Raw genomic sequence first — 44,377 nt, 5'->3', positions numbered from 1 at the left:
CCCGTTTAGTCTTTTGTCCCGTATCAAGATCAGTTGCAGTGATTACTGTACTTAAAATATCAATTACTACAATGTCGATAAATGATTTCACAATTGCATATCCTGCAAATAGAGAAGCAATTGTTAATGCAAGTAATGCTATTAAAACAGGTAAGAAATTGATCGTAAATCGTTGATAACCGCCGATTGAAAAGCCAAATAGATGCCATATATCAGTAGTATTCCAAGTTGTACCTTTACCTTTTTCCTTAGGCGTGTTTTGGACTGTATACTTTAACCAGCCGTACAAAAAGTGTGTGCCTGGCTTTTTGTCATAGTCCCCTTTTTTATAAGGATGATCTTTCTTTTCTAGTGTGGAATTATCTTTGATTTTTTCATTGTCTAAAATCTCAGTAAAATCAATTTCGCCATTATCAACCTCTTTGCGACTCATATTATTAAGTCCCCAATGTAGCTTGGCTGGAGCTGTTGTTAGCGCATTAGCCGAACTTACGTTTGTACCTGCGAAATTAGTATCAATCATATACTCAAGATCGTTAACATGACTTTTTAAGATATTAAATGGTAACGCACTTGTCCCTTTATTTACCTTACTATTATTAGTACCAAGTAATCCTTGTGCTAAATTGACTGATTCTGACGTAAGCCACGTTGTCATGTTGCCAATATTTGTGATTAAAAAAGCGCTAATAAAGAGTTGGACTATTACATTTTTTACTCGTGGCGCATGATGATCAATAATAATTTTAATTGCAATCCAAATTAAACATAGCACCATTAACCCACCAGCTAGATATTGTCCATACTGCATTAATTTGCCAACTTCACCATTACCATTAACTTGATCGACAAAATTTGACAAATTTAGCATTTGATTCATAAATTCGCTTGTTGCATTGGCGATTCCATAAACTACACTAATAATCCACCATTTAACAGTCGAAAATGCTCTAGTAAAAATATTTGAGTAACCCAAATATTTCAAAGCACTGTGTAGGGCGTTTGTTGGGGCTACATCAGCCAAACTTAATAAGTGACTCATAATTCCCTCCTTTTGTGTAATAAAAAAGGAGCCAACTATTTCTAGTTAGCTCCTTTTTTCTATTATTCTGATTTAAATTCTTTATGATATTCGTTTTCTAAATCTTCTCTCACTTCGTTATCTTCAATACTGTTAAGTGCAACTTTTATTTTTTCAAATTGATCATTATCAAAATATTCCAAAATTTTATTGGCTAAACCAAAATCTATTTCATTTTCTGTTATATAGCCATCGACTGCTTGTGCAAAGGTGGAATTGGCTCTTTTTTCTTCTTCTTCTTCAGTCGGCACTTTACCTATCATCTGCTCATCTGAAATTGGTCCAGTATACTCATTACCCATATCTTTATCTTCCTTTTCTTTATTATCTGTATTTTCCTTTTTATCATTTGCTTGATCATTTGCTTGCCCAATACTATTTTTATAGGCTTCAACTGACCCTGCTGTCGCTGATTTGCTTAAAAAATCTACAAAATTAATTTGTAAATCTTTTAATTTTAAATTTTTATGCAAACATTCAACGTCAACTAATTCATTAGTAGGATCAAACGAATCTTTTAAAAATGTATGGGCATACGGTAACATTGTTTTTTCGGTGTTAAAAATAGGATATGGACGTACCCGATTACCCCATTTATCCTGCCGATGAACCGCTCGTAAAATCAAATCTTCTCCTTCTAACATCTGTTGTAATCGACTAGGAGTAATCAATGATTCTGCTTCTGCTCGTACATTATAATTTATTGATCTCGTTGTTCCTGTATTGCTATTACCAGAACTCCCTGCTTCTACTGTCCTTTGTCCAGCTGCTTTGCTAAATTCAACATTAGTTTGATTGTTAATACATTTAATCAAGAATTGGTTCTGTCCCTGTTCCTTAATCGTTGTTGCCAATTTACCATAATAAGTATTTAGTTGCTCAAACGACTGTAAAAACAGCGAATAATCAATATTACGCCCTGCTGAGACGGTCATTATTTTATTCATGTTCTCAATCGGCTTTAGGTTTCCGAACTCGTCTAAAATAAAATGAACTCTCCTAAAGGTTTTATGATTTGGAACAATCTCACATTGTTTTGCTAATTCAGTATATAACTGATTAATAAAGAAAGTTGCGATTGTACTGTTTGAATCATCATAATCAGGTGTGGCCATAAAAACAGCAATTGGCTTTTCTGAATAAGCAAGACGAAAATCTGTTACTTCTAGTTCATTATACAGCGTTTTAATTATTGCATCATGTTCGCCTTGCTTACCATTAGAATCAGCGAGCTTTATTGAAAACACACTATGTAGTTGCTTACCTTCTGAACTTTCATAGCTTAGTTCAGCCCAATCTCCACTTACTAACTTATCATCAAAATTGCATTCAACAAAACCTGTATGATTACTTTTAATTTTATGTTCAGCAATAATTTTAGACTCAGGCGAATCTTTTGTTGCTGCTTTTCTAAACCGAAGCAACATTTTAGTAGAAGCATATTTTTTCGGTAATCTAAAGCTAAAATATTTTGGAAATCCGATTGATTTTAATTCAAATGAATTCATTGAAGTTAGACAAGCATTTCCAGGGTCTTGAAATGGCTTCAATTGCTCATTAAGAACTGAATTAATAGTAGCTTTTCCATTAGAAACAGAAGCAGCAACTGCCGAATATTGTTGTTTAGCATATGAACCTTGTGGCAAATGAGTAAAATAATCGTCTAGAGCATTATGCGTAATAACCTTAGTGGGACTGACCATCTCATTCCATTTCACAGTACCTGCTTCAATGATGAAGTCAATTGCATTATAGAGTGTAATCCTTTCAGGGTGTTTTTTCTTATCTGGAAAATTATTGGGGTCTAGGCAATATTTAATTAGTTCATATATTACCCCATTTATTTCTCCTTGACCGTCTTTATACGCCCATTCATTCACTCCTTTGTCTTTTTTTAACATAATTTGATAAGTAAGACTATTAATCAGTTGTGACGGATTTTCTCCTTTTTCTACTTGCTTTACGATAATATCTAAAGGATTATATGACATTGAATTCATCTGATTACCAAGATCAAGTAGATATACTTCATAACCCCGTTTTTTCAGAGTCGCAGCTGAGGCATCATATAATTCCTTTTTCGGATCATAGATAACCATTGATGACTGATTTTCGGCACGAGAGAGGTTGTCAATAAATGGTATTACTATCATTTCGCCCTTACCCGACCTACTTGTTCCGACCACAATATTATTGACTGAATCATCATCAATATAATATTGCTTACCATAATGACTAATTGGTATTCCACCATAGCCTGGAAATCTTTTATCTTTGTCAGGAATTGCTTTATATTGTTCTTTGATTTCTTTTAGGGTTGTAAATCTACTGTCTCCCTTTTGGCCATAAGCAATATTGCTAGCCATTCCACCATTAATTCCTGCACCAGCTTTGATTAATACAAATATAGTTAAAATTGCACTGCCAATTAGCAAAACAAATATTTCCTTAAAATTTACCTTACATATTAGTGGATTGAGTCCTAATTCAAGCGCTTTTGCTAATGGAAAAGAGAAATGACCTATCCCTTTTTTGGACTGTTCTTTTAATAGAATACCCAACCAATGCAAACTATTATCAGCGTATAATAGCAACAAAAAGACCATAATTGTTAAAATTATGGTCTTTTTACTAATCATTCCTTGCCCTACTTGAATCTTTTCAGGACTAGGTAATTGCTCGCCGTCTGGACGCCTTTTACTAAGTTTACGTATTTTGTTTTGCGCTGTACCTAGGAAATTTGAAACTCTAGTGAGCCTCACAGTCTCGCCCCCTCATTAATATCCATTTTTTGCTAACCAACCATTATGCCAATCTTTAACGTTATAGAATGATAAAGCAATTGCATGGCGAGCTACATAACTAACTTTTTCCTTTTGTCTTGGTGTTAATTGTAAATAGATTGACCGCATACCATTTTCATCGTTAGCTGCAACTGCATAGTACAATCTGCTAATCCATGTTGGGTACGCATCATTAATCTCTTTCAATGCTCTAACATCGCCTTGACCTAAAGCACCATCTAGAACATCTATTTTTGCAGACCAATTGTTAGTTGCCCGATACAGAAGCACATTGCTCTTATATGCTTTTTCAGCTTTATTCTTAGAAGGTTGATTTACCACCTGTTTGTTTTTAGTTTGTGCCGCTTCGGATTTATTGCCTTTATTTTTATCTAACAATTTTTCTTGTGCTGTCTGATCTATCTTTGAGTCAGGGTGTGCTGCATTATACCAATAATAACTACCATATCCTGCTGCACCCAGTAATCCTAATAATAGGATAGCAGCTAGGCTATATATATGCTTAGATTTATGTGTTGCTTTACTTTTCCCTTGTTCCTCAGTTTTTTCCAAATCCTTAGTGGAATCAACTGGAATTGGTAATAGATTATTAGCCTTAATATTTCTATCAACCGCTTTATCTAGATCAATCGTTTTACCAGCAACTATTGCTTGTTGTTGCTCCTTTAGTGCTTCTTTAATCGCATTAGCAACACCAACAGCCAAAGTCTCCGTCAAGTGAATAGGATATTCTTTATCATGCTGCTCAAGATATTTTAATTCCTGCTCCTTTAACTGATTAGCACGCTTAATTACACTAATTTTTGCTTGTTGTTGCTCAAGCATTTGTTTTGTCTTTTCATCTTTCTTCTTTTGGCGATCAATTCGGCTGCTTTGAGTCTGGACACTTTTTTCTAAATGTTCAAGATTTTTAGCAAATTTAGTTTTATGTTCTTGAAACAGGTTTTCTAATTTTTCATTATATCTATTTTCTGTTTCTTGGTGCATACTACGTAATTTACTATTACGTTTCTGAATTTCTCGTAATCTATATTTTTCCTTAAGCTCTTTTTCTTTAAGCTTTGTATCTTGCTCAACTTGATTGTTACGCTTTTCCACCAAGAGTTGTTGCTCCTTTTCAAACGCTTCTTTGCGGTGGCGCATTTCTTCATCAAGCTGGTTAGTAAAATCAGCAAGTCTACGAGCTTTCTCATCATCTAGCTCTTTATTCTTAGCTTCTATCTTCTGTTGAGCTTCTACTTGATTAGTTTTCTTTTCTTGACTAGCTGCTCCAGTAGTTTCAAATATTTCATTTTTAACTTGACCAGCAACAGTATCTTCGATCAGTGATTGATTAACTTCACTATAATTTTTTTCAAGATCACTAATCGCATCATTTTTTAGTCTAGCCGCTGCACTTTTATATTCTTCAGCTGCATTTTTTAAATGACACTTTTCAAGATCACGCTCTATCTCTGCATTAAGCGTACGTTGATAGCAATCTTGAGGATTATCAATATAACCTAGTCTTCTTTTAATCTCAGTTAAATTAAAAACTTGCTCAGAATTTTTATCCGACACTGCTTGGAAAATATTTTTTTCAGCAATAAAAGTAGAACGAGCTATTATTTCTTCCTCACTTGCTGGTTTTATTTTACTTTCATCATCAATTGTCTGGTGTTGGATATGTGGTAAAAAGTCATTAGGATTGGGAGCAACTTCTTCTTTTATTTTTGCTTTGTTCTCGCTCTTTTTATTAACTTCTTCTTTCTTTGTTATCGGTGCAGTAGTTTCCTCACTTTTACCATTTATTTTAGTTACCTTTGTTGGGGTAACACCCCTCACGGGGCGTTGATCATCTTTGATATTTTCATCTTTATCACTATTTTTTTCCTTTTCTGTATTGAATAAATAATCCATACTGGTTTCAAACGCTTCTTGATCATCATGTAAATCTTTTTCAAGTAAATTAGCTAGTCTAAGTGCCTCTTGCTCATTAGACTCTCCCTTATTATCGTTACATAAGCGATCAGCAATACTTCTTAGTCCTAAATTCTGATCTGATTTCTCAATATGTGCGTCTGATATGGTAAAAACATTTTCTTTATTTGAGTCTTCTGTATCGACTTCTATCCCTAAACTCACTTCTTCGTTATCTTTTAACTTACTAGCTAGTTTTTTAACCATTGCATCGGCAGTATTTACGTCAATTGCTCTACTGGTTTTTAAAACTCGGGTGCCAATCAGCATTTTGCGATAACTTCGTGGCACATTCACAAATTTAATTTTGCTCATTACCAAGCTCCCTCTTTATCATTACTTTTGATTAAGAAAAAATTCCCATTACCCACGGTACTAGAACTGTTGCAACCGCAATCAATACCACGCCGATAATTACATTACCAAGGTGTGCTTTTGCAAGTTGGGCTAAACGACCGCCACCCATAAAAAGCATACCGACAATAATTACTACAACGACTGCCAAAATTCCGCCAAGGGCTTTAAGACCAGGTTGTAAGTTGGTAAATACGTTGGATATTTTCCCAATAAAATCAGGTGCCCCTTTGGCTGCTGCTAAAAATAATTGATTATTTAAGTAATTCATGAGTTACCTCTTCTTCTTTTTTCTATATATTCTATTTATTATTTCTTACGTCTTCTTGTGGGCTTTAATTACCCTATTATGCGTAGTACATTTTGACCACCTGCTTAAACAAAAAAAGTAGCAAATAAGAAGTTTTTAACTACTAATTCGCTACTTACTATTACCTTTTGCCCACCACGTACCCGACCGAGGGAGTTAGTCACACTAAATCTTTATTCTTCCCTACTTACTTATTGCTAGAATCCGTCTTTATCGTTTTTAAACAACAAAAAAAGCCCAGTAATTCATATTTAACTATGATTACTAGGTATTCTTACTTATTTAATTTTAAACTACAAAATATCATGCGTTTCAGTAGCAACAAGTACAAGCACTAATTCTAATTAGGCATTTCAATCCACTTCTGAACGCTTGCCTGCGGACCTTTTGGCTCGACATAAACAATATTAGTCGGGTGGTCTTTGCCGTTAATGATCCAAATTGCCTTGTTTGGTACTCGGATAACACCGCTGTTTTTATCTAGGTACTTCATCAAGTCTGGCGTATTCTTAACACTAGCAGTAATTAACATTCTTAAGTGCTTACCATGCCACTTCTGCGGTTCATTTGCGACCCAGTCAGCGGTATTATTGTCTGTTGTCAATTTTCCAGCAGAAGTTACATCTTTATTATTATCATCAAGATCATAGACTTTGACTTCTTTGAGGTCTAATACGTCCTCTAACGTATCTTTTAATTCTAGCGTCTTAATGTCCTCGCCGTCTGGAGCAGCAACGTCTACCGTATACTTGTAAGGAGCATTGTAATCGACTTGGATAGAGTCTCCTTTGCCGTTACCGTCAGTAGAAACCGCCTTGGTTTGGGAAGTCTGCGTAAACGGTATGTTAGTAGTTGTCTTATTGCTATCGGCAGAACCATTACTTGTAGTTACTTTGGCTTCGTTATAGATAACGGCTTGGTCACTATGCTTCGAATCTTTATGATCAGCAAGACTGACGCCTGACTTAACCGTGCCATCAAATGTAATCTTATACGTTTCACGGTAAAAGTCATCTCCGGCTAAATAATCGCCTTTAGCTATAACTGATAGTTTATTATTAGAATCATTATTAACCGTAAACATGTAAGTTACATCTTGATTTTCAGCATTATAAACGTGGACATTGGAAATATCTAAATCATTATCAAGATTATCAGTAATCATATATTGATCGTATTTAAACTCTGGTCTTACCTCAGGTACGTAATGCGTAATTTGATAATGATATGTTTCATAGCGATTTTTCAAAATATCATGATCAACTGACTTATCAGTCCCAATTTCACTCGGAGTATTAGTTCCTTCGTCCGAATCCGATACAAATTTGGTCGGCTGCATTGGTTTATCTGGTGCAATATGCTTAGTACCATATTGCAAGTATGCGTGATTAAACAAGGTGGCATCGATTGAACTACTTATATCGGTAATTGGATATTCTTTATCGGCATCGGGATCAAACCTGCCCACCATGTTCCAATAACTGGGATCAGCTTCAAGATCGTCTTGATCTTTAATCGCATTTTCACCCGTATTCTCGCCAAAAACCCAATCTATAATAAAACTAGAAGAATTAGAATATGTTGCTGTGAAACCTCCTTTTTTATCCCTAGACCTTAAAGTTCCAGAATTATGTCCATCATCTTCCACCTTAGTATTATGCTGATGTGCGTCAGAATAAATATAATTTTTACCGCCCATCTTTTTATAACTTAACCAAGTATTACCATTATTATCATGATCTCCATATAATATTTGGTCGACATTAGAAAATGTTGTTGGCTCAATACCAACCCATTGATCGCCGTCAATGTCATCAAAAGTCCACGCAGCGGTCATCTTAATTGGTTTATGCGTATCGTGATCTAAATAGTCTAGCCGATACTTAACAGCGCCGTAACCTGGAGTAAACATTTCAAAATCATCTTTTCCAAGTGCTAAATACGCATTTTTAATCGGTACACGAGTGTCCGCCTTACCATTATGATTGGTATCTCTCCATTCATAATTCTGTACCTTCCAATCCATCATGGTGATTTTTACGTCAACTGTGTGACCTTGATAAATTCCAACATTAGAGTAATAGACTCCTACTTTCCCCTTCCATTTATCATTATTCCCTTCATCATCACTCATTTTAAATGCAAACCAGTGTTTAGTTTGTCCTTCTGTGTGACTAACAGATGTACACCAATCTTCATTATTGCCACCAAAGGGTGTTACTTTAGTTATCCCTTGCTTAACCTTGGCGGTAAAAGCATACTGACCAGACAATTTATTCTGATCTGCATTCGTTCCTTTTGGTAAATCAGTCATTTGCGCATTATCTGCATGTACCACATTACCACTAAAATTTAGTCCTGCAGAAACTGCGAGTAATGTTACTAAAGACCCACCAAGCGTTTTAATATAACGCTTAGTTTTAGGCTTTAAATTTAAATTCATTTACTTTTCCTTTCCAATACAAAAAAACGTCACTAAATATTAGTAACGTTTTTTACTATTCAATTAATTTTTTAGTTTGCATTATAAAAGCTGAGCCATTTGGCACTATTACCTGAAACTTCTATAAAAGCAATTCCAACATAAGAATAATTACCACCCCAGTGCGAAACCAGACCTAAGCCAGCAAAGGCTGCTTTGTCATTGTGTCCCAAAATCATTTTATTATAATATTTATCAGCTTTACAGCTATTAAAAATTTGGGTCGCAACGTGTTCTGGGTTCCGATCTTTGAAATTAAATTCTTTGGGTGTAATTTCTCCTACAATGCGACGCCCGTAATAATTATCTTCAATCCAAGTATCTGTCATATCCATACCATTAGCATTCATGGTCGGCAAATGTGGTGCTAAAGTATCCTTAGTTGCACCTGCTAAATTTTGCTCGTAATCCCACATTTTATCTGAGGAGGAACAAATTTTGCTAATTAAATTATCTAACTCAGCATTGATTTTGTATGCAGGTAAGCCGTTTTCTACTCTATAGTTTTGAATATCTTGCCACAAATAATTCTTTATCTGCGCTAATTCACTGTCACTGAAATAAATAATTTGATCATAATCAGGTTCAGTTGCGTACCGATGCAATATGTGTTGCCACTCTTTCTCGGTCGGCTTGTCTGGTGGCTCTGGATCATTGATATTCTCCTTAGGAACATTATTATCAATTCCCTTTTCAGTATCGCTAGCTAAAATATAGCTGTTATCGCCGATTTTATAATACTTAGCACCGTTAATTACTTTGCTGTCGGTTACTGTTCTAAAAGTGCCCTTATTCGCTATAAACGCCGTCTTTTTGCCATTTCTATCATATATTCTTGCTGGATTAATTATCGTTACTTTAAAGTCATTCGTTGTTGAAGTATTTGTATTATCTGGCTTTATGGGCGTTGGATTACTCTCTTCCACAAAATAACTTGTTGCATTTACTTTAATATAGCGTCCACGACTTAGTTTATAGTATTTCTTACCAAGAATAGTCTTCTTGCCATAAACAGAATAAATATGACCCTTTTTCAAGGTCTTTTTTGTCTTACGACCACGGTTTGAGTAAACTACTGCATTCTTAACAAGCTTTACCTTAAAAGTCTTAGCCTGTTTAGCTGCCTGCACTGTTTGCGGTGCAACTGCGCCTTGACTACTACCAATTTCTGCTGCTCCAACACTTAACAATGCTGCCGAAGCTAAACTAATTAATACTCTCTTCTTCATAACTCTTACCTCTCTTCTTAAGAACTCTAATCTGCATATTCAAAAGCCAATTTTGGATTATCGTTAAATATATCCATCAGCTTAGACACGGCACCCCTTGGAGTATTTCTTCCTGTTTCCCATGACGTTACTGTTTTTGGTGAAACAGCCATTACTTTAGCAAATTCAACCTGCGTTAAATTTAGCTTCTTACGTAGCTGTTTAATAGCCGTAGCGTCATATTTAGGAGATAGGTCGATCGTTTCAACTTGAGTTTCAAAGCCTGGATCATGTCCGTCTAAAAGTTGGTTTAATTCATCTAAACCTTTTAATAGTCTTGATTCTGTCATCACTATTTCCTCCTTAATCGCTTAACAGTCGCTTTTAAAGCATTACGTTCTGCTTTAGAAAGATTTGACTTTTCACTTTTAGCATAAATTGCTACAAAGTAAAGATTATCATGAGTTATAGCAATATAGATTGTTCGATAACTTCCGCTTTTGCCCTGATTATCTTTTTTAGACGCAAATCTAAATTTATATGCACCACCAGTTCCTTCAAGTATTGAGCCAGGAAGTTTTTTACCATGATTATTAATTGGCAAATGTATTACATAGTCCTTAATTTGATTCTGTAAGTTTTTTTTGTCCGCTTGGGTAAGTCCGTACTTTTCCCAATATTCATTAAAAATAGGCGCATATTTAAATTTTATATCTATTCTTTTCATGCTATTCCTTCTACTACTAATAATTATAGTCTATTAAATAGTAGTATGCAAGTAATCAAGTTAGAAAAGTGTATATAAATTACTTCTTAAAAATCTTTTTTACTTTAGATTTAAACACTTTATTATTTTTATATAAGTAAAAGCTAATACCAACTATGCCAGCTACTAACATACCGACAATCCAGCCTACATTCTTTAAAATAAAGTGACCTGTCTTAGGTAGTAATCCATTCTTACCTGTTACTGGATTGTTAGTGCCGTCGCCATGTAATGGGCTTTTCGGATTATTTGGATTATCTGGACTATTTGGATTATTTGGGTTATTTGGACTAGCTGGATTTCTTGGATCATCTTTTGGATTATTCGGACCATTTAATTTAGTATGAACAACATTAGTTGGCGTATCTTTACCGTTAATTTGCAAGTGTCCTACATTAGGAATTTGCTTATCTGTATAAGAACTAAGATCAGCGTTAAGCTTCACATTGGCTGCAACTGCTGCATACAATTTCTTACCACTATACTTGGTGGGGTCTTTAGCTGTCCATGTCCAGCTTTCATCTTCATTACTGGTTGTGAGGGCACCGTCATTAGTAATGTTATTACCGTCAGAATCAAGAATTACCACATTCTTTAAGTCTAGAACATTTTCTAGATCGTCACTTAGAACTAATGACTTTATATCAGCGTTATTGCCAATATCAAAAGTTAGGAGATAGTCAACTGCGTCTCCCCTAGCAGCTTCATTATTACCAACTGTAGTTGCATTGATAACCGATTTCAAATCATCAGCGCTAGTTGGAGCAGTTGTTGTTACGCTAGTATCCTTTTGATCATTAATGTTAACCTTTTCTTCTGATTTATATGGTTTAGATAGTGTAGCTAAAGCATCGTTAAATTCTTTATCGCTTACGCTAGAGTTAGCTTTACGGTATGAGCCGTCTGGATTTTGTACTACTAATTTCTTAGCAGCGTTAATTGCCGCATTGTGGGCATTAATATCCATTGCTTGGTTAACCTTATCTCCGCTACTCTGACTGGCTGAGGTTTCTGATTTATTGCCAAAGAATTTTGTCCAATTAGAAGGATCACGGACAATCCCCTTTTTAGCTGTTGGCTCTTCGGTTTTAGGAGTAACAACTGGTGTATTTGACGCTGTATCTTCGCCTGAATCTAGCATATGAGCCGTGTTAGGAATTTCAATCACATTATTCTTAATATACTTTTGCAAATTGGCGTCATTCTTAACTTTTGCCGTTACAACTACAGTATAAGTTTTACCGCCCATTGTCTTTACAACATCATCTTTTGGCTGCCAAATAAAACTTTCCTTGGAATTATCAAGTTTTAAACTACCCTCTGAATCAGTAACATCTTTACCGTCTGGATTTTGTACTACAACCTTTACAAGATCAAGTACATCTTCTAAATCATCGCTAAACTGGACATCTTTCAAAGTCATACCTTGCTTTGGCGTATATTGGATCTTATAGCTATAATCTTTACCAATCTCGACATTATCTTTATCTTCATGATAACTGCCAGACAATCCGTCCACGGCTTTTACTACTTTATTTTTGCCAACAGGAGGCGGCGTAACAATATTGACTTCATTAGACGGCGTATCTTCATTGTTATACTTCATTTTGGCAATATTAGGAATTTGATAGTCCTTTGAAGCTTTGTCAAGATACTTAGATAGATCAACATTCGGTTTAATATTAGCTGTTACATCAACAGTATATGAATGATCTGGCATCTTTACCAAATAATCTTTGGTTGGTTGCCAAACAAAACTCTCCTTATCGCCATCAATCTTTAAATCGCCATCACTTTTAGTTATATCATTGCCCTTGTCATCAGTTACCTTGACTTCTTTGAGGTCTAATACGTCCTCTAGGTCGTCCATAAATTGAAGATTGGTAATATCCTTACCGTTCTTAGGAACCGTGTAAGTGACCCTATAATGGACTGTATCGCCAATATCATACTTGGCTGTATCGACAAATTTACCATTCTTATCTTCAACCTGTTTTAAAACAGTTGGTTTCTTATCATTAGGAGTATGTACTTCAACTTTATTAGACGGTATATCCTTATCATTAATCAGCATATTAGCTACATTGGGGATATTATACTGATTGGTATTCTTATCTAGATACTTAGATAAATCGGCATTTTCATCAAGTTTTACTACAATCCGCATTTTCATTTTTCTAGCAAACCATTTATCAGCTGTACCTGCTTTTGCCTGCCAGCTTATTTTATTGGTTGCTTTATCAAAATCTAGTGTCCCCTGATCAGTTACATCATTACCTTTATCATCATAGATAGTTGCTTTACTATAGATGTAGCAGGGCTCCAATTTATCAAATAATTCTAGTTTCTCAATTTTAGAATCTGCCGATACTTGATAATCAGCATCAAAACTTATATCTTTTCCTTTTTCAAAGATACCATCAGTGCCCAATTTGACTTGTTCTGCCGCCATAGTTTTATTAGGCACTGTTAAAGTATTTTGACTTTGACTATAGATTCCAGCGCCAGCGCCAGTAATTGATAACCCGACCCCCAAACCAACAGCCAATTTTTTTAATTGCTTTTTACTTAAGCGTCTCATTAACTTTCCTTTCTCAAACAAAAAAAGCACCGTTACTAAAAAGTAACGGTGCCGTTAACTATTATTTTTATTTTTAAAAATTAAGCTAAATTATTCTATATAATCAACTCCTTTCAGATTTTATTTTGCTCCATGTAGTAAAAAATATGCTATTCCCCCTACGCCTATAACAAACACAACTACATAATTATTAATCGAAAAATAAAGTAAAAACAGATTAAAGAAAATTAACCCAGCATCTATAATTATCCATTTTCTTGAATATTCAGAAATAAACATAGACAAAACGCCCCATAAAATTACTATAAAAATAAAAATGAACGTTAGAAGTGCCCAGAAAAAAATAGATCCGTGTTCCATAACTATGTTAGCTTTATCAACTGCTGATAAAGAATTGAGATTATTTCCATACTGTAAGCGTAATGAATCTAAAAACCTTCTCAATTCCCAAAATTCGGAAAAGTTAGTTATGCTTACGAAAAACAACACCCAGAAAGTTACTGCTTTATTCTTAATTAATTCTTTAATCATAATTCAATGGTTTCCTATCCGTTAATTATGTAGCTAATAATTACTGCTAATATACCCCAAACAAAAGTTAATTTGGCTAAAATTGTTGTTTGTTCAGCAATTACCCAATGATAGAGCCTATTAATTAACCATAAACTGGTAAAATATAGCCATGCTATACTATTAACTAATATTGCCACATTTATTTCTGCTGGCATAATTAATAACCACGAAAATATGATGGAAAAAAAAGTCCAAATTATATAGAATGCACTATTCTTAACTCTTGTTAAAGATATGACACTAAATAGAAATATGAAAAGCGAGCCAAAAAGATTTAACATTGTACTATGTAATAAATCTATTGTATTAGCTTTTATAATTAACTTAGCTAATTCTCTCAACCAGTTTACTTTAGCCAGTAAATACAAGAGACCACCTGTATGGTTGCTGCAAGCCAATATCAACAAACTTGATGATATTAGCCCAAGTGCTAACGCTAGAAAAAGTATGGGGAAATTAATTTGATTTGAAAAACAAATCATAATCTGCTTTTTTATTTTTGTTAAATACTTTTGCATTACTATATCCTTCATATTTTGGCATTACCGATTAACCCATGATAAAGCCTATTAATTAACCACAAACCTGAAAAATATAGCCAGGTTGTGACAGAAATTAAAAACACTAAGTTTAATGATTGATCTAAAAGCAATCTTGGTATTAATAAAAATACGTTTATTAATGACCAAATAGTATATAAATTTAAGCCTTTTTTACTTGCCAAAAAGCAAGCTAGAAATATTAACCAATATATTCCCACAGTTATTAATGAAATACTGCTTACCTTATCCGCTAACTTAGCTTGAACAATGAGATTAGCAAATGATTTTGCCCCTTTTAGGCTAGATAGAAAATACCATATTTTTTCAGTTTTTCCACTAGTAACCAGTATTATTTGACCAGCCTGTATCAATCCTAAACCAATAGATATAAATAAAAGTTTTATATCTATTTGTCGTTTTAAAAATTTTTTGATGGAAACACTTTTATGTTCTTTTTTATTCATAGTTCACTTGTTTCTTCTCAAACTTTTTAAACTTATTGATCAAGATCAAACTTACTTTTAGTATAGCGCACTTATTACTAATCATAATATCCGCTATCCAAGTAAGTACAAAGAAAATCTTTATTTTTACCTGTGTTCTCAAATATTATTTGACCAAGTTTTTCTAGTTTTATCTTATTTTCTTTCGTCACACACTTTCCTTTGAGTAAAAAAAGAAGTTACATAAGTGTAACTTCTTTAGCCTTCAAATCTCTAATCTGTTTAATCATCTCAAGTTTAGCTTTAAAGTCTAATCTCATATGTATATTAATTTTGAGGTAAGGTCACTTCTAACGAAACATCGCCAGCCATAATTCGATGTGCATAAGCTATTCCTAGCGCTCCAATAAAATCATCATTGCTGATTTTATTATTGCTATAAATATCAGGATATAAGTCTTTGATCCAATTCATCATTTTTTGATAACCATTAGCATCTATCTCCATTGTAATAGTTGTTAATGCTGATCCTGTATTAGTAGCTAACCATGATGGTAGCCTTACACGTCCCCACTTTTGACGTTCCTTAGAATCTGCTTTTTTTAAAATCATTTCCTTTTTTAATTCACGAAAAGCATATTTTACTATTGTTTTCATTGTGCTTGGCGGTGCTACAGTTGCTTTCATTTTTTTTGCCAAGCTCTGGGTAAAGCTCTCTAACATATCATTAACTTTGTTATATTCAGTTTGTGGTACTCTGATTATTAGCCGTTTTCTCATTCTAATTCCCCTTGCTGTTTAATTCCCTATTTTTTATCAAATACAAATTTAGAACCCAATTTTCCACCTTTAATTGACTGAATTAATAAAAATGCTTGGTAGCTCATAAATGTTTGACGAATGTTACCATCACATTTAGCAATTTCTGGATATAATTCTCGCTCATTATTTAATAAATTAGTAAAAGTCTTGATTGGTACATTTGCTACAAGCGCATAATTATTACTTTTAATCTTATTAAGTTCATATTGTACTTCCCAAAAATCTGCAACTACTTTTTTGAAATCAAAAGTATCTCTACAATTCGCTTCTTCCTTCAATTCCTCATTGGCAAAGAAAAAAATCATTGTAGCAATAAAATCTTGCTCATCTTCTTTTGATATTTCAAAATTTGTGCGACAAAATTTCTCAATTACTTCATATTCTTGTTTCAAAATATGGAACTTAACTTTTAACCAATTGGTATTTTTGATCTTTTCTTGCACCCTTCGAGCCCTCTTTAAATAATTAAAAAAGGAGGTTACTTCGCATAACCTCCTTATTCTTTTCTTGGTAATTTCTCGTAATATTCATTATCTTTCAATTTGTATTCTGGTGGCACATGACCTATATAGGTCACTCTTCCATCTTTTTCTTTTTTTAAAACTGCTCTTGCCATATTATCCCTCTTTATTAAATCAATATTTGAATATCGTCTTTATATTTTTTGAAGCACTATGCAAGCTTTGCGAACCTGTTAAATGTCCTCTGATAAATAATCGTCCTTGACCCGTCCAATCACATGTAAACATTGATATAACAGGCTTTTTCTGGAATTTTTTACGATTAAATGTAAGACGAAGATTATAAGCATTGATAAAATAAGCCTGATCAACTTGATAGTAATAAACATTTTTAAAGTCTGTTAGAAAAATAAGAGTACCTTTAGCTAATTGACCATTAACTTTTGCCGTATAAAGCGGGCTAAAATAGCTTGTGCCATCGTCCATATTGTGACCTGCAAGTGGATAATTGTTCTTCCCCATTTTTTGATCAGCCCTAAACGTACCAGCGCCTAGTGCCAATTCATCATTACCAACGCCTTTAAAGATGTTGAGTAAAACATGCTTTTCTGGGATAGCAATTTGACCAACGGCTCGGTAATCACGCCGACAACGCCAAGCATGTAGCAAAGAGTTAGGAGAAATAGGCTTGACCTGTTTCAAATTATAGTTAGGTTTATGCTTTTGCTTATTGTGTCTAGCTTGTTTTAGATACGTTTCAGCATTTGAAACAGAGTAAGCCGCCTTACCTTGAAATTGATCGAAATTAAGCGCAACAGTGGCTGCTCCTAATAGCAGAATTATAATTATGATTCCTGCAATATTTCTCCATCTTTTCATGTTTTTTCTTTCTTGATCTTCTTATTCAAAATGAATATGCTCAACTTTCATACGTTTATATGCTTCTTTTTCTAGTTTTTCGTATGCTAACTCTATTATTTGCTTATAAATCTTTGACTTTTTATTTGTAATAGCTGTCTTAAAGCTGTCCCAAATAATGCTTTCTTGCCATTCTTCATAACTTATATGCTTTGTCTGTTCCAAATACGCCTTTACAATCGGATCGATTGTTTTGGTGCTTCTTTTAGTTGGCAATGTAATCTCATCCTTTCTTTTTGGATTAATTAGACAAATTGGGCATAGTCTGCCCTTTTATATATTTTTATGGCTTAATATTATTTTTGTTATTGTAAGCATCAACCAAATTGGATTTCTCTGACTTATAGTCAAAATTAAGTGTTATTTCAAAGGCTCTCATTCACATGTTAATTGCCCAATTATTGGACAAAAAGGCGCACCTTTGACTTTCCACTTAGCGTCTAGCTAATCACTGATCTATTAATTATTTGAGCGTGTTTAAATGTGAGGTTAGTTATGCTAATCGTTTTAATAGATGACGGTACTTTAAGGATTCCTAAGTGTTATTAACACCGTCCCTCCCAAAAGTCCTTTACAGCAGCGACATTATAGTTTACAAGGCATTTCCTCCTAGAAAATTCTTTTTAAATCAAATTTTCTATAACTCTTAACAGCTACATTTCAGATATATTTAACGTTGCCTATGGTTATTAAGCGTAGGCTTTTGTGCTTCTTCGTCCTGGAAGCAAAGCGAGGACAGTTTTGGAGCAACTGACAACCGCCGTTCAGCAGATCATAATTGTTTAACGATCAAGACAATTATTTCTTATCACTCCGGCTAATTCGTAGCGTTCCTGTTCTTTCCAGTGGTTTCCAATGTTTTACCACGCCTTAGGTTTATCCGCTTGGCAAGGTGCAGTGTTGCAGCGACAATCGTTCTTTTGACATTTTGGCAATTCAATGTTGTGCCAGTTATCAAAATACTAATTGACCTTGTTTTCCAAGTTTCAGCACAAATAATCAGGTTACTAAATGTGCCACCAGTAATATCGAATTTTCAATGTACAACGAGCAAAAAAATTGCTCTAAAGAAGTAAAGGGCGTTGCGTCCCATCTGCTTTGCTGCAGTTGTCTGTGCAATACTTCTAAAATTATAATCGATTTTTATTGCGTAAATATGATCGTAATTCTTGCTTAATATTCGGGGTATCTTCATCTGTCATCTTTTCAACAATTATTTGATAATCGCCTAAAGCAGCTTCAACTTCTTTTTGTTCTGTTCTTAATCTTGCCAATTGACGTTGTACCTGCTTTAGCTTTCGGCGATTTCGATGTGTTGTAGGTTGAATTTCTAATTTTTCTTGCTGGTTTTGCACTTTTCTTATTTGTCCACTAATACCATTTATTTTAGTTTGATATTGTTTTTCTACTTTTTGCGGTGTCGCAATTGTTTTTTTGATTAATTCAGCTGTCTTTGTATAATCTCTTATTTTCATTAGTAAATAAGCACCAAACATACACCCAATAAATATTTCCATACTGTTCACTTTTACACCTAATCCCTATAACCCTTTGTACACAGACAATAAAAAAGCGATCACTGCTATAAATACAATTGTTAAAAGTATTGACGTAATGATTAAGCCATTATTAACGAAATTATCTAAAGCTTGATTTAGTTGCCACCAGAAACCGAAAATTTTGCCGCTATTAGCCATTTTGGCAACAAAGATAATGAATATCATAAAAAGTAGCCATAATGCTAAGCATAACTTTACGTGTAGCATTGCAAAGGTACAAAGTTTATCAAGTAATTCAAAAACAAAATTGAATATTAGATTGATAAATTTCATTTCATGGTTCCTTCTTAAACCTGCGACACCAGACTAACGATTCTCTTTTCTTGGAATATACATTTTTGCGATAACACACGGGATTACCTTGTAAATCATAGCCTGCTTGCATATTTTGATAAACAAAATTAAGAGGTTGCACTATTCCAATATATTTGTGTCGCTCTGAGACAACAATTTCTTGGTTTTCTTCAATTTGATAAAAATTTCCGTCTTGACCATTAATCCAGATTTTGCCAAACATTTTTACCTTAACAATTTTTTCAAAAAGTTGGTTAATTGAAATTTTTTTAACATAACGTCTTCTTTTTTGTGTAGTTCCGCTTTTTCTCATGATTTGTTGACCATTTTACTCATTTCGCCAACTAATTTTATTTCTAGGTTTATTTTTTTAACCATAAAATTTACCTCTAACAACTATTGTCACTTGATAAATTACATTTCCTAGACCGCCATATCTCAAGAGTTGTGGCGGTAAAAAATTGATGTTATAATATGATTAGTTACTAACATAGCACAGCTTACCGCCAAGAATAAGAAAGGAACAAAATGAATTACGGTTATGCTAGGGTAAGTACAGTTGGGCAAAATTTGGACACACAATTAGATCTTTTAAAAAAAGCTAATTGCGACAAAATTTATCAAGAGAAATTTACTGGTGCTACTTTGAATCGACCTGTTTTTAGCAAACTGCTACATCAACTTAAATCTGGTGATCAGTTAACTGTTACTAAACTAGATCGTTTTGCTAGAAACACAATCGACGGCTTGCATATTATTAATCAACTCTTTAAAAAAAATGTTTCTGTTAACATTCTTAGCATGGGTGGAATAATTGATAATACGCCAACTGGACGACTTTCTCTGACTAATTTTTTATCTTTTGCTCAATTTGAACGGGATATGATTGTTACTAGAACTCAAGAAGGTAAAGAGTATGCTAAATTACATGATCCCAATTATCGTGAAGGGCGACCACGCACTTATAATCGTGCACAAATTGAAGCAGCTTATCGATTAAAAGAGAGTGGTATGACTTACAAAATGATCAGTAAAAGCACTGGTATAAGTGAAAGAACATTAATAAGGCGCTTCCGAGAATTAAAAGATGAAAAACATTAAAATAGTAACAAATGCAATAACCGCCATAACTCTTAATTTTTGTCTTTTTAAAAAAATAATGATTTAACAAAAATCATCATGCAATAAACCTTTAAAATAAAGGTTTATTGCTTTTTTGTTTTACTATAAATTGGATAAATTTTAAATTTTAAATTAGTTTGTTTTTTAAACAGTCATTTTTTTACATTTAAATTTTATTACTATCATACATAATATAGCTCAAAATATATATTTACCGTAATTTAATTATAATAAAAATAATTTTTAACTATGCTTATTTTCTAGCTTTGATTGTTCGTGCATGTATTAATTGAAGTGTACAGGTAACTTTCAAAATTTTTAATTTTTTCCTTAAGTCATTTTCTGCTGCTCAAATGCAATCCTTCTTTTGCTAAATCAAAGTTATTCTACTCTTGAGACGACAGTGCAGAATGTACATAAGTATTTAAATTATTGACCATTGCTGTATATAAATATCCTTCGTAATTAGTAATGCGTTTACTTGAATCAGTGTCTACTGTACGGATTCGGTTAAAGTAATTACGTAACCATTTTGGCATTTCATCGGTTAAATTTTCTAAGTCTAACAAGCCTGTGTAAGCTCCAAAGCCTTGATTAGTCATGTTTTTAGTTACTGCTTTTTTGGCATTCAAAATAATCTGAACAAAACGATAAACTTCTTTTGGTGTTTTGCACCACGACTTGATTAAGATTGCTGATTCCTTATTTAAAAATGGGGGAATATCTTTACTGTTAACTAAATCAGGTAAATGGTTAAGTAAATCTGTATTTTGTTTTTCAATTTGTTCAGGCGAATATTTGTTCTCAGAAAAGTTTAGCTGAGTATCTTCATGTATCTTCTTAGTATCTATATTATTATTATATAAATTGTGTTTCATTTTGATAATGTCGCTTGGCTCTAAGGATTTCGCACTTTCGTCTCGAGGTTTCATTTTGATAATGTCTTGTGGCTCAACGGTTTTCGGCTTCGAATTATTTTCGTCTCGAGGTTTCATTTTGATAATGTCGCTTGGCTCTAAGGATTGTGCTATATTTTGTTCTATTCCTTGTTTTATGTATACATCTTTAGCTGTAACTTCTAAGTCAGCTAGGTAAAGTCGATTAGGCAGATTCTTTTTTTGTTTTGGATCAAAGCCTTGATTAACTTGAAATAATAATCCTTTTTGTTCAAGTTCTTTTTTTATTCGAACTACTTTAGCAGAACCCCAGCCAAAAAGATTATGTAGTTCCTGATTAGTAAAAATAAAATATACTCTATTATCATTGTCTACCCAGTTGTTTTGAAGGCTATAGCTTAAGCGATTCTGTAAGACCATATATGCTAATTTTGCGCTGTCACTTAAGTCCCGATATTTCTCGCCATACAGTAAAACTTCTGGAAATTGTAAATATTTAACGCCGTATGCACGTTGTGAAGTAATAAAATTAAAGTTTGTTTCGTTCATTTTGAACTCCTTTTTAGTAACAAAAAAGTCGCAGTAGATTAACTACTGCGACTTTGGTTTATCAGTTTTTCGATTATTTTTCTTTTTTGTGAGATAAAAGTAAGGAAGTATTGTTTTAATATTACAAGAATGGTATACTTTATCTAAAGAAAATAATTGATTAGCTAGGTCGAGTAGTTGATCAACTGGTTTATAAAAAGTTGGCGCTTTTTATAAACCTTTTTTTTGTTTCTTTATTAATTAAATTTTAAATTTTTGTTTCTTGAGTTAAATATATCAATAAAAGTTTAATATTGCAACAGTCTTTTTAAGCAACTAGCCTTTATAAATATACATGTTAGTACAAATATATTTGTAAGTATTATTGTAATAAATAATACACATATAATTATAAATATACTTACGAATAAGAATATATTTAAAAATACATTTATACATATGCTTTTTAATATATTTAAATTTATTATCATAAATATGTTTATACTTGTGATAATAAATATATTTGCAAATAAATATACAAATGTATTTACATGTGTATTTATATTTGGTATAATTTTTATAAAATATAAGTAAACACCCCATTATAGGAGGGAAAAATGAAAATTATAACTTTTGCTGCTATCAAAGGTGGCGTTGGAAAAACCACTTTAGCATTTAACTATGCTGAGTGGTTAGCTGCGAATGACAACAATGTACTATTACTAGATTTAGATCATCAATGTAATTTATCACAGATTTATAATCATTATGATACAGACGGAACAGTTGGTAATATTTTTCTCGGAAATGGAGATGTGAAAATCCATTCTATTAAACAAAATATTAGTTTAATTGTAGGCGATATGCACTTAGATGATATTGAAACTGATATAGAAAATAAAACTAATAAAAATATGCTTTTGTATATGTGGCTGAGTGACAATTATGAAAAACTACATATAGCTGACTATGATTACATCATTATTGATACGCACCCAGACTTTGCTACAGCTACAAAAAATGCAGTAATTATTAGTAATACAATTCTTAGTCCAATCACACCAAGTGAGCATGGCTATAGTGCTAAATTTAATTTGGAAGAACGAATAAATGAATTAAGTAAAGAAGCAATTGATTTTTCTACCAGAAAAAGTTATGTAACAGCAAAATTATTTTTCTTAGCAAATATGGTCCGGCATAATACTAAATCGTCACATGAATTACTAGAAGTTATTAAAGACGATGATAGGGTACTTGCAAAAATTCCAGAAAAAGAATTATTTAATCGTTCAACGTTGGATAAAATGTCATTATCTACAATGACAGACGATCATAAGATATATATTAAGCAAAGTAAATTTTTTGATGAGATAAATCAAATATTTAGTGATATTAATCAAAAAATATAATTATACTTATAAGTATAATTATGAATTTAAGTATAATTGTAAGTACGTATATAATGATAAATATTAATGTGCTATTAAGGAGAAAACATGGCATTTGAACCAAATAAAAATATAAAGCAAGCATTGCAAGGTAGTGAATTTAAGAAAGAAAATATAAATCAGGATCTAGTTATACCCAGCAAAGTTCAAAGCGAACGTGAAAATAAAAAGAATTACACCTTCACTTTAAAACCAAGTGTTAGAAAGCAACTTAAAATGTTGGCAAAACAACAAGGTTATAATTCGGACTCACAATTTTTAAGTGACCTAATTGAGAGTATCAAAAAATAGGGTACGATATATAAAAAGGCAATTGTAAATACAATTGTCTTTTTATTAGTTGTCTATTTGTAAGCGTAACTAAATTTATTATATATAATAAATTATAAGAATATTCATAATACTTGTTTTTAAAAATATAAATATAAATATGTTTGCATTTGTAATTATGATAAAAAATATATTTGCATTCATATTTTTTATAGGAGAGAACTAATGATTTGGACAGAAATTATTTCTATAATAATAAAAAGTATTGAATTTTTGAAAAAACATGGAGAAGAAACTAGGGAACCACAAATTTGTCCAAAATGGTTTTATTATCATCAATATGATAAAAATAATTATATTTATTTTACTATCTCCAATTTATCTTCTAAACCAATAAATATTACTAAAATCACACATAGAGATTTAGAGGGGAATATGTTTGTTGCAAGTAACATACCACGTATTGATTGGGAAGAAGATAATAAAGTGTATAAACCCAATACAGTACCCTTATTTATACCTGAGTATTCGTCAAAGAATTTTATAGTTGGTTTTGAAAACAATAAAAATTTGTGTCTAAATAAATTTTGTAAAACAAAAACAAATTCAAAACCCAAATTTTTATTTGATGTAGAGATTAATGGGAAAAATTTTGCTTATGAATCAAATTCCTTTTATCGATTATTAGATGAAAGCGATTTTATTTCAGAATTAAAGTCTCTTAAATAAAATGGCTATAAAAAGTTGGAAAAATAACGTTTTTAAACGATTTAATTTAAAGTATAAAAAAATACCTTAGGTCCAAATTGACTTAAGGTATTGTCTATTTTCGCAACATCACTCTACGTTGGGCGATTAGTTGCTCTAATTCTTTTAATTCATCCTCACACACCTATTAAGGTGTATAGTCAACTTAAAATTGCAATTTTCGAAAAATAAAAATCGTTGCGGTTAAACAACGATTTTTTGTAACTTGTACAGTCTTATACTTAAAAAATTTTGCTATAATTATCTTTGAATTGAGAGCAAATTGTTTTGAGGGCGGTTGGCTGTTTTTCCTTAGAAAGGGGAGGGTGCTTATGGCACGAAATTCTTCAGAAAGGTTTACAGTCATTGAGCGTTTATCATGCGCTAGAACTAGCACTGGCATTCGCCACGTTTATTATTGTCTTGTTGACTTATATCGACAAACACAAGTAAACAAAAAGACCGTCCCAACAAAAACTTTGGCGAGTTATGGGATTGGTCTTATTACCAACTAATAATTTGCCAACCGCCTTTAAAGCGGCTGCTTGAAATTCAGAAGAGAAGTCTTGTTTGTACAAGGCTTCTTTTTCTTTATAACCATATTGTAGCACGTTTGGTTTTATTTTGTGCAAGAACTTGACTGTGTTATTCCATATTTTTCTCTGTATCGTTTAAATGTTATTCGATTGATTCCAGTTACCTTACTAACAGCAGTATCAGACATACCACTTTGATAAAGTTTAAAAGCATGTTGCAATTGCGGACTATTTTCAGAATATTTAGGCTTTCTACCGTGATAACGCCCCTCTGTCTTAGCTATTTCGATACCTTGACGTTGGCGCTCCTTAATTCGCTTACGCTCGCTTTCTGCTTGATACTTGTATAATTCCAAGATTAAGTTGTTCATTAGCTGACGGAGGTTTTGATCTTCAATACCTCGCAAAGAGGGGAAATTCAAAATATCAAGTGTTGCTCCCTTAGCTTTGATAGTTCCCATGATTTTGGTTAAATCTTGGTTATTACGCCCTAGTCGATCAAGTTCAGTTACGATCACAACATCATCTTCACGGATATAATCTAACATGTTCTGTAATTGGGGGCGCTTAGTATTTGCCCCCGACATTTTGTCACAGAACAATTTATCAACTTTTATTTTTTCCAATGATTCAATTTGTCGATCTAAATTTTGATCACGGGTACTAACTCTTGCATATCCAATTTTTGCCATTTTTTAAATCCTTTTGAACATAGTCTATTGAACAGTAATAAAATTTAGTATAGCACATTTCTTTATATGAACAATAGAGTGTACCTTATTGGTCAAAAAATAACCAATAAAAAATTAAAAGTGATTTAAAGAAAAAGGATAGTCAGTAATTATCAAATCAAGATAACTTAAAATTTTGAATACAAAAAAGCTCCCAGCGGTGGAGCTTATAAAAGCCAAGAAATTCTGAAAGAAATCAAAATTCGATTTTACTTACTAATTATTTGGTTATTTCCACATCGGCGGGATACCACCTTTAAAATAGCGGGTAAGTCCATTATCTTTTACGGTTCCATACATATTATCTATGTGATCTATTTTTTTAAAATCATCAGAAAAGCGCAAAAAATATTTACCGCCTATTGTTACAACACGTGCGTACCAATATTGATATACAGGAGGATTAGGCTTAAGTCCGTTAGAAAATGAATAACTAACTTTTAAACGATAAAAATTTTTACAATTAGGAAGTTTTTTTACTGCTACAAGTTTACCAATGTACTCGTCAGTTTGAAAATGAGTTCTAATTATATAATGCTTGGTTATTGTTGTTACCATGCAGGATATAAACTTTGGTTTTTTTGATTTATAAGAATAACTAATATCGTTGATCCAAGTTTTTCTTAAAATTTTAGGAGAAGTTACTGCGGCGTCAACTTTATTTGTAGAAAAACTTGAAAATCCCATTAACGCAATACTCAATATTACAGTTACTATTCTAACTTTTACTTTCATTTATTTAGAATTATCAACCTCAAAAATTTCAGCAACAGCAAGTGGATCAGACATTACAATTTCTTCTATTTTTTCGATTACTGCAACACTTTGATCATTTTTGATTGCCTCTAATTTCCAATTTTTGAACATATCCATCAATTTACTAGGATAAGTTTGCATATTATCATAGTCTAATTTAGTTTCAACGACTGACTGAATATAGGCGTTTGATAGTATTTTAATCCGCTGCCAGCTAGCTTTATTCAGCTTGCTAGGGTCAAATCTGTATGCTCTGATAGTAGAGTAGGGAATATCTGTTGCTTTACTTAAATTTACTAAATTAATCTGTTTATCACAAATAACCTTTTTTGCTTGATCGAGTTCGTTACCATATTTATCTGTCCATTTATCAATGCGACCGTTCATCGTGGCACTCCTTTTCAATTTATTTGTATTATTATAGCATACATTTGTATATTTAGAAAGTCAAAAAGACCATAAAGTAATCATTTAAATTAAAAAATAAGCATAAAAGATAAAAAAATAATCAATTGTTGTTTAAAATAATCAATAATGATGATATAATATACATATAAATGAGAATAAGGGGACATAAGAATATGTATACAATAACTTTAAAAAATAAAAGTGAAGTTTGGGAAGATATGTATGCAGCTAACTGTATACAGTATCTAATTAGATATAACGGTTTAACTGAAAAAAACATTATTAACGCTTTGTCGTCGATCATTAAAAGAATGAACTTTGATATTGATAGACTACAGGTACTTGACGATATAGGAAATATTATATATTGGATTTTTGACTATAATAATGATATTGAAGTTCTAGAGAACAAAAATGCCAATTCAGACATTTTGCAAAAATTAAAAGATGGGCAACAGAACTTAATAAAAGAATTGCTGTTAAATGATATATGGTGCGATCTAGTTCTAAATGAGTTAGCTAAAATAGATAGTAAAATTATTTTAAAAAAGTAGTAAAAAGGGCAGAGGTTTAAAAGATTGTCCTTTTTGTGTATACATTTTTTTCAGTTAAACTCGGCTTCAGAGCAAAAAAGATTATATAATATTCAATTGTTGTTTACAATAACCAATTTTGATAGTATAATATACTTAAAGATTTAAAAACAAAGGAGAACTTAAAAATGATTGAATGGACAGGGAAAACTACAAACGGGAAAACAATTGGTACTATGATAGCTGAAGACCCACATGACTTATTTTCAAAGTTGGACGCTTGGGTTCGGAACGATAGTACGCCTAATTATTTTGACAGAGATTTAATCGTTGAATTTTTAGAGAAAAAAGATCCAAAGTTTGCAAGACTTAACAAAGATATTGAGCAAGCAGATTATTATGATGATGATGAGTTAGAAGAAAAACTATTTGAAGATCAAACCAACCTAATTTATGAAACTATTGACCAGTTAGATGATGAGGAGGTTTTAGAACTAATTGAGTATGCGGGGGAAGCTTTTATAAACGATATTGAGGTATGTTAATCAAAAAAATAAAAAAATAGCCAATTGTTGTTTACAATAACCAATATTGATAGTATAATATACATAAATAATTAAAAAGACAAAGGAGAACTTAACGAAAGTGATAATAACAAATACTCTGTATATGTAGATGAAGATAGATATGGCACTTTAGAGTTTGATAAAGAGCAAGATTGTTGGGTACTATGGCCAAATAATATTGATGATGGTATAAGCTACTTTGATGACTTGCAAGAAACGGAAGAAACTATCATTGATGAATTAAATGATTACAGTGAATGAGCTGATGATGTACCAGTTGAAAATCTTTATGACTGAAAATAAAGATTTTTCCTAAAAAGCCCTCAAAACGAGGGCTTTTTTTATGAGCTTATAGCTAATTTAAAGATTAACTATATTTTTTGTACTTTTGTACTTTTTTTGGAAAATTTGCTTTAAAGCCAAAACATTTTTTTCCGTTATAAATATAATTTTTGAGTTTTCCAGTTACTGAGTACGGTTTACCGCTTTTACCAATTGCTTGGATAGTAATTTCCTCGCCTAGTAATAATTTTTTTATATCTTGTGGGGAAAAAATATAAGTACCAAATTGCTTTTTAAAGCTTACTTCTTTGTCAGTAGGTGCAAAAGTACCAGTTATATAGTCGTCACTTTTATCTGGTAAGTTGGGACAAAAACCAACAAATTTATATCCTTTATACGTTTGCTCTGCTAATTTACCGCTAACTTTACCTTGTGCGGTATCAAAAGTGATCGTTTTGTCTGCAAAAAGCTGTGTTAACTCGCTTTCGGTAAAACTATGGTTACCCCATTTGCTCTTAATAGCTACTTCTTTACCCTGCCAATTACCAGTAATTTTAGGTACATTCATTTTTTCTTGGCGTTTATTCCACTCAATTTTTGCTTTCTGCAAATCTGGCAAAGAAGTTAGACTAGATTGATTGCTTAACATTGTCTGTTTATCATGAATGATGATGTTAGCCATAGTATTAGGTACCGCCATTGTTGGTATTGCTAATTTGCCCACTTGTTCCATAGCTTCTTGCAATTTTAAGGTTACTTTAGGACTAGCAATTTGCGTGTGCCTACTAATCGCAGCTTGGATTAGTCCTAAATTAGTTAGACTGTATTTCTCTTTTTTATTTTCAATTAATTTATTAGTACCGGTAGACATTTCGGCTAAAGTTGATTCTTGAGTTGCCCCCGTTCCAATATTGTTTTTTGACAAGAAATTGATTACAAAGAGGTGGCTAGGTTCTTTAGGCTTAGGATTTTGTCCTTCAAAAACAAAAGGATTAGCAGTTTCTCTAAAACTAGTTATCGATAATGCTTCATCTTTTTCTTTAAGACTTTCCGAGTTGAAAATATCTTTAAAACCTTGTTCTTGCGGTACTTTAATGGTACTGGTAAAGTCAGGATAAGATACCAGACAAGCATCGGTTTGCTTATAAATGTAATCGCTACCTAAAATTGCTAGGAAAGACCGTGCTAATGTTTCATAAATTATTTTGCCGCAGAGACCGTATTCTTCCTCAACTGCTGTTAAGCTTGAAGGAACATTTGTGCCAGGGCGATTAGCACCATGATCTGCTTTTTTGATAAGAAATTTTGGTCGACAGGTCGTTTGGGTTAATAGCTTAGTATCAAGGTTAATTGCTTGAGCAATTTTTGGTGCTAAGGGTAAAAGTTGGTCAAAATCTTCTTGTGTGATTTTTCGATCAGCCGTTCTGGGATAAGAAACAAGATTATGTTGGTACATTTTTTGATAAATGTCTAGCACTTGTTTTGATTTAAAGCCATGTTTACCAACTATAACTGATAAGTGACTAAGATTTAGCAGTTGTGGTGGTTCCTGCTTTTTTAAAGTTTCGCTAGTCACTTTTATAACTGAAGATTGTAATTTAGTAACATTTTCATTTGCTATATCTTTTAGTTCATAATGCTTTGCGTTTTGCTCTTTAAAAATATGATTGTCCGTATCTTTAAACCGTATTTCATAAAATGGCTTTTTAACATAGTTTTTTCTAGCTTCAAGCTGGTAATTAATTAGTCCAATAATTACTGATTTAAGCCGTCCTAATTTTTGAGTTTTTACATTATAATCAGCTGTTCTTTCAGCAATTAAAGCAATTCTTGACAGTTGCATTGACAAAAAATCAAATCTTTCCCGTGCTATACCTTTTTGGTATTGGCCATACGTTGCTTTATTGCTGACATCAGTAAGTGTGGCCAGAGCCTTTTTAACTGAATTCGGCGATTCGTCTGCAAAGCGGGCACGCAGGACTTTCTTATGCCAACCTATATAATCGACTATTTCTTGACCCAAGACGTCACCTTCTCCTGAAGGATCGTCATCTGTTGCAATGATAAAAGCATCGTGGCCAAGGGCAGCCTTTTTGATTTTGTCAAGTGTCTCTTTAGAATCTTTTTTGGGCTGCTTTTCCCAAGTAAAGTCAGTAGGATTCCAAGGAAAATTTCCTAAGTTAGTCCAGTCCTTATATTTGGCCACCTTATCTGGTGCCACCATTTCATGAGGTTCCTTTAGCTCAAGCAAGTGCCCGTGTGCCGCGATAATATCGTAGCTATCTGTTCCGGAGCCGCCGGGTATTAAATTGATAAATCCACTAAAACCGCCTAAAGCTTCAGCAAAGTGCTGAGCAGCAGAAGGCTTTTCAACTAATATTAAATATTTCATATTATTTCCCTTCTTTATTCAAGTTCCAATCCTTCTTCTCCTAACTCTTGTTCAGTAGTCATTGTTTTTGTCCTTGAAAATGTTTTAGATTTGTAAATTGTTGCTTTTTCATCATTCTTTTTTTGATAAGTTGATCTATTATCTTGAGTCCTGCTTAATGGTTCTTTTTCAAAAATTTGATCTTTTGTGCCAACAAAATCTATTACTTTATCGGCTGCTTTAATTGCACCGCCAAAAATCTCTGCTTGTTGAGCAGTATCAAGTGCTTTCAGAGTTCGTGCGTTATCAGTCCAGTTGGCAATGTAATTAACTGTGTAATCGTGATTATCAATACCATAGTTCTTAGCAACTAGATATGATGTTAATTGTGCCTGCAATTCTCTAATAGGCGTTGATAATGTAGCCGATTCTTTTGATTCATCGGAGTGCAATTGTGCGTGCCCTAGTTCGTGTATTAAAGTTGTTGTTTTTTCAGTTTTAGTATTGGCTGGATTAAGATAGATTGTTTTACTCTTTGGTATGGTTACACCTTTTGCATTGCCAAACATGTTGCTATATTCTGACTCAGAAATATCATGATTAACTTTAAAGCCTAATTGCTCTGCAAATTTATTCAAGCGTTTATCAATGTATTTTTGGTTGCCTTCATTTTTAAAATCAATGTGACGGTTAGGATATAGTTCGGGGTACTTATCTTTGGGCATTGTAGTTTGAGTTACATCAAAAACTGTTCCGCGCGTGAATATTGTCTTTTTAAAAACTTGCAATTTTCCAGTTTTAATTTGAATTTTCTCAGCTGGTGTTGCATATTTGACGTTTACTGCTTTGACTTTATCATCTTTGTCCTTGCGCCAGAAGCTAGATATTTCTAGTGGTACTAAAATTTTAATACCCTTTTCGCCTCTTTTAACAGAATAGCCCAATTTTTTGAATTTTTGAAAGCTACCTATTGCTATCGCTGATTCACGTTGTTGTTCGATTAATAGACGATTTCGAAATGAATAATTGTGAAATTTAGTTAAAAAAGTTAAATAGTCTAATAGCTTTTTAGGATCTGTTATTTTTGAACTGACATCAGCCATTAAGTCATTAACTGTCTTTTTGGTAATATCGGTTTGAATTTCTTTTTTAAGACTATTGCTATCATCTTTTTTAGGGCTTTTTTGTTTTTCTGTAAAGCCCTCTTCTTTTGATTCTAGTGAACTGAACTTCTCCTTTTCTCCTGTTTTTTTAAGCTGGTCATTCCAATCCTTGCCATATTTTTTATTGGGTTGAGCAGCCGTTATTGGTATTTGCTCTCCTTGATTATTAGTGAAACGATATTCTTTCATTTCTTTGACAAAATTATTGCCCGCTTCGTCATTGTCAACCCCTAACGCAATAGATTTAATACCTTTGCCAACTTGTGCTAATTGTGTGTCTGTTATTGTTAAATATAAGTTAGCAACATGTGGTTTTAAGCCGTCTAATGCAATAAACCGTGTATTATTAAGCTTGTCAGGTGCTAATTGGTAGTAGGACATTGCGTCAATTGGTGACTCAAAAAAACGTATATTTTCGGGCTGCCCAATATCAAAATACCAAGCCGATTTTGGTGCAGAGTTTTGAGCAATTCCTTTAAAAGTACCACGTTTAGGATATTTTTTGTAATCAATGTATGTTCCTTGCTTGCTAGCACCAATTACTTTACCTGTAAACGGATCAAGCCGTTTAAAAATAATATTATTATTCTGATCTTGATCTAGAAAATTATGTTTATGCAGCCAATCCACTAATTGAGGCTTGATTTGACGTTCGGAAACTAGATACTCTTTAGCTTCAGAAATAGAGTCCACAATTTGGTCTTTAGGATATACATAGGGTGTTTTTTGTTCTGCTAAAGTAGTTATGTTGCTATTATCAAAAGTTTCTATTTTATTGGCAATTTCTTTAATCACGGCATACAACGATGGTTTATCAAGATTTTGTTCAGCTAAAACATAATTTTTAATAAATGACCATCCACCTACACCACCGATTTGGCGTGAATTTTGATACCAAGCATTTTTGGTTGGCGTGATTACTAGGCTATCGTGGTCAATTCCTCGAAACGTTCGACCTTCGTTTCGTAATTCGATGCCCAAGATATTACATAACTCAATAATATCTGCTTGATATATTTTGTCGTACCATGAATTAGCTTCTTTTTGCTCAGCCATAATTTTTTCCTTTCAAAACAAAAAGCGCTTAGGAACTTGCCTAAACGCTTGTCTATTAGTTTGTTAATAATAAAAAAGCCTAACTATTAGCTTTATTGCTTATAGTTAGGCTTTACTTTTTCTGCTTAATAAAATTGACTGAGGATTTTACATATCCTCTTCATTTCAAGACTAGTCAATTTTGTCTCCAGTTTACCTCCAATCCGCTGTCTTGGGTCAACTGCCCGTGCTTGTTGTAATAGTGCTGTCCCGTGGATATTGTCTTTATCTATTTTAATAAACATTGGCGACTTGACATATTTTTCTTCAGTCAGATATTTTTTTGCAGTGCTGATTGGTACAGTGATCACTGTATTAAAAATACGATTATAGTTGTTATTGCTTACGATTAAGCATGGTCGCTTCTTTTGTGTCTCTGTGCCCTTGGCAGGATTGAGGTCTAACCAAATAATATCTCCCTGTTCTAATTTCATTATTTTTAAATTCCCTTCTTTTCGTCATCACACCAATCAAACTCTGAAACATCAATATTGCCGTACTCTGTTGCCTGTTCTGTAATAACGTCCCATATATTCTTCTTAATCGAAGATACTACTACTGTATTGTTTTCTCGAATATCCCAGCTAATCATGTCTGTCGGTTTAATATCTAAAAACTTTCGAATGATTTTAGGAATTGTAATCTGATTTTTTGCAGTTAAAGTTGAAGTTACCGTGTTTTTCTTATAAAAAGGTTCCATTTTATTTGCTCCTTTGGCTTAAATTCAATGTATGAAATGAAAAGTAAGGCAAAAGTAAGGCAAAATTTTTCTATTTTTAGCGCCTTTCTTGTTCATAGCTAATTTCTTGTTGTGTGCGTTCAAAAATGCTTAATGCTCGCTGTTTTTCAAAAGTTGTTAAACTTTTTTCGCATTGTCTCTTCATTCGATTATATGCAATATTACTTGCCTTTTCCGTCAATATTGGTTTAATGGCTTTTTTTAAGCCTTTCTCCAGTCCCTTTTTATGTTTGAGATACTTTAATTCTTTAATTTGCTGATCTTTATTGTGGTTGATTTTTGATCTTGCAAAATTATTACTGTGTGGTTTGTGAGTAGAATCATAATTATTGTTGGTGGATTTTTGATTGAATCTAGTTTCAGTTTTGTGGTCAGAACTTTGTTCGTTAAAGTGATTAACTTCTTGATCAATCTTTTTGATTTCGTTTAATAGCGAATTGCCTGCTCGTTTTTTAAAATCAGTCCATTTTGCAGTTGAATCGTTAATGCGGTTATCTTTTGCTTGACCATACATTTCACGATAGTGTTCACGATAATTGCTAAAAAGCTTATTCCATTTTTGGTAATTTGGATCATCGTTCATTACCAAATCAACTAACTTATTCAATGATTGGCGTTGACTACTATTGAGATTAGCCCACCGCCATTTTTTTCGATCTTCTGGCAATTTTTGAATAAAATCATTTAATTCACGCTGAAAACTAGGTTCTTTAATTGATTTACTAAAGGCTTGAGTCATGCCTTTGGTAATTTGATTTCGTCGCAAACTCATATCCCGTAAAAGTTCTGATGTGTCAAACATTTCATTTGTAAAAGCGTGTTTCATTGCTTCAATAGTTTTAAGTTTCCGCCAGCCTTTCGGTTCAATATGGGTAACTCCGTTATCATCTTTCCATTTTTTTAATGGTCGTGAATTTGCTGCTTCAACAGTACCAAAATGAATATGAATATTATCAGTATTACGGTGGATTGCTGCCGTCCAGAATGGATTATTAAGCTTTTCTTTTTCTGTCAAAGTTTCCATCATTTTTTTACTTGCTTTCCTAATACCTGATTCATCTAGATAACCTGTTGTTGGATCAAAGACTCCCATCTTTCGCAAATATTCATTATCAAAAGAAATTACATCTTGCCACAGGATTGAGTTGTTAGCTTGAGCTGATCTCATTTTGTCTCTAATGTGACCAAGGTCACTTAGTTTAATCGTATCTTGTTCGCTAGAAAAATATCCTTGTAAAATTTTATTTTTACCAACATTGGGAGCGTCATATTTTGCTGCACCTTGAGTAACTCGCTCCAATTCTGCTTGCTCTTTTTTGGATAAACCTTCACTATTTTGTTTTTCCGCAAGTGCTTGCTTTCTCATCATATAGCCAATATATTTACTATAATCTTGAGCATTAAGTTCGATAAAATTGGCTTTGTTTAATTCTGCAATACTAGCTTGCGCTAATTTTGATTTTTTATTAACTGAAGAATAATGTTTACTGACAATTTCTAGATTAGGTTCGGTTAAGTTATGCAATAATTCTTTTCGTTGCAGGTATTCAGTTTCTTCTTCTGGTGTTAAATAAGATAGCTTTTCTAATGCTTCTTTGCGTGCCATATAGTCAACACTGTAACTTCCATAATCATTGCTTCTGTTTTGACTGGTTGATGTTGGTCGTGCGTATACAAATTCGCTCGTTAAAACTATGTGCGGTGCCTTTGCCAAAACAACCACCTACTTTCTATATGCTTTTCTTTCCTGTGCATTTTTAATTTTTTTATCTACAATTTTCATTGCAGTTTCTTCTAAATTTTTAGAAACTCCGTGTCTGACAAATTGCAAATCTTTGAGATAACATAACTCGCCAATTAATTCATTTCCTAATTCCACATTTTTGTCAGTCGCACTCAACTGCAATAATACTTTTTCCAATTTTTCAAGAATTAAATCGTCCTTATTTACTTCTTTATTTGTTTTTTCTAAGTTATCAATAGCAATATGGATTACATCTGCTATGCTATTTATAATTACATTTTCCTGTTTAATTTTTTCAATTGTTTTCCAGTCATCTTCTCGGATAAGAATATGTTTATCAATTAATTTATTTTGATTTTTATTCACTATGATTTCCTTTCGTCATGCTGAGAAGGTCATTCTACGGTCAAGTTCATCTATTAAGTGATAATTTGTGCAATTTAATGATCATACCAACGCTCTTTTTTTTCATCTGATAATCCAGGTAGATTTTCAATTAAGTTAATTGCTTCGGTTGTCTTTCCAGTCGTAAAACTAATGAGTATTTGTTTTAACAGCTCAACTTCTAATTCTGCTAAATCATTTTGATGTTGTAGTAAGATTTCATATTTTGTACGTTGATAATTTTCCAACTCATTATTAACTCGGTTCGTGATAATTAGTTTGATGTAATCATTTCTACTTAATTTCTTTTCTCTGTGGGTATTAAGTTGGGCAACTTGTTGATCTAACTTTTCAATTACTTTCTCGGGTATATTGCGGATTAAAATGTTAACCATTGCCTTCTTTACCCCTTTCTTCTTTTTACTAAATTAGTGTATTTTTTGATGAAATATTGATTTTTTGATATTCAACTTCTAAAGACATATCTAATTTCACAAACTTTTAGTGAAGAGCATAAGGGAAACCTGCTATCACTTACCAAAGGTAAGTGGATAGCTTGGCGGTGCCAAGCGGTTTCTGGGCATTCGCTATTGATATCACTTTCACTTCTAAATTTCCATAGTTATGGTGGGTCTAAAAGACTTATATATCAACAATCTTCCATAATATGGTTGTGAAATTCCATAGTATGGTGGGTCAAACTCCATACTATGGAGGGGTATATAAAATCTTTATATATCAAGCTTTATCTTCATTTCATGAATTTAGTCGATTTCTTGTTGTTTAACAAAAAAAGCAGTTATAAAACTGCTTTTTTAATTCATAATTGTGACATGATTGATTCGATTTTGGTAGTCGTTAATCTCCTTTTTACAATCACTAATTTCTTTTTTCTGTTCTGCAATATCATTTTCAGTATCATCAATTTGGTCTTGTAGCTCGCTCTTATTTTGCTTCAAAGCATTTTCCATTTTGCCATTTAATTTTGCCAAAAGTTTGCTATCATCTTCAATAACGTTTTTCTTTTCTTTGATTTTTTTATTTAAATTAGTTAGTTTTTGTTGATAATTTTTAAGTGCAAATTTTTTATAATCTTCGACATAATAACTATCATTATTGATTCTCAAATTCGTATTTTTAGCAACTTGTTCTTCTTTTAAATAGAAAGTAACTTCTGTATTTGCGCAATCAGTATTAATTGCTCTTTTTATTTTTTCTGGTGTAATTTTATACGCTAAAAGTCCATAACCTGCGTCTACACCTTGAGTTATTATTACTAGGTAATGATCGTTAACTCTCATAATCCTAGTTGGATATTTGGTCTTTTTATTATGTCGAATTTCATCTCCAATTGAATATTCAATTGAATATTTGATGTTAGCTAAATTACGATCATCTTTAGCGTCATCAATATCATTCTGATTGCCAATAAAAAATTCGCTAATTAATAATTTTGAGTCTGGATTATAAGTGCTTTTAACTTTTTTAATTGTCGCACTTTGAGTAACACTGGTGTTGTTATAAAACTGTGTCGGAATGTTATATTGCTCTTTTTTTGTCATACAAATTGGCACAATTAAAATTATGGCAAGTATTGCCCAAAAAATTGTTGTATGCTTAAGATATTTTTTTCGATCAAGATAGGGGTCTTGAGGTTTATATTCTTCTTCCTTAGTCTCGATTCCAAAAGCATTTTTAATTCTTTCAATTAGCCCTTCAAAATAATCATTCATTTACTCGCCACCTTACTTATTTTATTTACTTTTTTTGTAAAAAATTTTCTAATGTTATCAAAATTAGAACCTGTATACCGCTTGATTTCATTTCCGTTGCGGTTAATTAAAATAAAAGTTGGTACAGCGCTAACGTGGTAATTATTTATTGCTTTTTCGTGATTTTGCCCGTTATTAGTATTAATGTATTGAACTGGTGTACCCAATTTTTCAAATAAATTAACTAATAAAAATACATGCTTGCAGTTTGGACAATCATCTCGATAGAAAAACAAAATACTAGCTTTTTTCTCAATCTTGACGGCTGATCTATCTTCTCTTTCTTTAGCAATATAATTATTAACACCGATTATCGCTATTCCTAATATTAAAAAAAGACTGGCAATCAGTACCAGTCTTTTAACTATTTTATTAATCACTTTCTTCTTCTTTCTTTATATCTGTTGGATTTAATTTTCATGTTTGAAATTAAATCCAAGTAACGTAAATTCAATAAATTTTTTGCTTCTACTATCGTATTTAAAAAGATACCAACTTGTTTGATTTCGTTTACCAACAAAATTAATTGAAGAAATAATTGTATTTTCTGATATTATTCCTGAATAAATCCCTTGTTCGTTAGCTGAATTAATATATAAATTCGTATTAAGATGTTCAACATTTTCTTTAAATCTATTAATATCTCTAACTTCTTTAATATTTAGTCCAGTATCTGATAATGCTTGATTGGTCGCATATCTTGGTAAATTTTGATTGCGAATATTTAATTCAGTTGAAGTTTCATTTTCTTTAATCGTATCTAATAATTTGAATAATGCTTGCCCGTTATTTTGCATTAACCCTACTGTTTTATTTTCTTTTTCATTAATTTTTGCAATAGGATCATGCTGTATTTTTTGAGTATGTTTGGCGCTAGAAAGCATATCTATTTGCTTTTCTTTTTGTGCTAATGAACTTTTGGCACTAACAACTTGTTGATCAATTTGTGCTTGCTCATGTTTAAAATATCCGATTACTCCTATTCCAAGTATTGTAATTACACTTGCAATACTTATTTGTATTTTCTTATTCAAGTTTTTCACTCCTATTCATCTTCTTCATAGCCTTTTAACTGAGGATTTTGTAAGTTTCTTAAACTAGCAGTGTTAACTTTTTGCTTTTGTAAATCATAGTCAATATTAATGATTCTAATTACTCCGTATTTTAAATAATTAGGCTTATAACGAACAATCGCAACTGCTTTTGCATGACTTAAATCTGAAACATCATTAAATCCAATATCTGCTTTTGCAGGCTTCGTAATTGTAAATTTGAATTTAGCATTTGCTGTAGCACTGTATGTGTCATCTGGCAAGCCGTTCAATTTATATAATTTTGTATCAAAATCTCTGCCAAATAAATCGTCTAACTCTTGGCGGTGTTGATTATACTCTGTACTATCCTTATAACCACCTAATGCCTTTGATAAGCCTTGTGATAGTTTGCTAGCAGCTTGTTTTTTAGCTGCAACCAAATCAAAGGTTGTCTGCTTTTCGACCTTTACAGGGGCGTTTGATGCTTTCTTGGCTTGGTTGATTATCTTATCGCTATTTTGTATTTCTTCATTAATCTGGGACAATTTGTTTTCATTTGGTCTAGAAGCAAAAGCAACAATCATTACTACTCCTGCTAACGTCCAACTAAAATATTGCCAAACTTTTAGATTATTCTTTTTCATTTCCATTCCTTTCTATTTTCCTAGTCCATGTTCTATTACTTTTATCGGATTTAACCAACAATCTGGGTGATCAAATCCATTAGCAACTGGGGAACCTATTTGATTCATAGTAGGATTTTTCTTATTAGTAGTAATTCCTAAGTGAACATGAGTGTCTGTAATAGTGCCTATTTTTTCTCCTATTTTTACAGTATCGCCTTGCTTAACATGTATATCGCCTTTACTAGAAAATCCTTCTTGATAAATAATATTGTAATCGCCTGCTTTTTCCCAAATATAATATTTGGCTGCGCCATTATAGCCTACTTTATATATTTTACCGCTTGTAACAGCTAATACTGCTGAACCATTATGGACACCATTTAAACCGTTTGAAAAATCAAAACCATCGTGAAAATTAGTGCTGCCACGAGAATATGAAGTGTGCCCATATTGTCCGCCATCTAAACTATTTGGCGTCCCTTTAATTGACGCAAATGGCCATGCCCACTTACCGCTATAACTGCTATTATCATCACTGTTTGTGTCAGGACATATATTACTGCCATCATTAGCCGTATCAACATCGTCAGATCCGTTTGAACCAGTCGATACCTTAATTTTACCGTTGCTGTATTTCTTGACAAACTCTTTATAGTGGTCAAATTTATACTGACCTAGCGACACATAGTGATCTATGGTATCCCCCATATAGCCGCCATGTTTAGCTGTTACAACAAAATCATACCAAGTCTTAGGCTTTTTATTGCCTAGCATATTCTTAATTGTATTGCGGTATATGGTAGCAAAAGCTCCAATATCTTTAAAGTGCGCATAATGATCGCCTTCGCTTGATATATTGCCAGGTCTCGCTATACTTGCAAAAGATGGATTGTATTTTACGCCACCAAAATTATTATCCTCAATTACTTCTTTGTCGTTTTCGTTAAGTCCAGTTTCTGCGCTTATTTGAGCAAAAACAAGGGCTGGATTAATGTGTAAATCAGCACCTACGGCTTCTGCCACTGCTATTGCCTTACTAGTAACAGTTTTACCATATCCGCTAACGTTAATACTGCCACTGCTATCATCTGTTTGTTGCTGACATGTTTGACTTTGCCAAGATAATAGTAGGGTCACTATTGTTCCGCCAATACTTGAAACACCAGCAATTAGAACTGCTCCAAATCCAAAAAAAGTGGCTGCTATTAACAACCACTTTATCCATTTATGTTTTAACCGTTGGCGCATTTTAAACGCCTCCGTTAAACAGTGCTAATTCTGATTGGCTAGGTTCAACCTGCATATGATAGCGTTGTGTAGTTCCAATGGTTACGATACATTGCCCCTGTTCTTCTTTGGGAATCTGTTCATAGTCAGTATCACTTAAAGTTGATCCTAACAACCTGTTAAGTTTTTCTAGCTGTCCAGCTTCGTGTCTAAACGTTACTTTATACTGGCAAAATAAGACAATTGATTTTAACAATTCTAGATCGGCTGAGGATACGTTATCGGGTAACATTGCACCTAAATCTTGTGTCGCAAAAGTAATTCCAGCAAAATATTTTCTAAATTCTCGCGACATATTAACAATCTGTTGCACGGCAATCATGTTATTAGGATTAATAATGTTGTGACATTCGTCAAAATAGATAGAGAAATATTGTCGATCCTTATCTACTTTGTCCACCTGTTTTAATCCATTAATAACTGCCTGATTCTGGATCAAATTAAGCGTGGAAAACAATTGTGCATGATAGATGTTAGGTTCCATTTTTGAAATACTTGATGTATCAAACGAAACTATTTGCACATCATTTAAATCTCTTAAGCTTGAATATCCGTCAAAGAGATTGCCATAATTTTCAATCATATTGTCTAAAGCAATATTAATTTGCTCATAGCTATTGCGGCGTTTAGCAGTCGCATGTATTTGATCTAAAAATTCATTAGTCGTAATCTTTTTAACGTACGTTCGGAAATCTGACAAAATAGGATATTGGTTAGGTTGTAAGCCCGTGATATGGATTTTTTCAGGGTGCTTTTGCCAATCAGCTGGCAATAAGCCATAACTTACATAAAAATGTTGGAGCAGTGAACTAAATTCTTGCTTGGTCGTTTCGTCAATCTGATTATTCATGACATTACTAAACAGAACCAGTACGTTGGCAACATGTTGCCTAAAACTTGCCATTTCATCAACTGTTTTTTGATCATTGTCAATTGTGGCAGAAGCTAATACTTGTAGAGGATTAATCATACCTTCTTTCCCATCGAGATTAATTACGACTCCTCCTTGTGACTTAACCAAGCGAGTATATTCGCCTGCTTTGTCAATGATTCTAACAAAGTAACCACGATCAAAATCACTCTTTTCATTCATCTTTAGAAAAGTGGATTTTCCCGACCCCATCTGTCCTAAAACCAGCATATTGTACGATGTACGTTCGGAAGTGTGCGCAAATCGATCAAATACAAATGGACCATTGGTTGAAGTTCTGCCATACAATGTACCATGTTCATCAAGTAAATCTTCGCCTTGAAATGGTACACCTCCACCAATAACCGCCGCTCCCATAGTTGTTGCTGCGGGAGTTATTAATGATGCGCTTGCTTCTGAAAAACTCTCGTTCCATGATTTAAATTGTTCTGGTAGCGTAAATTGATACACAGTACCACGATAGCCGTCTCCGCTTAATGTACGCTTTATTTCGCTAATTCTTGATTGTAAAGCCGCTTCTGTATCAGCGTATACTTTGATCTGAATTCTAATCGCTTTAGGTATTTCCGCACCAGAATTAAATTGTTTAGCTAATTCACGCAAATCGATCTGTTCTTGATCGGCGGAATCCATATCCGTTTGATACCGCCCTTTTCGTGCTTGATCTTGCTTTTCAGTAATTGAACGGTTTAACTGATCACGAATTTTATCAATTTTTTCTGTATGAACATCAATTTTGCACATTGTAAAATCGTTACCGATAATTTGATATAGCCATAGTAGATTAGGGTCTTTACGATAACTTATGATTGTAAGATAAGTAAAAAAGCTACCGCCAGTTGCAGCGTATTGATCGTAAAATCGAATTCCTCCTTCTGGTTGGATAGCGGATATAAATTTTAAATCATAACCCTTTCGGGCTAATCTAGAATCATCTTCTGCCGAAAAAAGTTGTTTTCCGTTATCTTTTCTTTTTAAGTGATTTCTATATTCTCCATACAGAATTTTTCGTAGAACTTCTTTAGTTTTATTCAATTCTATTTCCTTTCTATTCGTTAATCGGATTATTTATTGAATTGAAAACATCAATCGTCTGTTTCCGATTGAGTTCACGTGGTTTAAGCCTAGGTGCCCCCATTTTGTAAAATTCAGTGCGTGACCGAACGTCCTTAATGCTATTGCCAAACAATTCAACGTAATATTTTTTTGAACTGTAAAGATCTGTGCGACATTCAATGTTATCTGCCGCTGCGATTTTTTCAGTTAAATCTCTAGCTCTGCGTATTCCTGCAGGACTAGAATCGCATTTTTGGCGCAAATAGCGCCAATACTGTTGATTATTTGACATATCTATTTTTGAAGCCATTGATATGTAGGAACAGTCTTCAACGTAAGTACGACTTACCTTGGTTAAGCTATCTTGCCATTCTCTTAAGCCAGAGTCGGGCAAATTGAATAAGTCTGTTGAATCTAGTTGTAGAAAACGTGAAGCTTTACCATTTACATAAGTTAAAATGCCATCTTCAGTACAATTGATTGGCATATTCAATGACAAGGTGTTTTTTAGTTCTCTTTCAGCTTCTTTTTGCTTTTTTCGCTTATTATTAATCAAAGAATTTGTTCCCTCCTTTTCCTTAGTTTGTAACTTTTCTTGTGATTCATTAGTTACGCTTATTGGTAAATACTTAGCAGTATCTTGTAATAAAACAAAAAACAGTACCCGCCAATTTCTCATATTGGGTGCTGCTTTTGTTCTTTTAACTATGCTAATTCCAATTAACAATCCGCATATTCCTACTATAATTTGGACAGTTTGAGCTACATTAAAAATTTGACTAATTCTAATGCTGAATAGTATGCAAAATAAGATGATTACAATATCAACAACGGGTGCAAACCAAAACATTATTGCTGCTTTAGTTGTTTTTGGAATCATCATCTGCTTACGATTATAATTATCCATTCATTGACCCTCCCTACTTTCTTGCTCTTGGTGGTTTAGGCTGTGAATTATTATTATCTCGAAGTTGATGTACCCGTGATTGAGGTTGTTGTTCATTTTTGGTATATTCACTAATTGGTCTATCTTTAATATCACTTGTTTTAGCTGAACTCTTGTTATTTGAAGGCATAAATTTGGTACCGTCAAGATTAATGCTAGGCACGCCATTACTACGTACATTATTAATATCTTGAGACCACTCATCTTCTGTGTACGGCAATTTAGTTATTGGATTGAAATTAATTGGTTCATAATTGCTGTCTTTAGATAATAAATCATTATATTTATCATATTGAGCAGCCATTTTTTTCCAAGTCGAAAAATCGTTTGCCTTTGTCGGCTGCTTTTTACTATTTGGATCTTCATTAGTAGCTGATCCATACGTACTAACAGGCTGATCATACAACGAACTGTAATTATCTTCTTCAGAATTATCATTATTAATATCATTAGGCTTTTTAAAATCTTCTTGTGGCTTGTTAACCGAATTGTTTTCATTGTCGGAAGCGCCAAAGATTTTTGCAACTTTGCCTGCAAATCCTTCATATCCAGTTTGTGCTTCATCTAAAGCTTTGCTTGCCTTATTCTGAATATCAGTTGCCTTCTTCATTGCTTGCGGTGTTTGCGTCAATGGCGGCAAACCGTCCGTGGTTATATTTCCATTATCTGAATTATTAATGTTAGATAATATCTTGTTACCACTCTGATCAAAACCTGCCATCTTGTTAATTGCATTTTGTCTTGCGCCTTGTTGAGCTTGCTTCTTTGCCGCTCTCTGAATGCTTCCAGTTGTGTTAAGCTTGTCTGCCATACCACTGATCTTATTTTTAGCACGACTAGGTACACTCAATGCAGCTGCACCTAAATTAGCAGTTTGTTGTCCTAAATAAAATGCGGAACCCATTGCTCTTAAGCCACGCTGTGCGCCTGTATCAACGTTAAAGAATTCTGCGACTTTGCTATTACCAGTTATTAACATTACCGTTGCCGCTAACATGAATATTGCAAATCCCCATACGCCCTTGATACTCGCATTAGCCCATGTACATGCTGCTTGATAGAACGCCAATTCAAATGCTTGTAAACTAACTAGTAATATTGCAGAGGTTAATGATGTAATAACCCGTTTAGTCTTTTGTCCCGTATCAAGATCAGTTGCAGTGATTACTGTACTTAAAATATCAATTACTACAATGTCGATAAATGATTTCACAATTGCATATCCTGCAAATAGAGAAGCAATTGTTAA

At 32.9% G+C, this 44,377-nt stretch carries 44 protein-coding genes; 7 read left to right on the top strand and 37 right to left on the bottom strand.

The window, feature by feature from the left end; genetic code table 11:
* The 18 genes from F5ESL0225_RS08090 to F5ESL0225_RS08000 all read right to left on the bottom strand — a co-directional run.
* On the bottom strand, positions 1-1,042 hold a 1,042-nt coding region (locus F5ESL0225_RS08090), incomplete at its 3' end, for a hypothetical protein (RefSeq protein ID WP_147441735.1).
* 62 nt (positions 1,043-1,104) lie between these two features.
* A complete protein-coding gene (locus tag F5ESL0225_RS08085) occupies positions 1,105-3,843 on the bottom strand; it encodes a VirD4-like conjugal transfer protein, CD1115 family (RefSeq protein WP_122048236.1) in 2,739 nt (912 codons plus the stop codon).
* Positions 3,844-3,858: 15 nt separating this feature from the next.
* Positions 3,859-6,159: a hypothetical protein gene (locus F5ESL0225_RS08080; RefSeq protein ID WP_122048235.1), complete on the bottom strand. Its 2,301-nt coding sequence runs from the start codon at positions 6,157-6,159 to the stop codon at positions 3,859-3,861.
* A gap of 31 nt (positions 6,160-6,190) precedes the next feature.
* Complete coding sequence (locus F5ESL0225_RS08075; RefSeq protein WP_122025132.1) at positions 6,191-6,469, bottom strand: TrbC/VirB2 family protein; 279 nt, start codon at positions 6,467-6,469, stop codon at positions 6,191-6,193.
* A gap of 379 nt (positions 6,470-6,848) precedes the next feature.
* A complete protein-coding gene (locus F5ESL0225_RS08070) occupies positions 6,849-8,951 on the bottom strand; it encodes an isopeptide-forming domain-containing fimbrial protein (protein WP_122048234.1) in 2,103 nt (700 codons plus the stop codon).
* A 71-nt stretch (positions 8,952-9,022) separates the two neighbouring features.
* Positions 9,023-10,219 carry an SLAP domain-containing protein gene (locus F5ESL0225_RS08065; RefSeq protein WP_122048233.1) on the bottom strand — a complete coding sequence of 399 codons (1,197 nt, stop codon included), beginning with the start codon at positions 10,217-10,219 and terminating at the stop codon, positions 9,023-9,025.
* A gap of 26 nt (positions 10,220-10,245) precedes the next feature.
* Complete coding sequence (locus F5ESL0225_RS08060; protein ID WP_122025135.1) at positions 10,246-10,548, bottom strand: DNA-binding transcriptional regulator; 303 nt, start codon at positions 10,546-10,548, stop codon at positions 10,246-10,248.
* 2 nt (positions 10,549-10,550) lie between these two features.
* Complete coding sequence (locus tag F5ESL0225_RS08055; RefSeq protein ID WP_122025136.1) at positions 10,551-10,925, bottom strand: type II toxin-antitoxin system RelE/ParE family toxin; 375 nt, start codon at positions 10,923-10,925, stop codon at positions 10,551-10,553.
* A gap of 79 nt (positions 10,926-11,004) precedes the next feature.
* Complete coding sequence (locus F5ESL0225_RS08470; RefSeq protein ID WP_122048232.1) at positions 11,005-13,545, bottom strand: isopeptide-forming domain-containing fimbrial protein; 2,541 nt, start codon at positions 13,543-13,545, stop codon at positions 11,005-11,007.
* A 120-nt stretch (positions 13,546-13,665) separates the two neighbouring features.
* On the bottom strand, positions 13,666-14,076 hold the full coding sequence (locus tag F5ESL0225_RS08045) for a hypothetical protein (protein WP_122025138.1): 411 nt from the start codon (positions 14,074-14,076) through the stop codon (positions 13,666-13,668).
* A 14-nt stretch (positions 14,077-14,090) separates the two neighbouring features.
* On the bottom strand, positions 14,091-14,636 hold the full coding sequence (locus tag F5ESL0225_RS08040) for a hypothetical protein (protein WP_122025139.1): 546 nt from the start codon (positions 14,634-14,636) through the stop codon (positions 14,091-14,093).
* Between the two features lie 11 nt (positions 14,637-14,647).
* Positions 14,648-15,124 (bottom strand): hypothetical protein, encoded by a 477-nt coding sequence (locus tag F5ESL0225_RS08035; protein ID WP_122025140.1) that lies wholly within the window; start codon positions 15,122-15,124, stop codon positions 14,648-14,650.
* Positions 15,125-15,430: 306 nt separating this feature from the next.
* Positions 15,431-15,883 carry a hypothetical protein gene (locus F5ESL0225_RS08030; protein WP_122025141.1) on the bottom strand — a complete coding sequence of 151 codons (453 nt, stop codon included), beginning with the start codon at positions 15,881-15,883 and terminating at the stop codon, positions 15,431-15,433.
* A 26-nt stretch (positions 15,884-15,909) separates the two neighbouring features.
* The gene (locus F5ESL0225_RS08025) at positions 15,910-16,368 is read right to left on the bottom strand and encodes a hypothetical protein (RefSeq protein WP_122048231.1); all 459 of its coding nucleotides are present in this window, start codon (positions 16,366-16,368) and stop codon (positions 15,910-15,912) included.
* A gap of 192 nt (positions 16,369-16,560) precedes the next feature.
* Positions 16,561-17,265: a class A sortase gene (locus F5ESL0225_RS08020; protein ID WP_122025143.1), complete on the bottom strand. Its 705-nt coding sequence runs from the start codon at positions 17,263-17,265 to the stop codon at positions 16,561-16,563.
* A gap of 21 nt (positions 17,266-17,286) precedes the next feature.
* Positions 17,287-17,520: a hypothetical protein gene (locus F5ESL0225_RS08015; protein WP_122025144.1), complete on the bottom strand. Its 234-nt coding sequence runs from the start codon at positions 17,518-17,520 to the stop codon at positions 17,287-17,289.
* A 914-nt stretch (positions 17,521-18,434) separates the two neighbouring features.
* Entirely contained in the window at positions 18,435-18,779 is a 345-nt protein-coding gene (locus F5ESL0225_RS08010; protein WP_147441734.1) for a hypothetical protein, read from the bottom strand.
* 358 nt (positions 18,780-19,137) lie between these two features.
* Complete coding sequence (locus F5ESL0225_RS08000; protein WP_122025147.1) at positions 19,138-19,470, bottom strand: hypothetical protein; 333 nt, start codon at positions 19,468-19,470, stop codon at positions 19,138-19,140.
* 215 nt (positions 19,471-19,685) lie between these two features.
* Between F5ESL0225_RS08000 and F5ESL0225_RS07995 the strand changes: the two genes are divergently transcribed.
* Complete coding sequence (locus F5ESL0225_RS07995) at positions 19,686-20,258, top strand: recombinase family protein (protein ID WP_122025106.1); 573 nt, start codon at positions 19,686-19,688, stop codon at positions 20,256-20,258.
* Positions 20,259-20,665: 407 nt separating this feature from the next.
* Here F5ESL0225_RS07995 and F5ESL0225_RS07990 read toward each other — a convergent pair whose 3' ends face one another.
* On the bottom strand, positions 20,666-21,724 hold the full coding sequence (locus F5ESL0225_RS07990) for a replication initiator protein A (RefSeq protein WP_122048229.1): 1,059 nt from the start codon (positions 21,722-21,724) through the stop codon (positions 20,666-20,668).
* Positions 21,725-22,320: 596 nt separating this feature from the next.
* Between F5ESL0225_RS07990 and F5ESL0225_RS07985 the strand changes: the two genes are divergently transcribed.
* The 4 genes from F5ESL0225_RS07985 to F5ESL0225_RS08575 all read left to right on the top strand — a co-directional run bounded on the left by F5ESL0225_RS07985 (position 22,321) and on the right by F5ESL0225_RS08575 (position 24,621).
* Complete coding sequence (locus F5ESL0225_RS07985) at positions 22,321-23,112, top strand: ParA family protein (RefSeq protein WP_090094222.1); 792 nt, start codon at positions 22,321-22,323, stop codon at positions 23,110-23,112.
* A gap of 87 nt (positions 23,113-23,199) precedes the next feature.
* A complete protein-coding gene (locus tag F5ESL0225_RS07980) occupies positions 23,200-23,442 on the top strand; it encodes a hypothetical protein (RefSeq protein ID WP_090094220.1) in 243 nt (80 codons plus the stop codon).
* A 204-nt stretch (positions 23,443-23,646) separates the two neighbouring features.
* Complete coding sequence (locus tag F5ESL0225_RS07975) at positions 23,647-24,150, top strand: hypothetical protein (protein ID WP_122048228.1); 504 nt, start codon at positions 23,647-23,649, stop codon at positions 24,148-24,150.
* 306 nt (positions 24,151-24,456) lie between these two features.
* On the top strand, positions 24,457-24,621 hold the full coding sequence (locus tag F5ESL0225_RS08575) for a putative holin-like toxin (RefSeq protein WP_370466425.1): 165 nt from the start codon (positions 24,457-24,459) through the stop codon (positions 24,619-24,621).
* A 166-nt stretch (positions 24,622-24,787) separates the two neighbouring features.
* On the opposite strand, the gene F5ESL0225_RS07965 is transcribed toward F5ESL0225_RS08575, so the two are convergent.
* The 3 genes from F5ESL0225_RS07965 to F5ESL0225_RS07955 form a co-directional block, all read right to left on the bottom strand.
* Positions 24,788-25,396 (bottom strand): recombinase family protein, encoded by a 609-nt coding sequence (locus tag F5ESL0225_RS07965; RefSeq protein WP_122048227.1) that lies wholly within the window; start codon positions 25,394-25,396, stop codon positions 24,788-24,790.
* A gap of 267 nt (positions 25,397-25,663) precedes the next feature.
* Positions 25,664-26,170, bottom strand: a complete 507-nt coding sequence (locus F5ESL0225_RS07960) for a hypothetical protein (protein WP_122048226.1) — start codon at positions 26,168-26,170, stop codon at positions 25,664-25,666.
* Positions 26,171-26,578: a hypothetical protein gene (locus tag F5ESL0225_RS07955; protein WP_122048225.1), complete on the bottom strand. Its 408-nt coding sequence runs from the start codon at positions 26,576-26,578 to the stop codon at positions 26,171-26,173. It lies immediately after the preceding gene.
* A gap of 194 nt (positions 26,579-26,772) precedes the next feature.
* On the opposite strand from F5ESL0225_RS07955, the gene F5ESL0225_RS07950 reads away from it, so the two are divergent.
* Together F5ESL0225_RS07950 and F5ESL0225_RS07945 are read left to right on the top strand one after the other, a co-directional pair.
* Positions 26,773-27,153: a hypothetical protein gene (locus F5ESL0225_RS07950; RefSeq protein WP_122048224.1), complete on the top strand. Its 381-nt coding sequence runs from the start codon at positions 26,773-26,775 to the stop codon at positions 27,151-27,153.
* 167 nt (positions 27,154-27,320) lie between these two features.
* Complete coding sequence (locus F5ESL0225_RS07945; protein WP_122048223.1) at positions 27,321-27,677, top strand: hypothetical protein; 357 nt, start codon at positions 27,321-27,323, stop codon at positions 27,675-27,677.
* A 388-nt stretch (positions 27,678-28,065) separates the two neighbouring features.
* On the opposite strand, the gene F5ESL0225_RS07940 is transcribed toward F5ESL0225_RS07945, so the two are convergent.
* From F5ESL0225_RS07940 to F5ESL0225_RS07870, 15 genes are all read right to left on the bottom strand, one after another.
* Positions 28,066-30,372 carry a DNA topoisomerase gene (locus F5ESL0225_RS07940; RefSeq protein WP_122048222.1) on the bottom strand — a complete coding sequence of 769 codons (2,307 nt, stop codon included), beginning with the start codon at positions 30,370-30,372 and terminating at the stop codon, positions 28,066-28,068.
* 14 nt (positions 30,373-30,386) lie between these two features.
* A complete protein-coding gene (locus tag F5ESL0225_RS07935; RefSeq protein ID WP_122048221.1) occupies positions 30,387-32,570 on the bottom strand; it encodes a toprim domain-containing protein in 2,184 nt (727 codons plus the stop codon).
* Positions 32,571-32,695: 125 nt separating this feature from the next.
* Positions 32,696-33,043 (bottom strand): type II toxin-antitoxin system PemK/MazF family toxin, encoded by a 348-nt coding sequence (locus F5ESL0225_RS07930; protein WP_122025117.1) that lies wholly within the window; start codon positions 33,041-33,043, stop codon positions 32,696-32,698.
* 5 nt (positions 33,044-33,048) lie between these two features.
* Entirely contained in the window at positions 33,049-33,309 is a 261-nt protein-coding gene (locus F5ESL0225_RS07925; RefSeq protein ID WP_122025118.1) for a type II toxin-antitoxin system PrlF family antitoxin, read from the bottom strand.
* 76 nt (positions 33,310-33,385) lie between these two features.
* The gene (gene mobP2, locus F5ESL0225_RS07920; RefSeq protein ID WP_147441733.1) at positions 33,386-35,062 is read right to left on the bottom strand and encodes a MobP2 family relaxase; all 1,677 of its coding nucleotides are present in this window, start codon (positions 35,060-35,062) and stop codon (positions 33,386-33,388) included.
* A gap of 9 nt (positions 35,063-35,071) precedes the next feature.
* Positions 35,072-35,458, bottom strand: a complete 387-nt coding sequence (locus F5ESL0225_RS07915) for a hypothetical protein (RefSeq protein ID WP_122048219.1) — start codon at positions 35,456-35,458, stop codon at positions 35,072-35,074.
* Positions 35,459-35,532: 74 nt separating this feature from the next.
* Complete coding sequence (locus F5ESL0225_RS07910; protein ID WP_122025121.1) at positions 35,533-35,871, bottom strand: hypothetical protein; 339 nt, start codon at positions 35,869-35,871, stop codon at positions 35,533-35,535.
* A gap of 420 nt (positions 35,872-36,291) precedes the next feature.
* The gene (locus F5ESL0225_RS07905) at positions 36,292-37,209 is read right to left on the bottom strand and encodes a hypothetical protein (RefSeq protein ID WP_122025122.1); all 918 of its coding nucleotides are present in this window, start codon (positions 37,207-37,209) and stop codon (positions 36,292-36,294) included.
* Positions 37,206-37,628, bottom strand: a complete 423-nt coding sequence (locus F5ESL0225_RS07900; protein ID WP_122025123.1) for a conjugal transfer protein TraF — start codon at positions 37,626-37,628, stop codon at positions 37,206-37,208. Before F5ESL0225_RS07900 ends, F5ESL0225_RS07905 begins: the two co-directional genes overlap by 4 nt.
* 30 nt (positions 37,629-37,658) lie before the next feature.
* A complete protein-coding gene (locus tag F5ESL0225_RS07895; RefSeq protein WP_147441732.1) occupies positions 37,659-38,282 on the bottom strand; it encodes a hypothetical protein in 624 nt (207 codons plus the stop codon).
* Between the two features lie 11 nt (positions 38,283-38,293).
* Positions 38,294-38,926, bottom strand: a complete 633-nt coding sequence (locus F5ESL0225_RS07890; RefSeq protein WP_147441002.1) for a hypothetical protein — start codon at positions 38,924-38,926, stop codon at positions 38,294-38,296.
* 12 nt (positions 38,927-38,938) lie between these two features.
* Positions 38,939-40,156: a M23 family metallopeptidase gene (locus F5ESL0225_RS07885; protein WP_122025126.1), complete on the bottom strand. Its 1,218-nt coding sequence runs from the start codon at positions 40,154-40,156 to the stop codon at positions 38,939-38,941.
* 1 nt (position 40,157) lies between these two features.
* Positions 40,158-42,161 carry a VirB4 family type IV secretion system protein gene (locus F5ESL0225_RS07880; protein ID WP_122025127.1) on the bottom strand — a complete coding sequence of 668 codons (2,004 nt, stop codon included), beginning with the start codon at positions 42,159-42,161 and terminating at the stop codon, positions 40,158-40,160.
* A gap of 13 nt (positions 42,162-42,174) precedes the next feature.
* Positions 42,175-43,089, bottom strand: a complete 915-nt coding sequence (locus tag F5ESL0225_RS07875; protein ID WP_122025128.1) for a hypothetical protein — start codon at positions 43,087-43,089, stop codon at positions 42,175-42,177.
* 13 nt (positions 43,090-43,102) lie between these two features.
* On the bottom strand, positions 43,103-44,377 hold a 1,275-nt coding region (locus F5ESL0225_RS07870), incomplete at its 5' end, for a hypothetical protein (RefSeq protein ID WP_233554111.1).

The sequence above is a fragment of the Lactobacillus sp. ESL0225 genome (assembly GCF_003692905.1).
Lineage (GTDB): Bacteria > Bacillota > Bacilli > Lactobacillales > Lactobacillaceae > Lactobacillus > Lactobacillus bombicola.
The sequence above is the reverse complement of the archived record's forward strand: the minus strand, read 5'-3'. Positions and strand labels throughout refer to the sequence as shown.

Bases quoted from the DNA above. Each gene is read 5' to 3' on its own strand.
- F5ESL0225_RS08080 (WP_122048235.1), bottom strand. From the start codon at position 6,159: ATGAGCAAAATTAAATTTGTGAATGTGCCACGAAGTTATCGCAAAATG.
- F5ESL0225_RS08075 (WP_122025132.1), bottom strand. From the start codon at position 6,469: ATGAATTACTTAAATAATCAATTATTTTTAGCAGCAGCCAAAGGGGCA.
- F5ESL0225_RS08070 (WP_122048234.1), bottom strand. From the start codon at position 8,951: ATGAATTTAAATTTAAAGCCTAAAACTAAGCGTTATATTAAAACGCTT.
- F5ESL0225_RS08065 (WP_122048233.1), bottom strand. From the start codon at position 10,219: ATGAAGAAGAGAGTATTAATTAGTTTAGCTTCGGCAGCATTGTTAAGT.
- F5ESL0225_RS08060 (WP_122025135.1), bottom strand. From the start codon at position 10,548: ATGACAGAATCAAGACTATTAAAAGGTTTAGATGAATTAAACCAACTT.
- F5ESL0225_RS08055 (WP_122025136.1), bottom strand. From the start codon at position 10,925: ATGAAAAGAATAGATATAAAATTTAAATATGCGCCTATTTTTAATGAA.
- F5ESL0225_RS08470 (WP_122048232.1), bottom strand. From the start codon at position 13,545: ATGAGACGCTTAAGTAAAAAGCAATTAAAAAAATTGGCTGTTGGTTTG.
- F5ESL0225_RS08045 (WP_122025138.1), bottom strand. From the start codon at position 14,076: ATGATTAAAGAATTAATTAAGAATAAAGCAGTAACTTTCTGGGTGTTG.
- F5ESL0225_RS08040 (WP_122025139.1), bottom strand. From the start codon at position 14,636: ATGCAAAAGTATTTAACAAAAATAAAAAAGCAGATTATGATTTGTTTT.
- F5ESL0225_RS08035 (WP_122025140.1), bottom strand. From the start codon at position 15,124: ATGAATAAAAAAGAACATAAAAGTGTTTCCATCAAAAAATTTTTAAAA.
- F5ESL0225_RS08030 (WP_122025141.1), bottom strand. From the start codon at position 15,883: ATGAGAAAACGGCTAATAATCAGAGTACCACAAACTGAATATAACAAA.
- F5ESL0225_RS08020 (WP_122025143.1), bottom strand. From the start codon at position 17,265: ATGAAAAGATGGAGAAATATTGCAGGAATCATAATTATAATTCTGCTA.
- F5ESL0225_RS08010 (WP_147441734.1), bottom strand. From the start codon at position 18,779: ATGAAAATAAGAGATTATACAAAGACAGCTGAATTAATCAAAAAAACA.
- F5ESL0225_RS08000 (WP_122025147.1), bottom strand. From the start codon at position 19,470: ATGAGAAAAAGCGGAACTACACAAAAAAGAAGACGTTATGTTAAAAAA.
- F5ESL0225_RS07995 (WP_122025106.1), top strand. From the start codon at position 19,686: ATGAATTACGGTTATGCTAGGGTAAGTACAGTTGGGCAAAATTTGGAC.
- F5ESL0225_RS07990 (WP_122048229.1), bottom strand. From the start codon at position 21,724: ATGAACGAAACAAACTTTAATTTTATTACTTCACAACGTGCATACGGC.
- F5ESL0225_RS07985 (WP_090094222.1), top strand. From the start codon at position 22,321: ATGAAAATTATAACTTTTGCTGCTATCAAAGGTGGCGTTGGAAAAACC.
- F5ESL0225_RS07980 (WP_090094220.1), top strand. From the start codon at position 23,200: ATGGCATTTGAACCAAATAAAAATATAAAGCAAGCATTGCAAGGTAGT.
- F5ESL0225_RS07975 (WP_122048228.1), top strand. From the start codon at position 23,647: ATGATTTGGACAGAAATTATTTCTATAATAATAAAAAGTATTGAATTT.
- F5ESL0225_RS07965 (WP_122048227.1), bottom strand. From the start codon at position 25,396: ATGGCAAAAATTGGATATGCAAGAGTTAGTACCCGTGATCAAAATTTA.
- F5ESL0225_RS07960 (WP_122048226.1), bottom strand. From the start codon at position 26,170: ATGAAAGTAAAAGTTAGAATAGTAACTGTAATATTGAGTATTGCGTTA.
- F5ESL0225_RS07955 (WP_122048225.1), bottom strand. From the start codon at position 26,578: ATGAACGGTCGCATTGATAAATGGACAGATAAATATGGTAACGAACTC.
- F5ESL0225_RS07950 (WP_122048224.1), top strand. From the start codon at position 26,773: ATGTATACAATAACTTTAAAAAATAAAAGTGAAGTTTGGGAAGATATG.
- F5ESL0225_RS07945 (WP_122048223.1), top strand. From the start codon at position 27,321: ATGATTGAATGGACAGGGAAAACTACAAACGGGAAAACAATTGGTACT.
- F5ESL0225_RS07940 (WP_122048222.1), bottom strand. From the start codon at position 30,372: ATGAAATATTTAATATTAGTTGAAAAGCCTTCTGCTGCTCAGCACTTT.
- F5ESL0225_RS07935 (WP_122048221.1), bottom strand. From the start codon at position 32,570: ATGGCTGAGCAAAAAGAAGCTAATTCATGGTACGACAAAATATATCAA.
- F5ESL0225_RS07930 (WP_122025117.1), bottom strand. From the start codon at position 33,043: ATGAAATTAGAACAGGGAGATATTATTTGGTTAGACCTCAATCCTGCC.
- F5ESL0225_RS07925 (WP_122025118.1), bottom strand. From the start codon at position 33,309: ATGGAACCTTTTTATAAGAAAAACACGGTAACTTCAACTTTAACTGCA.
- F5ESL0225_RS07910 (WP_122025121.1), bottom strand. From the start codon at position 35,871: ATGGTTAACATTTTAATCCGCAATATACCCGAGAAAGTAATTGAAAAG.
- F5ESL0225_RS07905 (WP_122025122.1), bottom strand. From the start codon at position 37,209: ATGAATGATTATTTTGAAGGGCTAATTGAAAGAATTAAAAATGCTTTT.
- F5ESL0225_RS07890 (WP_147441002.1), bottom strand. From the start codon at position 38,926: ATGAAAAAGAATAATCTAAAAGTTTGGCAATATTTTAGTTGGACGTTA.
- F5ESL0225_RS07885 (WP_122025126.1), bottom strand. From the start codon at position 40,156: ATGCGCCAACGGTTAAAACATAAATGGATAAAGTGGTTGTTAATAGCA.
- F5ESL0225_RS07875 (WP_122025128.1), bottom strand. From the start codon at position 43,089: ATGGATAATTATAATCGTAAGCAGATGATGATTCCAAAAACAACTAAA.